Annotated in this window: 55 protein-coding genes (2 of these 55 only partly in view); 26 read left to right on the forward strand and 29 right to left on the reverse strand. The window is 71.8% G+C overall.

From position 1 onward, the window contains the following. From ACY34M_RS19775 to ACY34M_RS19800, 6 genes are all read right to left on the reverse strand, one after another. Positions 1–73, reverse strand: partial view of a carbohydrate ABC transporter permease gene (locus ACY34M_RS19775; RefSeq protein WP_462722962.1) — the 5' end (the start) only. 911 nt of this gene lie to the left of the window's left edge; 73 of the gene's 984 nt are visible here — the first part of the coding sequence; its start codon is at positions 71–73; its stop codon lies beyond the left edge, outside the window. A gap of 31 nt (positions 74–104) precedes the next feature. Further along, positions 105–1,448, reverse strand: coding sequence for an ABC transporter substrate-binding protein (locus ACY34M_RS19780; protein WP_462722963.1), 1,344 nt, complete (start codon positions 1,446–1,448; stop codon positions 105–107). Between the two features lie 103 nt (positions 1,449–1,551). Beyond that, on the reverse strand, positions 1,552–2,727 hold the full coding sequence (locus tag ACY34M_RS19785; protein ID WP_462722964.1) for a substrate-binding domain-containing protein: 1,176 nt from the start codon (positions 2,725–2,727) through the stop codon (positions 1,552–1,554). A gap of 95 nt (positions 2,728–2,822) precedes the next feature. Beyond that, positions 2,823–3,635: an arylamine N-acetyltransferase family protein gene (locus ACY34M_RS19790; RefSeq protein WP_462722965.1), complete on the reverse strand. Its 813-nt coding sequence runs from the start codon at positions 3,633–3,635 to the stop codon at positions 2,823–2,825. Positions 3,636–3,674: 39 nt separating this feature from the next. Then, entirely contained in the window at positions 3,675–4,946 is a 1,272-nt protein-coding gene (locus ACY34M_RS19795; RefSeq protein ID WP_462722966.1) for a cytochrome P450 family protein, read from the reverse strand. 81 nt (positions 4,947–5,027) lie between these two features. After that, positions 5,028–5,276: a hypothetical protein gene (locus ACY34M_RS19800; protein ID WP_462722967.1), complete on the reverse strand. Its 249-nt coding sequence runs from the start codon at positions 5,274–5,276 to the stop codon at positions 5,028–5,030. A 94-nt stretch (positions 5,277–5,370) separates the two neighbouring features. On the opposite strand from ACY34M_RS19800, the gene ACY34M_RS19805 reads away from it, so the two are divergent. Next, on the forward strand, positions 5,371–6,114 hold the full coding sequence (locus tag ACY34M_RS19805) for an MgtC/SapB family protein (protein ID WP_462722968.1): 744 nt from the start codon (positions 5,371–5,373) through the stop codon (positions 6,112–6,114). 171 nt (positions 6,115–6,285) lie between these two features. On the opposite strand, the gene ACY34M_RS19810 is transcribed toward ACY34M_RS19805, so the two are convergent. Next, on the reverse strand, positions 6,286–7,731 hold the full coding sequence (locus tag ACY34M_RS19810; RefSeq protein ID WP_462722969.1) for a cytochrome P450: 1,446 nt from the start codon (positions 7,729–7,731) through the stop codon (positions 6,286–6,288). Between the two features lie 142 nt (positions 7,732–7,873). On the opposite strand from ACY34M_RS19810, the gene ACY34M_RS19815 reads away from it, so the two are divergent. The 3 genes from ACY34M_RS19815 (at position 7,874) to ACY34M_RS19825 (ending at position 10,459) form a co-directional block, all read left to right on the forward strand. Further along, positions 7,874–8,500 carry a TetR/AcrR family transcriptional regulator gene (locus ACY34M_RS19815; RefSeq protein ID WP_462722970.1) on the forward strand — a complete coding sequence of 209 codons (627 nt, stop codon included), beginning with the start codon at positions 7,874–7,876 and terminating at the stop codon, positions 8,498–8,500. A 97-nt stretch (positions 8,501–8,597) separates the two neighbouring features. Further along, complete coding sequence (locus ACY34M_RS19820) at positions 8,598–9,053, forward strand: MarR family winged helix-turn-helix transcriptional regulator (protein WP_462722971.1); 456 nt, start codon at positions 8,598–8,600, stop codon at positions 9,051–9,053. Further along, the gene (locus ACY34M_RS19825) at positions 9,050–10,459 is read left to right on the forward strand and encodes an MFS transporter (protein ID WP_462722972.1); all 1,410 of its coding nucleotides are present in this window, start codon (positions 9,050–9,052) and stop codon (positions 10,457–10,459) included. The genes ACY34M_RS19820 and ACY34M_RS19825 overlap by 4 nt, the downstream gene beginning before the upstream one ends. A 3-nt stretch (positions 10,460–10,462) precedes the next feature. Here the strand turns inward: ACY34M_RS19825 and ACY34M_RS19830 are convergent, their stop codons facing one another. Both ACY34M_RS19830 and ACY34M_RS19835 read right to left on the reverse strand, forming a co-directional pair. Further along, positions 10,463–11,245, reverse strand: coding sequence for a slipin family protein (locus ACY34M_RS19830; protein WP_462724121.1), 783 nt, complete (start codon positions 11,243–11,245; stop codon positions 10,463–10,465). A gap of 160 nt (positions 11,246–11,405) precedes the next feature. Beyond that, a complete protein-coding gene (locus tag ACY34M_RS19835) occupies positions 11,406–12,140 on the reverse strand; it encodes a 2OG-Fe(II) oxygenase (protein ID WP_462722347.1) in 735 nt (244 codons plus the stop codon). Between the two features lie 275 nt (positions 12,141–12,415). Here ACY34M_RS19835 and ACY34M_RS19840 point away from each other — a divergent pair, with 275 nt between their 5' ends. After that, positions 12,416–13,219 carry a putative protein N(5)-glutamine methyltransferase gene (locus tag ACY34M_RS19840; protein ID WP_462722346.1) on the forward strand — a complete coding sequence of 268 codons (804 nt, stop codon included), beginning with the start codon at positions 12,416–12,418 and terminating at the stop codon, positions 13,217–13,219. A gap of 75 nt (positions 13,220–13,294) precedes the next feature. Further along, on the forward strand, positions 13,295–13,672 hold the full coding sequence (locus ACY34M_RS19845) for a hypothetical protein (RefSeq protein WP_462722345.1): 378 nt from the start codon (positions 13,295–13,297) through the stop codon (positions 13,670–13,672). Here the strand turns inward: ACY34M_RS19845 and ACY34M_RS19850 are convergent. The 3 genes from ACY34M_RS19850 to ACY34M_RS19860 all read right to left on the reverse strand — a co-directional run bounded on the left by ACY34M_RS19850 (position 13,660) and on the right by ACY34M_RS19860 (position 15,444). Further along, positions 13,660–14,328 (reverse strand): DUF4230 domain-containing protein, encoded by a 669-nt coding sequence (locus ACY34M_RS19850; protein WP_462722344.1) that lies wholly within the window; start codon positions 14,326–14,328, stop codon positions 13,660–13,662. The two genes, ACY34M_RS19845 and ACY34M_RS19850, sit on opposite strands and share 13 nt — an antisense overlap. A gap of 61 nt (positions 14,329–14,389) precedes the next feature. Then, complete coding sequence (locus tag ACY34M_RS19855) at positions 14,390–14,827, reverse strand: protein-tyrosine phosphatase family protein (protein ID WP_462722343.1); 438 nt, start codon at positions 14,825–14,827, stop codon at positions 14,390–14,392. Beyond that, the gene (locus ACY34M_RS19860) at positions 14,824–15,444 is read right to left on the reverse strand and encodes a TetR/AcrR family transcriptional regulator (RefSeq protein WP_462722342.1); all 621 of its coding nucleotides are present in this window, start codon (positions 15,442–15,444) and stop codon (positions 14,824–14,826) included. Before ACY34M_RS19860 ends, ACY34M_RS19855 begins: the two co-directional genes overlap by 4 nt. A 96-nt stretch (positions 15,445–15,540) precedes the next feature. On the opposite strand from ACY34M_RS19860, the gene ACY34M_RS19865 reads away from it, so the two are divergent. Beyond that, positions 15,541–16,503: a DMT family transporter gene (locus ACY34M_RS19865; RefSeq protein WP_462722341.1), complete on the forward strand. Its 963-nt coding sequence runs from the start codon at positions 15,541–15,543 to the stop codon at positions 16,501–16,503. Here ACY34M_RS19865 and ACY34M_RS19870 read toward each other — a convergent pair. Both ACY34M_RS19870 and ACY34M_RS19875 read right to left on the reverse strand, forming a co-directional pair. Beyond that, a complete protein-coding gene (locus ACY34M_RS19870) occupies positions 16,417–17,565 on the reverse strand; it encodes a dihydrofolate reductase family protein (RefSeq protein ID WP_462722340.1) in 1,149 nt (382 codons plus the stop codon). The genes ACY34M_RS19865 and ACY34M_RS19870 overlap by 87 nt on opposite strands. 57 nt (positions 17,566–17,622) lie before the next feature. Further along, entirely contained in the window at positions 17,623–18,594 is a 972-nt protein-coding gene (locus tag ACY34M_RS19875) for a glutathione S-transferase family protein (RefSeq protein ID WP_462722339.1), read from the reverse strand. A gap of 148 nt (positions 18,595–18,742) precedes the next feature. On the opposite strand from ACY34M_RS19875, the gene ACY34M_RS19880 reads away from it, so the two are divergent. The 3 genes from ACY34M_RS19880 (at position 18,743) to ACY34M_RS19890 (ending at position 20,083) form a co-directional block, all read left to right on the forward strand. Further along, positions 18,743–19,279 (forward strand): SRPBCC family protein, encoded by a 537-nt coding sequence (locus ACY34M_RS19880; protein WP_462722338.1) that lies wholly within the window; start codon positions 18,743–18,745, stop codon positions 19,277–19,279. A gap of 73 nt (positions 19,280–19,352) precedes the next feature. Further along, positions 19,353–19,589, forward strand: a complete 237-nt coding sequence (locus tag ACY34M_RS19885) for a hypothetical protein (protein WP_462722337.1) — start codon at positions 19,353–19,355, stop codon at positions 19,587–19,589. A gap of 149 nt (positions 19,590–19,738) precedes the next feature. Continuing rightward, complete coding sequence (locus tag ACY34M_RS19890; protein ID WP_462722336.1) at positions 19,739–20,083, forward strand: VOC family protein; 345 nt, start codon at positions 19,739–19,741, stop codon at positions 20,081–20,083. A 62-nt stretch (positions 20,084–20,145) separates the two neighbouring features. On the opposite strand, the gene ACY34M_RS19895 is transcribed toward ACY34M_RS19890, so the two are convergent. The 3 genes from ACY34M_RS19895 to ACY34M_RS19905 all read right to left on the reverse strand — a co-directional run bounded on the left by ACY34M_RS19895 (position 20,146) and on the right by ACY34M_RS19905 (position 23,973). Beyond that, a complete protein-coding gene (locus ACY34M_RS19895) occupies positions 20,146–20,535 on the reverse strand; it encodes a VOC family protein (RefSeq protein WP_462722335.1) in 390 nt (129 codons plus the stop codon). A gap of 157 nt (positions 20,536–20,692) precedes the next feature. Further along, positions 20,693–22,534 (reverse strand): asparagine synthase (glutamine-hydrolyzing), encoded by a 1,842-nt coding sequence (gene asnB, locus ACY34M_RS19900; protein WP_462722334.1) that lies wholly within the window; start codon positions 22,532–22,534, stop codon positions 20,693–20,695. Positions 22,535–22,794: 260 nt separating this feature from the next. After that, a complete protein-coding gene (locus ACY34M_RS19905) occupies positions 22,795–23,973 on the reverse strand; it encodes a TIGR03364 family FAD-dependent oxidoreductase (protein WP_462722333.1) in 1,179 nt (392 codons plus the stop codon). A gap of 127 nt (positions 23,974–24,100) precedes the next feature. Between ACY34M_RS19905 and ACY34M_RS19910 the strand changes: the two genes are divergently transcribed. Both ACY34M_RS19910 and ACY34M_RS19915 read left to right on the forward strand, forming a co-directional pair. Continuing rightward, the gene (locus ACY34M_RS19910) at positions 24,101–24,889 is read left to right on the forward strand and encodes a GntR family transcriptional regulator (RefSeq protein ID WP_462722332.1); all 789 of its coding nucleotides are present in this window, start codon (positions 24,101–24,103) and stop codon (positions 24,887–24,889) included. After that, positions 24,886–25,572 (forward strand): phosphonatase-like hydrolase, encoded by a 687-nt coding sequence (locus ACY34M_RS19915; RefSeq protein WP_462722331.1) that lies wholly within the window; start codon positions 24,886–24,888, stop codon positions 25,570–25,572. The genes ACY34M_RS19910 and ACY34M_RS19915 overlap by 4 nt, the downstream gene beginning before the upstream one ends. Here ACY34M_RS19915 and pgm read toward each other — a convergent pair. From pgm to ACY34M_RS19930, 3 genes are all read right to left on the reverse strand, one after another. Then, complete coding sequence (pgm, locus tag ACY34M_RS19920; protein ID WP_462722330.1) at positions 25,565–27,190, reverse strand: phosphoglucomutase (alpha-D-glucose-1,6-bisphosphate-dependent); 1,626 nt, start codon at positions 27,188–27,190, stop codon at positions 25,565–25,567. The two genes, ACY34M_RS19915 and pgm, sit on opposite strands and share 8 nt — an antisense overlap. Positions 27,191–27,273: 83 nt before the next feature. Then, a complete protein-coding gene (locus ACY34M_RS19925; protein ID WP_462722329.1) occupies positions 27,274–28,017 on the reverse strand; it encodes a Clp protease N-terminal domain-containing protein in 744 nt (247 codons plus the stop codon). Positions 28,018–28,116: 99 nt separating this feature from the next. Next, on the reverse strand, positions 28,117–32,430 hold the full coding sequence (locus ACY34M_RS19930) for a discoidin domain-containing protein (protein ID WP_462722328.1): 4,314 nt from the start codon (positions 32,428–32,430) through the stop codon (positions 28,117–28,119). A 229-nt stretch (positions 32,431–32,659) separates the two neighbouring features. On the opposite strand from ACY34M_RS19930, the gene ACY34M_RS19935 reads away from it, so the two are divergent. Beyond that, complete coding sequence (locus tag ACY34M_RS19935; RefSeq protein ID WP_462722327.1) at positions 32,660–33,157, forward strand: cupin domain-containing protein; 498 nt, start codon at positions 32,660–32,662, stop codon at positions 33,155–33,157. Between the two features lie 318 nt (positions 33,158–33,475). Next, the gene (locus ACY34M_RS19940) at positions 33,476–33,916 is read left to right on the forward strand and encodes an OsmC family protein (RefSeq protein WP_462722326.1); all 441 of its coding nucleotides are present in this window, start codon (positions 33,476–33,478) and stop codon (positions 33,914–33,916) included. A 63-nt stretch (positions 33,917–33,979) separates the two neighbouring features. Here ACY34M_RS19940 and ACY34M_RS19945 read toward each other — a convergent pair whose 3' ends face one another. Then, positions 33,980–35,680: a chitinase gene (locus ACY34M_RS19945; RefSeq protein ID WP_462722325.1), complete on the reverse strand. Its 1,701-nt coding sequence runs from the start codon at positions 35,678–35,680 to the stop codon at positions 33,980–33,982. Positions 35,681–35,845: 165 nt separating this feature from the next. Beyond that, positions 35,846–36,346 carry a mycothiol transferase gene (locus tag ACY34M_RS19950; protein ID WP_462722324.1) on the reverse strand — a complete coding sequence of 167 codons (501 nt, stop codon included), beginning with the start codon at positions 36,344–36,346 and terminating at the stop codon, positions 35,846–35,848. A 244-nt stretch (positions 36,347–36,590) separates the two neighbouring features. On the opposite strand from ACY34M_RS19950, the gene ACY34M_RS19955 reads away from it, so the two are divergent. The 4 genes from ACY34M_RS19955 to ACY34M_RS19970 all read left to right on the forward strand — a co-directional run bounded on the left by ACY34M_RS19955 (position 36,591) and on the right by ACY34M_RS19970 (position 38,438). Further along, positions 36,591–37,025 carry a hypothetical protein gene (locus tag ACY34M_RS19955; RefSeq protein ID WP_462722323.1) on the forward strand — a complete coding sequence of 145 codons (435 nt, stop codon included), beginning with the start codon at positions 36,591–36,593 and terminating at the stop codon, positions 37,023–37,025. A gap of 113 nt (positions 37,026–37,138) precedes the next feature. Next, on the forward strand, positions 37,139–37,522 hold the full coding sequence (locus ACY34M_RS19960) for a hypothetical protein (RefSeq protein WP_462722322.1): 384 nt from the start codon (positions 37,139–37,141) through the stop codon (positions 37,520–37,522). 6 nt (positions 37,523–37,528) lie between these two features. After that, positions 37,529–38,047, forward strand: coding sequence for a hypothetical protein (locus ACY34M_RS19965; RefSeq protein ID WP_462722321.1), 519 nt, complete (start codon positions 37,529–37,531; stop codon positions 38,045–38,047). Positions 38,048–38,069: 22 nt separating this feature from the next. Then, positions 38,070–38,438 (forward strand): peptidase inhibitor family I36 protein, encoded by a 369-nt coding sequence (locus ACY34M_RS19970; RefSeq protein ID WP_462722320.1) that lies wholly within the window; start codon positions 38,070–38,072, stop codon positions 38,436–38,438. Between the two features lie 22 nt (positions 38,439–38,460). On the opposite strand, the gene ACY34M_RS19975 is transcribed toward ACY34M_RS19970, so the two are convergent. Both ACY34M_RS19975 and ACY34M_RS19980 read right to left on the reverse strand, forming a co-directional pair. Then, a complete protein-coding gene (locus tag ACY34M_RS19975; protein WP_462722319.1) occupies positions 38,461–39,693 on the reverse strand; it encodes a GNAT family N-acetyltransferase in 1,233 nt (410 codons plus the stop codon). A gap of 125 nt (positions 39,694–39,818) precedes the next feature. Continuing rightward, positions 39,819–40,421 (reverse strand): RNA polymerase sigma factor, encoded by a 603-nt coding sequence (locus ACY34M_RS19980; RefSeq protein ID WP_462722318.1) that lies wholly within the window; start codon positions 40,419–40,421, stop codon positions 39,819–39,821. A gap of 152 nt (positions 40,422–40,573) precedes the next feature. Here ACY34M_RS19980 and ACY34M_RS19985 point away from each other — a divergent pair, with 152 nt between their 5' ends. Then, the gene (locus ACY34M_RS19985) at positions 40,574–41,605 is read left to right on the forward strand and encodes a MerR family transcriptional regulator (RefSeq protein WP_462722317.1); all 1,032 of its coding nucleotides are present in this window, start codon (positions 40,574–40,576) and stop codon (positions 41,603–41,605) included. On the opposite strand, the gene ACY34M_RS19990 is transcribed toward ACY34M_RS19985, so the two are convergent. From ACY34M_RS19990 to ACY34M_RS20000, 3 genes are all read right to left on the reverse strand, one after another. Next, positions 41,580–42,941: a cryptochrome/photolyase family protein gene (locus ACY34M_RS19990; RefSeq protein ID WP_462722316.1), complete on the reverse strand. Its 1,362-nt coding sequence runs from the start codon at positions 42,939–42,941 to the stop codon at positions 41,580–41,582. The genes ACY34M_RS19985 and ACY34M_RS19990 overlap by 26 nt on opposite strands. Before the next feature lie 53 nt (positions 42,942–42,994). Further along, positions 42,995–44,545, reverse strand: coding sequence for an SDR family oxidoreductase (locus tag ACY34M_RS19995; RefSeq protein ID WP_462722315.1), 1,551 nt, complete (start codon positions 44,543–44,545; stop codon positions 42,995–42,997). A 91-nt stretch (positions 44,546–44,636) separates the two neighbouring features. Next, the gene (locus ACY34M_RS20000; protein ID WP_462722314.1) at positions 44,637–46,598 is read right to left on the reverse strand and encodes a hypothetical protein; all 1,962 of its coding nucleotides are present in this window, start codon (positions 46,596–46,598) and stop codon (positions 44,637–44,639) included. A gap of 176 nt (positions 46,599–46,774) precedes the next feature. Between ACY34M_RS20000 and ACY34M_RS20005 the strand changes: the two genes are divergently transcribed. From ACY34M_RS20005 to ACY34M_RS20025, 5 genes are all read left to right on the forward strand, one after another. Continuing rightward, entirely contained in the window at positions 46,775–47,224 is a 450-nt protein-coding gene (locus ACY34M_RS20005) for an ATP-binding protein (RefSeq protein WP_462722313.1), read from the forward strand. Between the two features lie 148 nt (positions 47,225–47,372). Beyond that, on the forward strand, positions 47,373–48,758 hold the full coding sequence (locus ACY34M_RS20010) for an FAD-binding oxidoreductase (RefSeq protein WP_462722312.1): 1,386 nt from the start codon (positions 47,373–47,375) through the stop codon (positions 48,756–48,758). A 173-nt stretch (positions 48,759–48,931) separates the two neighbouring features. Beyond that, positions 48,932–50,293, forward strand: coding sequence for a polysaccharide deacetylase family protein (locus tag ACY34M_RS20015; protein WP_462722311.1), 1,362 nt, complete (start codon positions 48,932–48,934; stop codon positions 50,291–50,293). Between the two features lie 50 nt (positions 50,294–50,343). Beyond that, positions 50,344–51,222, forward strand: coding sequence for a universal stress protein (locus ACY34M_RS20020; protein WP_462722310.1), 879 nt, complete (start codon positions 50,344–50,346; stop codon positions 51,220–51,222). A gap of 56 nt (positions 51,223–51,278) precedes the next feature. After that, positions 51,279–51,782, forward strand: a complete 504-nt coding sequence (locus tag ACY34M_RS20025) for an FBP domain-containing protein (protein WP_462722309.1) — start codon at positions 51,279–51,281, stop codon at positions 51,780–51,782. 4 nt (positions 51,783–51,786) lie between these two features. Here the strand turns inward: ACY34M_RS20025 and ACY34M_RS20030 are convergent, their stop codons facing one another. Both ACY34M_RS20030 and ACY34M_RS20035 read right to left on the reverse strand, forming a co-directional pair. Then, positions 51,787–52,611, reverse strand: coding sequence for a family 1 encapsulin nanocompartment shell protein (locus tag ACY34M_RS20030; RefSeq protein ID WP_462722308.1), 825 nt, complete (start codon positions 52,609–52,611; stop codon positions 51,787–51,789). Between the two features lie 5 nt (positions 52,612–52,616). Beyond that, positions 52,617–53,612, reverse strand: coding sequence for a Dyp-type peroxidase (locus ACY34M_RS20035; RefSeq protein ID WP_462722307.1), 996 nt, complete (start codon positions 53,610–53,612; stop codon positions 52,617–52,619). A 344-nt stretch (positions 53,613–53,956) separates the two neighbouring features. Between ACY34M_RS20035 and ACY34M_RS20040 the strand changes: the two genes are divergently transcribed. After that, positions 53,957–54,997, forward strand: a complete 1,041-nt coding sequence (locus tag ACY34M_RS20040; RefSeq protein ID WP_462722306.1) for an NAD(P)-dependent alcohol dehydrogenase — start codon at positions 53,957–53,959, stop codon at positions 54,995–54,997. Between the two features lie 79 nt (positions 54,998–55,076). After that, positions 55,077–55,312 carry the 5' portion of a cytochrome P450 gene (locus ACY34M_RS20045; protein WP_462722305.1) on the forward strand. It continues 991 nt past the right edge of the window, so only the first 236 of its 1,227 coding nucleotides appear in the window; its start codon is at positions 55,077–55,079; the stop codon falls past the right edge of the window.

Genomic DNA, 55,312 nt, shown 5'->3' on the forward strand with positions numbered 1-55,312 from the left:
CTGCGCGGCCGGACTGTTCGCCCGCCTGCTTCGGGGCCGTGGGCGCCGTGGGCGCATGGGCTGTCGCGGTCATGAGGGTCACCTGCCTTTCGGGGAGCGGGCGGTCACGTGGAGTGCTGGGTGGTGGTGAGACCGAGGGACTTGAGGTCGGGCATCGTGCCCTCCTGCGCGGCGCGCACGGAGGACAGGACCGTGCCGGAACCGGCGCCCGCGCGGGCGAAGGCGTCCTGCATGACGGTGCCGGTGGCGGTCATCCGCGGGCCCCAGATCCAGTTGCCGCTGATCTTGTGGGCCTCCTCCTCGAAGAGGCGGTAGATGTCCTGGCCGCCGTAGTACGCCTCGTCGAAGTCCTTGCGGCCGACCGGGATCAGCCCGGTGGCGGCCGGGTACTGGCTGCTCGCGCCGCTGGACAGACGCGCCTTGAGGGAGTCGGGGTGGGCGACCTGCCACTCGATGAACTCCAGGGCGGCCTCGGGGTGGCGGCTGTTCTTCGTCACGGCGAAGGTGGAGCCGCCGTGGGTGCCGAGCGACGGACGGTCCGGGGTCCACTGGGGCAGTGGGGCGATCCGCCACTTGCCCTTCTGCTCGGGGCGCGCGTTCATCTGCGCGCCCGCGTCCCACGCGCCGCTGAGCCGGGTCAGGACCAGGCCGTTGCCGATCTGGGCGTCGTAGAGGCGGGCGGTGGAGGAGTTGACGTAGACGAGTTTCTCGTCGATGAGGCGCTGCCAGTAGGCGGCGACCTTGCGCGTCGGGGCGTCCGCCATGGAAACGTTCCACGCGCCCTTCGACGTGTCGAACCACTGGGCGCCGGCCTGCCAGGACCAGCAGGCGAACTGCGAGAAGCCGTCCGTGGGGAACACGGTCAGCCTGCGGCCGCCGCCGGTGCGCTTCACCTTGCGGGCGAGCTCTGCGAACTCGTCCCACGTGGTGGGCACTTCGAGGTCGTACTTGTCGAAGAGGTCCTTGCGGTAGTGCATGACCATCGGCTCGATGTCGAGCGGGACGGAGTGGGTGTGGTTCTCGAACGTCGTCTGGGCGAGCGACTGGGGCAGCAGCTTCGCCCTGAGGTCGTCGCTGATCATCTCCGTGATGTCGCGCGTGACGCCGTCGATCGCGAAGCCCGGCAGCTGCGGGTACTCGATGGTCGCGACGTCGGGGGCGTTGCCCGCGCGCGCCGCGTTGCTGAGCTTCATGTACCCGCCCTGCGTGCCGGACGGTATCTGCTCGAAGTCGACCTGGATGTGGTCGTGGGTCTTGTTGAACGCGTCCACCACTTCCTGGCTGCCACGAAGGGCGGACCAGAACGTGATGGTCGTCTTGCCGGTCCTGCTTGAGCTAGAGCTTGCCGACGACGCGCTGTCGTTCCCGCTGCAGGCGCTCAAGGCGCCCGTCAGGGGCAGCGCGGTGATCGCGGCGAGCACCGATCGACGGCTCTGTCGACCAGGCATGGGCGCCTCCCGCGGCTCCTGCGTGTTCGAGTCACGGGAATCCTGATCGGTTCACAAGAGACGGTCAATAGATCGATCAGAAGAAAATGAAACGATCAAACGCTCACTGTGCGGCGGGAGTTGAGGGGTGCGGGTCGCGATACGGGGCAGACTGGGTGGAACCGCGCACCTTCAGTGTCGGCAGCAACTCCACGCGGTGCGCGGGCCCGCCGGGGGCGCTCCCGGAGGCCCGGCCGATGCGGTGCAGCAGCAGGTCCGCGGCCGCCCGGCCGACCTCCGCCTTCGGCGGGGACACGGCGGTCAGTGGAGTGCCGCCGAGCCCGGCGACCACGTCGTCGTACGCGATGGCGGAGCAGTCCTCCGGGACACGCAGCCCCGCGTCTCGCAGTGTCTGTACGAGCATCAGCGCGTCGACGTCGCCGTGCAGCAGGGCGCCCGTGGCCCCCAACTCGGCCAGCAGGGACGGCAGGTGGAGCGGCTGCTCGGTGTGCACCGTGTCCGGCTCCGGGACGGCGGCGGGGGAGCTGAGGGCAACCGCCCACTTGTCGACCCGCGGGTGCTCCGCCGCGATCTCGGCGAACGCGGCCCGCACCGCGCGCGCCGTCGGGCTGTCGTCGCGCGCGGCGAGCACGATGCGCCGGTGGCCGAGACCCGTCAGATGCTCCACCGCGAGGTGCACGCCGTACCAGTGGTCGGTGCACACGGTGTCCACGGCATGCAGCGGGCTGCCCCTGCGCGGCCTGCGCTCCATCACGACTGTGGGCACGTCGACCCGCGCCAGCCACGCGTAGTCGGCCTCCTCGGTGGCGAGGCTGCGCCAGCGCGGGGCGATCAGCAGTCCACGCGCGCCGTCCGCGAGGGCCCGTTCCACGAGCGGCTGTTCGGCGCCCGGGGCGGCGGGCGCGATGTGCAGGGCGATCCGCACCCCGGCCTCCTCGAAGGCGGTGCGGGCGCCGTGCAGCATCTCGTACAGATAGGCGTGCCGCTCGGGGACGACGACGGCGACGGGGCCGCCGGTCGGGTCGGGGCCGGGTGCTTGCTTGCGGGCTTCCCCGTGTTCCTGCGGCCGGTCGTGGCCCTCGTCCTGCTCCGGCAGGATCGGGCGGGCGATGCCGTGGCCGCGGCGCAGCTTGCCCGCGCGTGCCAGTTCTTCCACGTCGCGGCGGAGCGTCACCACCGACACCGCGAGTTCCGTGGCCAGATCGCTGACCCGCGTCGCGCCGCGCGCCTGCACGGCGGCGAGGATCCGCTGCCGCCTGAGATCGACCGGTTCGCGCATGCTGATGGCCCCCTCGTGACCCGCTGGTCCCGCTGTTCGTTTGAGCGTTTTTCTGAACGCTTCGGCCGAGCATAACCAGCGGGTGGTGTCGGGCGTCAGCCCTCCGTCGGATTGGGCTCCGGCGGTACGTGATCGAGGACGATGCCGAAGTGCTGGTCGTAGGCCTTGAGGACGGAGGCGTCGGTGGGCAGCTCGGTGAGCGTGCGCTTGCCGTGGACGGTGGTCGTGAGCGTATGACCGCTGAGGGTGATCCGTCCGTTCCCGGTGAGCCGCGAGCAGACGACGGACCGTGTGAAGTGGGAGTCGGGGGAGGTGCGGTGATACCAGGCGCCGGCCGTGAAGTCCCGCAGCATGCGCGGGCGTTGTTCGAGCAGATACTCCGGATCGCCGTCCCGCAGGACGAGAAGGTCGCCCTCGGCGCCGCCCTCGACGGTGTCCGCGCCGACGTCCTCGATCCGGAACACCCCGTCGGGGTCGTGCTGCTCGCCCCGGTCGTCGAAGGCCAGCGGATAGTGGGTGTGCGTGCCGAACCCGACGTCCGCGAGCCACGTCGTGCCCTCGGCCGAGCGGACGCGCAGCGCCATGTGGTCGTACGGGATGCCGAGCCGGCCGGCCTCGCCCACGACGCGCGCCTGGAGCGGCGTCACGCCGAAACCGAGCGCGCCGAGCAGGGCGGCGAACGCGCCGTTGAGTTCGTAGCAGAAGCCGCCGCGGCCGCGGTCGACCAGCTTGGCGACGAGCGCGTCCGCGTCGAGGACTATCTCCTCGCGCAAGTGCACGGAGAGGTTCTCGAACGGCACGGCACGCAGATGCGCCAGATGCAGCGTGCGCAGCGCGTCGGCGGTCGGCGCCGCGGGGCGGGCGGCACCGATGCGGTGGAGGTAGGCGTCGATTCGGCGGTCGTCCATGACCGCAGTCTCGCAGGAGAGGTTCGAGCGGGTCCCGTGTCACCTCCGGTGGGCGTCAGGACCCGGCCGTACCGGCAGCTCGCGCACACTGTTGCCCACGAAACTCGGCTGCGCGGGCAACTCCTCGTCCGCGACCGCCACGTCCAGTTCGGGAAACCGGGTGAACAGACGCTCCAGCGCGACCGTGGCCTCCAGCCGGGCCAGCGGGGCGCCCAGGCAGTAGTGCGCCCCGTGCCCCAGCGACAGATGCCGGGTGAGCGGGACCCGCGCGACGTCGAAGCGGTCGGCGTCCGGTCCGTGCGCCGCCGGATCGCGGCCGGCGCCCGAGTATCCGGCGAGCACGGGCGTGCCCTTCGGTATCGGCGTGCCGTCGACCGTGAGGTCGCGCGTCGGATAGCGGAACGGGAAACAGCTGACCGGGCTGTCCCAGCGCAGCGTCTCCTCCACGACATCCGCCCAGCTCGCCGTGCCGGCACGGACCAGCGCCAACTGGTCGCGGTGCGCGCAGAGCGCCCGCACCGCGTTCGTGATCAGGTTCAGCGTCGTCTCGTGCCCGGCGACGACGAACAGGATGAGCGTGCCGATCAGCTCCTCGCGGCTGAGCCGGTCACCGTCCTCCTCGTGCGCCGCGAGCAGCGCGCTCGTCAGGTCGTCGCCGGGTGCCTGTTCGCGGGAGGCGACCACCCGGGCGAGCACCGACACCATCTCCTGGTTCGCGGCGACGGCTCTGCCCGGCTCGATGTGCGTGGCCACGACGTCGCTCGACAGCTCGTGCAGCCGCGCCCTGAACTCCTCTTCCACACCGAAAAGTTCGCAGATCACCCGCATAGGCAGCGGCAGCGCGAAGTGGGTGCGCAGATCGGCCGCGCCGCCGCCTTCCCGCGCCGCCGCGCCCAGCCCGTCCAGCAGCTCGTCGGTCAGCGCCACCACCCGCGGCCGCAGCGCCTCGACCCGCCGCGCCGTGAACGCCCGGCTCACCAGGGACCGCAGCCGCCGGTGGTCCTCCCCGTCGGCCGTCGTCATCCCGCGCACCGTCGCGAACGTCCGCAGCGGCCATCCGTCCGGGATCCGCCCCTCGCTGAGCGCGGCGAAATGCCGGGCGTCCTTGGCGACATCGTCTCGCCCCAGGAACTCCTTCAGTGCCTCGTGCCCCAGCACGAGCGCGCCCTGCACGTCATCGGGCAGCACCACGCGGGCCACCGCGCCGTCCGCCCGGAGCCGGTCGTTGAACGCGTGCGGGCAGCGCCCGGCCGGGTCGATGCGATGCGACGCGCCGACGCGGTCAAAGGAGTCGGAGGTGGGAGTGGCCATGTCGCGCTCCTTGACTGCCGGAGGACGACGGCCGCGACGGAACACGACCGCTGCGCCTTAAGCGCCCCGACGCGACCGATGCTAGGGCGCCCCGGCCTCCAGGCCCAGACCGTAGATCCGCTCCAACAACCATTCCTCGTTGCCCGAGAGGCCCGCCCTGCGCAGTGCCTCGTCCGCCTCCTCGATCGGCACCGTGAGCACCGCCGCCGTCGAGGGCGGTTCGGAGCCGGAGAGCGCGGCGCGCGCCGTGTGCATGAGACGCAGGCACGCCTGCGCCGCCGCCAACTCGGGGTTCGTCGTCTGCTGTCCAAGGTTCCTGGTCCCGTTCATGGGTCCACTCTTGCGCATGGGTCTGACAATCCGGCCCGAGCGGCGCGGGTCTACCCTCGGGAAGATCACTCCAACGGAGAGGAGGGACACGCCCGTGCCGTCGCTCGCGTTCTCCCTGTTCGACCCCGCCGCAGGTCAAGGCCTGCGGCAACTCGCCGAGTTGAGCCTCGCCCTGGTGCTCTCCACGCTGATCGGGGCGGAGCGAGCCGTCCAGCAGAAGAGCGCGGGGCTGCGCACGCACACCCTCGTCGGCGTCGGCAGCGCGCTGTTCATGGAGGTGTCGCAGCACGGGTTCAACTCCGTGCTCGGCATGGACGGCGTGTCGTTCGACCCCTCGCGGGTCGCCGCGCAGATCGTCTCCGGCATCGGCTTCATCGGCGGCGGCCTCATCTTCGTACGACGCGACGCGGTGCGCGGTCTGACGACGGCGGCGACCGTCTGGCTGACGTGCGCCATAGGGATGGCCTGCGGCGGTGGCCTGCCGCTGCTCGCGCTGGCCGCGACCGCCTGCCACTTCCTCGTCGTCCGCGGCTACCCCTGGGTGACGCGCCGGGTGCCTGCCTTGGCCACGGAGCGGCGCACGGGCCTGCACCTCGCCTACCGGCTGGGCTCCAGCGTCCTCACCCGCGTCCTTGAGGAGTGCACGAGCCGCGGGTTCCGGGTCGTCGAGCTGCGGGGCGGCAGCGCCGACTGGGAGCCGGTCCGGGGCCGCAGCGGGACGATGTCCGTGCGCATGGAGATCGAGGGCGCGTCCGACGTGCCGGAACTCGTGGCGGTGCTGGCGGAATTGGACGGGGTGCTGGACGTGGCGTCGCTCGCGGCGGCGCCGGACGACTGACTCGCGCGCCGTCTCGGCGCGCGGGTCGAATTCGGTCAGCCGGCCGGCGCAGGGCCGTCGCCTCGTCGAGGACCACGGTGTGCGGGTCCGCGGACGGTCCGTCGTGCGGGCCCCTGCCGCTGGTGTCCGTCAATGACGCACCCTATGAGGGACATCGAGGGCCCGGAAAGATCACCTGCGGTTCAGTTGCAGCCGCAGACCGCGAGGCATCAGCGTGAGGCGTTCCGTGATCGCGAGCCGGTAGTCGGGCTCGGGCAGCAGGTCGTAGCGGCGCAGCAGGAGGCCGAGCACCAGCGTGGCCTCGTGCAGAGCGAACTGGCGGCCGATGCAGGCGCGGGCGCCCGTGCCGAACGGCTTGAAGACATGGCCGGGGCGGGCGCGGACCGCCTGCGGGGTGAACCGCTCCGGGTCGAAGGCCTCCGGGTCCTCGCCCCACGCGGCCGGGTCGCGGTGCAGCATCGTCGTCAGGACCAGCGCCCACGCGCCGCGCCGCATCGGGTGCGTGCCGCCGAGCGTCGTGTCCGCGAGCGCCTCACGCGCGAAGGCGGGCGCGGTCGGCCACAGACGCAGCGACTCGTCCAGGACCCGCCGCAGATAACGCAACTTGGCGACCTGCTCGTACGCGGGTACGTCCACGTCGCCCCAGACCCGGTCGACCTCCTCGCGCGCCTTCGCGAGCACGTCGCGGTTCTGCGCGAGGTAGTGCAGCGCGAAGGACAGCGCGCCCGACGTCGTCTCGTGGCCCGCCACCAGGAACGTGATGACCTGGCGGCGGATGTTCTCCGGCGTGAGCCGCTCGCCGGTCTCCGGGTGCGTCACCTCCAGCATCCGGTCGAGCAGGTCACCGGGCCCGCCGTCGGAGGCGCGGCGGGCCGCGACCACCTCGTCGACCGTGCGGTTCAGGTACGCGCGGTCCGCCGCGTTGCGCTTCTCGGCGCCGCGCAGCAGCACGGACGACAGCAGCGGCGGCACCACGTTGCGGCGCTGCGCGAACGTCAGCGCGCCGACCATCGCCGTGATGAACGGATGCGGCCGCTCACGCTCGAACGACCCGAAGTCGTACCCGAACCCGGTCCGGGAGATCGTCTCCAGCGTCAGCTTCGTCATGTCGGCGGGTACGTCGACCGTCCTGCCGGCTGCCTCGCTCCTGTCCCAGGACGCCATCAGCTGTCCGGCCACGTCCAGCATGAGCGGGTGGTAGCCGGCCATCGCGTCGCGGCTGAAGCCCGGCGCCAGGATGTCGTGCGCCAGCTGCCAGTTCGGCTCGTGGTTGTACGCGGTGAAAAGGCCGTCGCCCGCGAGGGGGCGCAGATTGGCGACACCGAGCCCCACGTGCTTGGCGAACCGCGACTCGTCGGCCAGCTCCGCCGCGAGCTCCGCGCCCCACACGAACACGATCTCCTTGCCGAACCCCTTGCGCCGGAAGATCGGCCCGAGGTCCGCGGCGAGCTTCATCGAATCCTGGAGCGGGGTACGGACGTTGGCGCCCACCACGTCCCCGATGAGCGGCACCCGGCGGGACGGATGCGGAATGCGGTCCAGGCGCGGCCAGCCCTGCTCGGCACTGCGAAAACCTCGCGGCAGCGGGGTGCCCGCGGCCTGTGTCACCTGCGCCATCGTGCCCATCTCCCTTGTGCGACTGCCCGATTGGGGCAGCCGGACCACACTGTTAGACGTGGATTCAATAACGCGGCACAGTCTGAGCCTGTTATTGAACTCACGTCAAGTAAGGGGCGGTGCGTCGCGTAGGGTGCGCCTCATGACCAGGGAGCGAGGGGCAGTCCCGGCGGCGGGGGAGCGCACCCGGCGCAGACTCAGCACGCAAGAGCGGCGCGAGCAGCTGCTCGCCGTGGGCGCCAGGCTGTTCGCGGGCGCCCCCTACGACGACGTGTGGATCGAAGAGGTCGCGGAGATCGCCGGCGTCTCGCGCGGACTGCTCTACCACTACTTCCCGAACAAGCGGGACTTCTTCGCGGCCGTCGTGCGGCGCGAGAGCGAGCGGATGCTGCGGCTGACCGCCGCCGTGCCCGGCATCCCCGTCCGCGACCAGCTCGGCACGGGCCTCGACACCTTCCTCGAGTACGTCGCCACGCACGCACACGGGTTCCGTGCCTTCCACCGCGCGGAGGCGGCGGGTGACCCGGCTGTGCGCGCTGCCTACCAGGAGGGCCTCGCCGCGCACGAGGCGCAGATCATGGCCACCCTCGCGGCGGACCCGCACATCGTCGACGGACTCCCCGCGCCGGACGTGCTCCGTCTCGCCGTCCGCGGCTGGCTCGCGTTCCTCGTCGCCGTCTGCCTGGACTGGCTGGACGCCGCGGAGCTCACGCGCGAGCAGGTGCGGGACCTGTGCGCGCGGGCGCTGATGGGGGCGATCGGCCTGTGACGGGGCGGGGCCCCGACGGTCGGGTGTGACGAGGTCCCGGTCCCACAGTCGTAAGGGTAACTTGCAAGGCTTCCTGTCTACCTCGTACGGTGTCGACATGTCAGCAACGCAGTCAGCCGCGGCCGACGAGCCGCCCGCCGAGCGGGTCGCCGCCGACCTCGCCACCGTCGTCGGCCGGCTCTCGCGCCGGCTGCGCACCGCGTCGCCGGACAGCCTGCTCACCCCCACCCAGCGCGCCGTGCTCGCCCGCCTCGAGTCCGAGGGGCCCGACACGACCGCCGCGCTCGCCCGCGCCGAGTACGTACGACCGCAGTCCATGCGGCTCACGCTCGGCGCCCTGGAGGAGCAGGGCTTCGTCTCCCGCGCGCCGGACCCGAGCGACGGGCGGCAGTCCGTCGTGTCGATCACCGGCAGCGGCCGCTCCACCCTCGACGCCGTCCGGGCGGCCAAGCACGGCTGGCTCACCCACGCGCTCGCCGAGGAACTCGACAGCGACGAGCGGCGCACGCTCGCCGAGGCCACCGCGCTGCTCGAACGGCTGGTGCGCAAGTGACCCACGGCGTGGGGAACCCTACGGTCGTCGTCGACGGCGCCGCGGCCCCCGCGCAGCAGCAGGGCTTCCGGTCCCGGCTCACCGCGCCCCTGCTCCTCGGCTCGGTGCTCAACCCGCTCAACACCACGATGATCTCCACCGCCCTGGTGTCGATCGGGCACGACTTCGGGATCGGCGCCGCCGACACGGCCTGGCTGATCTCCGTCCTCTACCTCGCGAGCGCCGTCGCCCAGCCCGTGCTCGGCAAGCTCGCCGACACGCTCGGCCCGCGCCGCGTGTTCCTCGCGGGACTCGTCGTCGTGTGCGTCTCCGGGATCGTCGGCGCCCTGGCGCCCGCCTTCGGCTGGCTCATCGTCTCCCGGCTGCTCCTCGGCATCGGCACCTCCGCCGCCTACCCTGCCGCGATGGCCGTGCTGCGCGACGAGGGCCGCCGGGTGGGCCGCCGCCCGCCGCGACCCGTCATGGCCCGGCTTTCCTTCGCCGGACTCGGCAGCGCGGCCGTCGGGCCGACGCTCGGCGGGCTGCTCGTCATGGCCGTCGGCTGGCGCGGCATCTTCGCGGTCAACGTTCCGGTGGCGGCGCTCGCGTTCGGCTGCGCCCTGCTGTGGATCCCGCGGGATCCCCCGCGCGCCCCGGACGGCGAACCGGCGCCGCGTCCCGCCCTCGACCCCCTCGGCATCGGCCTGTTCACCACGGCCCTCACCGTCCTGGTCTTCTTCCTCCTCGACCTGTCCGACCCCATGTGGTGGCTGCTCGCCCCGTTCGTGGCGCTCACCGCCGTGCTGGTGTGGTGGCAGTTGCGCAGCAGGGCGCCGTTCATCGACGTCCGCATGCTCGCCGGGAACGCCCCGCTGGCCCGCACCTACCTGCGCCACGGGCTGAGCTATCTGCTCATCTACTGCGTCATGTACGGATTCACCCAGTGGCTGGAGGAGGGCCGCGGTTTCTCCTCCGGGCACACCGGACTGCTGATGCTGCCGATGTCGCTCACCGCGCTGGTGTGCTCGCTGCTCGGCGCCCGCACCAAGGGCATCCGCGCCCCGCTGATCGCCGCGTGCGTCCTGCTCGTCGCGGGCGCGGGACTGCTCGCCTTCCTCGACGGCGACACACCGCTCGCCCTGCTGCTGGTCGCGGGCGCGTGCTTCGGCATCCCGCAGGGCTTCGTCGGCACCTGCAACCAGGCGGCCGTCCAGGAGCACGCCCCCGCCGCCGACATCGGCTCCGCCGCGGGCCTGCAGCGCACCGCCCAGTACATCGGCGCCATCACCGCGTCGAGCCTGATCGCCCTCGCCTACGGGCAGCGTGCCAGTGACAGCGGGCTGCACCTGATGGCCGGCGTCTCCGTCGTCCTCGGCATCCTGCTCACCGTCGTCACCGTGACGGACCGGGCGCTGCGCAGGAGTTGAGGCTCAGGACTTGGCGGGCGGGCCAGGCTGCTGCGCGCGTTCCAGGAAGCGCAGCAGCTCCACCGGGAACGGCAGAACCAGCGTCGAGTTCTTCTCGGCGGCGACCGCCACCACGGTCTGCAAGAGCCGCAGCTGAAGCGCGGCGGGCTGAGTGGACATCTCCTTGGCCGCCTCGGCGAGCTTCTTCGAGGCCTGCAACTCGGCGTCCGCGTTGATCACACGGGCCCGCCGCTCGCGGTCCGCCTCCGCCTGCCGGGCCATCGAGCGCTTCATCGACTCGGGCAGCGACACGTCCTTGATCTCGACCCGGTCGATCTGCACGCCCCAGCCCACGGCCGGGCTGTCGATCATCAACTCCAGGCCCTGGTTGAGCTTCTCGCGGTTCGACAGCAGATCGTCCAGCTCGCTCTTGCCGATGATGGAGCGCAGCGAGGTCTGCGCCATCTGGGAGACGGCGAACCGGTAGTCCTCGACCTGCACCAGCGCGTTCGCCGCGTCGACGACCTTGAAGTACACGACGGCGTCGACCCGTACGGTCACGTTGTCGCGCGTGATGCCCTCCTGCGCGGGCACGGGCATCGTCACGATCTGCATATTGACCTTACGAAGCCGGTCGATCATCGGCACGACCATCGTGAACCCCGGCTCGCGCACGCTCCCGGCGAGCCGCCCGAGACGGAACACGACACCGCGCTCGTACTGCTTCACCACGCGGGCCGCGGCCGCCGCGTACACCAGCAGGACACAAACCAGCGCCACGCCCGCGATCACGAGTTCCTGGACCATGACGACACCCCCAGGTGTCCGAGCCCTCTGCCGTCCGCCGTCGGCCTCCGTTGCCTCAACGATATGCCCGATATGTCCGCACGGTCGAGTCCCTGCGATTCCGGGCCGTCCGGGCTGGTCTGACCGTCCGGACCGGTCGGCCCGGTCGTCCCGGCAGGGCTCATTCCGCGTCGTGCAGGACCAGCCCCAGTGTGTGACGGCGCCCCGACCTGACCGTGCTCACGCCGTGCCGCATCGGGCCGTTCGACCAGCCGCGCACCGAGCGCACCGGACGGTCACGCGTTGTGAACACCAGGGCGTGCCCCTGGAGCAGCGTCGTCGAGTGGCCGCGCGTCTGGGCGCGCGCCCGCTGCTCCGTCATCAGGAACTCACCGCCGGTGAAGTCCGTGCCCGGCTCGTCCAGGCCGATCACGACCTGGAGCGGGAACACCAACTCCCCGTAGATGTCGCGGTGCAGGGCGTTCCAGTCGCCGGGGCCGTAGCGCAGCAGGATCGGCGTCGGTCGCGTCTGGCCCGCCGCATGGCACCGGTCGAGCCACTCGTCGAGGGTGTCCGGCCACGGCGCGGGCCGGCCCAGGCGCCGCGCCCACTCCCGCGCCACGGGCAGCAGCCGCGGATAGAACGCCGCACGCAGCTCCCGTACGAGACCGGGCAGCGGATGGTCGAAGTAGCGGTACTGCCCGCGCCCGAACCGGTAGCGCTCCATGTCGACCGTCGACCGGAAGCGGTGCACGTCGTCGTAGAGCGCGGCGACCGCACGGCACTCCTGGGCGGTGAGCACCGGGCGCGGTGTGAGGGCGTGGCCGAACGCGTCGAGTTCCGCGCCCAGTCCGGCCCAGTCGAGGGCTGCCACGCGTGCGTGCGGGGCGGTGGCGGTCGTGGTGGTGCCGGTCATCGCGGTGCGCCTTTCCTCGGGAGGGCGGTATCGGCCAGGACTCCAGCCTCCTCGTCGCGAAGGCGGTGTGCTGGCGGCAATCGGACGCGGTGTTCGGTGGGGTAATGTGGCCGGGCCGTACCGCACCGCGAGGGAACGAGGAGGTGAGTCCGATCACCGTTGTGTCAGGTCGGGAGCTCCCTTCTCCCGCCGTACGCCCCGTCCGCTCGCGCTGAGCGACGCCGCGCCGTCCGGTGACCGGGAGCCCCCTCGGCAGCCGAGAGGCCACCCCCTTCATGTCGCTTTCCCCGTCGTCCAGAACCCCCCTCACGCTCGACCCCGCCCCGGTGGTCGCCGCCCTGCGCACCGCCGGCTGCGTCTTCGCCGAGGACGAGGTGCGCGTACTGCTCTCCACCGCGCGCGACGCCGCCGAACTGGAGGGCATGGTCGAGCGCCGCGCACGCGGGCTGCCCCTGGAACACGTCGTCGGCTGGGCCGAGTTCTGCGGGCTGCGCGTCGCCGTCGACCCCAGCGTCTTCGTGCCGCGCCGCCGCACCGAGTTCCTCGCCCGGCAGGCCTTCACGCTCACCCCGCCCGGCGCCATCGTCGTCGATCTCTGCTGCGGCACGGGCGCCGTGGCCGCCGTCCTGGCCGCCCGGCGTCCGGCGCGGCTGCACGCGGCCGACCTCGACCCCGCGGCGGTGCGCTGCGCGCGCCACAATCTCGCCCCGCTCGGCGGCGAGGTCCACGAAGGCGACCTGTACGCACCGCTGCCCGCGGACCTCAAGGGGCACGTGGACACCCTCGTCGCGAACGGCCCCTATGTGCCCACCGGCGACGTCGCCCTGTTGCCGCAGGAGGCGCGCGAACACGAGCGGCGCATCGCCCTCGACGGCGGGCACGACGGCCTCGACGTGCTGCGCAGAGTCGCCGTCGAGGCCCCTGACTGGCTGGTGCCCGGCGGACACCTCTTCGTCGAGACGAGCGAGCGCCAGGCCCCGGCGGCGCAGGCGGCCGTGCGCGCGGCGGGCCTGCACGCGCGCGTGGTCGAGAACCACGACCTGTACGCCACGATCGTCATCGGTACGCGCACCATCTGAGGCGGGGGTTTCGACCGGCGCGGCGCCGGTACCCGGAGCGACCGGGAACCGGCGACGCAGTAGGGAGCACCCACCATGACCGACACGCCTCCCGTCCACGGCTTCGCCCCCACGGTGGTGGGCGTGGCCCTCAGCGACTGCACACGACAGGACGCCGCAGCGGTCCTGCGTGTCCTGTGCACCGCCTTCCCCGCGGACCGCACGGCGGCCGATCGCCCCGCCGACGACGCCACGGTCTGGCTCACCACCGTGGACGCCGCGTCCGGCCCGGCGCGCTCCGTCGCCAGGCCGCTGACGGCGCCGGTCACCGCGGACCTCCAGGGCGGCCACGAGGCCCTGGACCGGGTGCGCGCCGCGCTGACCGCGGCGTTCACCCTGACCGGGGCACAAGCGGCCGCCGGTGACCAGGAGCAGGAACTGCAACTGCGCCTGACGACGCCTCACGTCCCGTAGGACACGTTCACGTCCCGGAAGCCCAAGGGGCGCAGGAGGCCGCGCAGCATCTTCGTCGTGTTCCGCTCGGCGCGGCCCGTGAGGTCGCTGTCCTGTGCCGCCTCGCCGATGTGCCGGACGGCGAGCTGGCGCACCGCGCGCTCGTCCCCCGGATTGTCGGCGAACACGTCGCCGAGCCGGTCGAGCAGCCCGCGCTGCTTCGCCACCGCGTACGAGCGGTCGGTGTCGAGCGTCGGCGCGGCGAGCCGGGCGTGCGGCAGCCGCAGCGTCGCGGAGGTGCGCTTGCCGTTCACCCGCACGTCGTCCTGGCCGACCTTGCCCAGGTTCACGTACGCGGTGACCGAGCCCGCGCCGATGTACAGCGTGCGGGTGCCCTGGATGGCGTCCGGCAGATACTTCGAGTCCTTGTCCAGATCGACCACCACCTGGTAGTTGCCGGACGCGGCGTCGTAACGGCTCATGTCCCGGACGGACTTGAGCAGCGCGGGCCCCGTGCGGTCGTGCGTCTCGGTGCCGAACACGTCGTTCAGTCGGTGCATCAGGTTCAGTCCGGTGAACACGACCGCGAGCACCACGAGGAGTGCCACGGCCGCCTTCGCCCACAGGGGGAGTCGTGCGGCCCTCGCCCATCGGGGCAGTGCGGTCCTCGGCGTCATGGAGGAGACCTCCTTCCCAATGACTACCAGATGCCACGGAGAACGTTGATCACGCACCTTTTCAAGCAACTGTGAACCGGCGCACGTATCTCTTCTGCCACGGCGTCTCAACCGCCCCACGCGCGTAGTGCTCACGTACGTAGGCGACCGCCTCGCGCGCCGGTACGCCGTCCAGGACCGCTAGACACGCGAGTGCCGTCCCGGTACGACCACGACCGGCCCCGCAGGCCACCTCCACCCGCTCGTCCGCGCAGCGCCGCCACGCCTCGGCGAGCACACCACGCGCGCGTGCCCGGTCGGCGGGCAGCCGGAAGTCGGGCCAGCGCAGCCACGTCGACTCCCAGTCCACGGGCGGCGGTTGCTCGCCCAGGAGGTAGAGACCGTACGTCGGCGGGGGACCGGCGGGCAGCGGGTCGCGCAGCCCCCGGCCGCGTACGAGCCGGCCCGACGGCAGCGCGAGCACACCCGGCGCCCCCGGCTCCCACGTCACCGCTGTCACCGCGCGTCCTTCGCGGCCGACAGCAGGAACGCCGCCATCCTGCGCGCTCGTCCGAACGCGTCCGGGAACACGTCCAGGCCGTCCGAGACCAGCGCCCCCTCGTGCAACAGCATCAGCGAACGCCCCAACTCCCGTGCGGCATCCGGCGCCACGTCCTCGGCGAGCCGCGTGAACAGCTCCAGCATCCACTGCTTCTGGCCGGCGATCACCGCGTACGCCGGGTGCGCGGGGTCACTGATCTCCGCGTGCGCGTTGACCATGCTGCAGCCCTTGCCGCTGTTGTCGCGCATCCACTCCTGCGAGGCGTCGAAGACGGCCAGGGCCCGCTCGGTGGGCGAGAGTTCGGCGTCGTCGTGGTGCCGGGCGAGGTAGGCGCGCCAGCGGGCGTCGCGGGTGGCCAGGTAGTCGACGACGATCTGCTCCTTCGAGCCGAAGCGGTCGTAGAGCGTCTTCTTCGTGACGCCCGCCTCCGCCGCGATCAGGTCCACTCCGACGGCGTGGATGCCGCGCTCGTAGAACAGCCGCGAGGCGGTCTCCAGGACCCGGCGCGCGGCCGGTGTGAGGTCCGGGCGGTCCGGGTCGACGGTCGGCGGGGCGGACGGTGTCGTTGTAGGCATGCCCCAAGAGTAAACCGATCTGTATAGTGGCGCCGGGTAAACCGATCTGTATACGTGACCCTTCGGGGTCCTCTCGCGTGAGGCGGTGGCAGCGCCATGAACGTCCTTCTGTCCGTCGGATTCGTCCTGACCTGGAGCTCCGGCTTCATCGGAGCCAAGCTCGGCGCCGGCGACGCCAGTGCCGTGACCACGCTGATGTGGCGCTTCCTGCCCCTGGCGCTCGTTCTCGGTGTCATGGCCGTATTCGTCGGCAGGAGCCGATGGCGGGGGCTGGGAGCGCGCACCGTCGGCCGACAGGTCGTCATCGGCGCCCTCTCCCAGAGCGGCTATCTGCTGACCGTCTACTACGCCATCCAACTCGGCGTCTCCAGCGGCACCACGGCCCTCATCGACGGCACGCAGCCCCTGGTCGCCGGCGCCCTCGCCGGACCACTGCTGCGGCAGTACGTCACCGCCCGGCAGTGGCTCGGCCTGTGCCTCGGTGTGGCCGGGGTCGCCGTCGTCACCTCGGTGGACGCGCACGCCGCCACGGGCGTGCCGTGGTGGGCGTACGGCGTCCCGTTCCTCGGAATGCTGTCGCTGGTCGCGGCCACCTTCGTGGAGAGCCGCTCCCGTACGCGGGTCGAGCCCATGGTCGCCCTGACCGTGCACTGCGCCACCAGCGCCGTCGTCTTCACCGGGCTCGCCGTCGCGGCGGGCGAGGCCGCGCCGCCCGCCGCGCCGTCCTTCTGGCTGGCGATCGCCTGGCTCGTCGGCCTGTCGACGTTCGGCGGCTACGGCCTGTACTGGATCGTGCTGCGGCGGAGCGGACTCACCCAGGTCAACACCCTGATGTTCCTGATGGCGCCGGTCACCGCCGTGTGGGGTGCGCTGATGTTCGGCGAGCCCTTCGGCGTCCGCACCGCACTCGGTCTCGTCCTCGGCCTCGCGGCCGTCGTGGTCGTCCGGCTCGGCACCACGCGCGCGTACCGGCTACGCGGGGAAGTCGACGAGGTGCCGGTTCGGGAGCACCGCCGCGTCGGCCAGCTCCGGGACCTCCACCACGGTGACGCCCGCTGAGGCGAGCACCCCGATCCCGTCGGCGCCCGGCACGAACGTGTCCGGCTCCCGCCACGCCGTCACCACCCGGCGCACGCCCGCGTCGACGATGAGCCGGGCGCACGGCTTCGGACGCGAGGCCCGGTGGGCGCACGGCTCCAGGCTGCTGTAGACGGTGGCCGAGGCCAGGCGGGGATCGTCCGCGGCGAGCTTGCCGAGCGCGGCCTCCTCGGCGTGCACCACAGGGTCCTCGCCCTCCCGCGAATGCCCGCGCGCCAGTTCCGTGCCGTCGTCGGCGACGACCACGGCGCCGACACTGAACGCGGTCCTCGACGGCGGGCAGTCCGCGGCGAGTTCGCAGGCGAGCCGCAGCCAGTGCCGGTCCGCCGCGGTGGCCGCGTCCGAAGTGCCGGGAACGGTCGGCGCGTACCGGGTCACGATCACGTCCCCGACCCGCTCCGTGTCGAGCACCCGCATCCGGCTGCGCGGCCCTCCGGGGTAGGAGCCGGGCCCGAACAGGCGCGGCGCGCCCGGCTCGCCGACCACCAACGGCGCCATCGCGAGCCGCAGTTCGTCCGCGAGACCCAGCTGCAGCAACTGCGTGTGCACGCGCGCGCCGCCCTCGACGAGCAGGCGCCGCACCCCACGCGTGCCGAGGTCCTCCAGGAGCGCCGCCCAGTCGAGGTGCGGGCCGAGGTCCACCACGTCCGCCGCGCCGCCCACGCGCGTACGGGCCAACTGGGCGCCCGAGCCGGTCGTGTAGACGAGCCGTTCGCCGCCCGTCGTCCAGAAGGGGTCGCCCGGATCCAGGTCCCCCGAGGCGGTGACCGCCACCTTCAGCGGGTAGGCGGGACGACCGTCGTCGACCCGCTTGGCGCGCCGCTGCGGGGAGTTGACCAGCAGCCGGGGCCGGTCCGCGCGCAGCGTCCCCGCCCCGACGAGGATCGCGTCGCTCGCCGCCCGCACCGCGTCCACCCGCTCGAAGTCCTCCGCTCCGGACAGCAGCAGCCGCTCGGGGCCGGTGTCGTCGAGGCATCCGTCGAGCGACACGGCGGCGGACAACAACACGTGCGGGCGGGACATGGCGACTCCGTGACCAGGTGGGACGTACGCCCCGAGCCTATCGAGGAGCAGGCCGTGTCACCGGGCGGCCGGGGGAGTGCCGTCGCCGAAGGGGCGCCCGCCGAGCTCCTCGCGGCCGTGCGGGGTGAGCCAGCCGGACGGATCGGGGCCGAGCGGCACGATCCGCGTGGGGTTGATGCCGGTGTGCACCTGGTAGTAGTGCCGCTTGATGTGGTCGAAGTCGACCGTGTCCCCGAAGCCGGGCGTCTGGAACAGGTCGCGCGCGTACGCCCACAGGACCGGGTCCTCGGCCAGCTTGTTGCGATTGCACTTGAAGTGGCCGTGGTAGACGGCGTCGAAGCGGACCAGCGTCGTGAACAGCCGGACGTCCGCCTCCGTGATGGTGTCCCCGACGAGGTAGCGCTGACCGGCGAGCCGCTTCGACACCAGGTCCAGCCGCCCGAAGACGTCGCCGTACGCCTCCTCGTAGGCGCTCTGCTCACTGGCGAACCCGGCCCGGTACACGCCGTTGTTCACGTCCCGGTAGACGCCCTCCATGACCTCGTCGATCTCGTCGCGCAGCGGCTCCGGATACAGGTCGGGCGCGCCGGGCCGGTGCAGCGCCGTCCACTCGGTCTCCAGGTCGAGCGTGAGCTGCTGGAAATCGTTCGTGACGAGCTTGCCGGTCGGCACGTCGACGATCGCCGGCACGCTGACCCCGCCCGGACAGTCACTCTCGCGGGCGTCGTACGCCTCGCTGAGGTAGCGGATCCCGAGCACCGGGTCGCGCCCGTCGGGGTCGAGCGTGAAGCGCCAACTGCGGTCGTCCTGGATCGGGTCGGCGACCGCGAGCGACAGGGCGTCCTCCAGGCCGAGCAGCCGCCGCACCACGAGCGCGCGGCTCGCCCAGGGGCAGGCCAGGCTGACGACGAGCCGGTACCGGCCCGCCTCCACCGGCCATCCGTCGCGGCCGTCGGCGGTGATCCGGTCGGTGAAGTGACTCCGGGATCGTTTGAAGGCCTTCTTGCCGTACGTGGCGTTGCCGGGCACGTGGATCTCCCTTCGCGGTCGGACACGGACCTGATCCCTGAGCCTGCCCGAGGATGCGGCCTCGTACCACTGCGGCGGAGGCGACTGTCAGTGGGCGGTGAGAGGGTCGGGGGTGGGCAGTACCCCTGACGGCAAGGAAGGCGCAGGCATGACGACCACCACCGGCAGCTACCTCACCCTGGACGACGGCCGTCCCGGCGTCCGGTTCACCCGTACGTTCGACCGGCCGATCGACCGGGTCTGGCGGTATGTCACCGACCCGGCCGACCTCGCGCACTGGTTCCCGTCCAAGTTCGAGACCGGGGAGCTGAGCCCCGGCGCGACCATCCGCTTCTTCGACGACCCGAACATGCCGGAGTCGGTGGGCACGGTCGTCTCCGCCGAGCCCCCGCGCCACTTCTCCTTCACGTGGGGCGGCGACGAGCTGCAGTACGACCTGGAGGAGCGCGGCGACGGCGGCACGCACCTGACGCTGACCAATGTGCTGGAAAGCGCGGACGCGGCGGCGCGCAACGCGGCGGGCTGGGAGGTCTGCCTGCTCGCCCTCGACGCGGCCGACCGCGGCGAGCCGCCGACCGAGGAGCACGCGGGGGCGACGCCGGCGTGGAAGGAGCTCTACGACGCCTACACGGCGGCCGGGTTCCCGTCCGGTGCCCCCGTGCCCGGCATGGACGAGGAGGCCTGAGCCCCTCCACGCGGTGTACGCACCGTCACCCTCCGAATCGCGGGATCCCACGAATGGCGGCAAAATCGGACGCATGTCCTTTATGTCCGCGAGTGTGACGTGGCTCGGACTCGGCCTCACGGTCGGTACCGCGGGACTGGTGACCTACGGTCTAGCGGTGCTTCCGTGCGGGGGTTCGGTCCGGCAGGAGGAAGCCGAGGCGGTCTGCCGCCCGGCAAGGCGGACGGCGCTCGTCCTCGGTGCGATCGGCACCTTGGCGTTCGTCGTCGGAACGGTGTTCCTGTTTCTCGGCGTGACCAACGCCGGTTGAGTCCGGCCCGGGACGGCTTCCGAAATTTCTTTTCGGAAGCCGTCACACATCGGCCGCGGCGCGGGTCGTAGCGGTGAAGGGCGGTCGAGAGCCGCCCCCCGCGGCGCGGCACCCGCGCCCGGGTCACGTATCGAATGAAGGAGTACTCCATGACCAGCGGTCAGCACACGATCATCACCCCGGTCCGCGACCTCGCCGCGGCCAAGGCCGTCTACACCAGGCTGCTCGGCGTGGAGCCGTCCTCGGACGAGGCCTATTACGTGGGCTACGACGTGGCGGGACAGCACTTCGGGCTGAACCCGGCCGGGCATCAGCAGGGCATGACGGGCCCGGTGGGCTACTGGACCGTGGACGACATCCAGGGGATGGTGAAGTCGCTGGTCGAGACCGGTGCCGAGGTCGTCCAGGACGTCACGGAGGTGGGCCCCGGACGACGGATCGCGTCGCTGAAGGACGCGGACGGAAATGTCTTCGGGCTGCTCCAGGACAGCTGACCGGGCGGGCCGCGGGATGTGGGGCCGGGCCCGAAGGCCACGGCCCCACCTGTCGCCGGTTGTTACTTGTCGCCGCTCCCGTAGGGGCGGGTGATGATTTCCATGCCGTGGTTCACGGGGTCCATGAAGTACACCCCGCGACCGCCGTCGTTGTGGTTGATCTCGCCCGGCTGCTTGCCGTGCGGGTCGGCGTAGTACGTGAGCCCCGCGTCCTTGATGCGCCCGAAGATCTCGTCGAACTCCTCCTCGGTCACGAGGAAGGCGTAGTGCTGCATGACGATGGAATCGACGGGAATGGTCGCGAAGTCCAGGGTGACGCCGTTGCTCAGGTCGAGCGGGATGAACGGGCCCCATGCCTCGCCCACTTCGAGCCCCAGGATGTGTGCCAGGAACTCGGCGGACTCCCGCTTGTCGCGGGCGTGGACGATGGTGTGATTGAGCTGAACTGCCATGGTGGATTGCCTCCTGAAGGCAACTCCGGCACCTCCATGCCTCACCCGGTCGGTGACCGGCACGCGATGCTGCCGGGATCTTAGACACGGGGCGGCGCGCGGGGCCAGTTCCTTTCCGGCTGCTGTTGCGGCCCGGGCTCCGGCTTGTGCCCGGGCCTCAGCCGAGCGCCAGCTCCGGGTTGTAGAGGTCGAGCCAGAGCGCCAGGTCGAGCGTGCGCTCCAGACCTCGGCGCGAGGCCTGCGTGATCTGCGGGGTGTCCCGGTGCGCCGCCTGGGCCACCCGCTCGCGGTCGAGCAGGTCGAAGACCCGGTGCGAGGGCCGGGAGAGCAGGTCCTTCGCGTGGTCCTGGAGCGCGACCGCGTACTTCGGGTCCTGCGTCGAGGGGTAGGGGCTCTTGACCCGGTCGTACACCGAGGTCGGCAGCACGTCCGCCGTCGCCTCGCGCAGCAGGCTCTTCTCCCGGCCGTCGAAGGACTTCAGTGCCCACGGCGTGTTGTAGACGTACTCGACGAGCCGGTGGTCGCAGAACGGCACCCGCACCTCCAGGCCCACCGCCATGCTCGCCCGGTCCTTGCGGTCGAGCAGCACCCGCACGAAACGGGTGAGGTGGAGGTGGCAGATGCGGCGCATCTTGAACTCGAAGTCGCTCTCGCCGTCGAGGCGCTGAATGCCGCGCACGGCGCCCGCGTAGTTGTCGGCCACGTATCCCGGCAGGTCGAGCCGCTTGCCGAGGTCGGGCCTGAGCACGTCCGCGTCGTTGCCGAAGTGCTGGCCGAACTGCACCAGCCACGGGAACGTGTCGGCGTTCCTGGACTCCTCGTCGAAGAAGTGCCGGTACCCGCCGAACACCTCGTCGGCGGACTCGCCGGACAGGGCGACCGTCGAATGCTCGCGGATCGCCTTGAACAGCAGATACAGCGAGGCGTCCATGTCGCCGAAGCCGGCCGGGATGTCACGGGCGCGGATCACCCGCGCCCGTACCTCGGGGTCGGCGAGGGCGTTCGAGTCGAGCACGATGTCCTGGTGGTCGGTGCCCGACGCGCGCGCCACGTCGTGCACGAACGGGGTGTCGGGGGTGCCGCGCAGCTCGTCGGCGACGAAGTTCTCCGCCTGGCCGAGGAAGTCCACCGCGAAGCTGCGCACCGTCTCGCCCTGGCCGCCCAACTGCTTGGCCGCGATGGCCGTCATCGCCGAGGAGTCGAGCCCGCCGGACAGCAGGGTGCAGCGCGGTACGTCCGAGACCAGCTGACGGCGCACGATGTCGTCGAGCAGCTCGCGCACCGTGGCGATGGTGGTGTCACGGTCGTCGGTGTGCGGCTTCGTCTCCAGCGTCCAGTACGCGCGCTGCCGCAGACCCGCGCGGTCGACGGTGACGACGGTCCCCGGCTCGACCTCGTGCATGCCGTCCCACACGGCGTGCCCCGGAGTCTTCACGAACGTGAAGAGCTCCCGCAGCCCGTCGAGACCGACCCGGGGCGTGGCGAGCGGGTTGGCGAGGATCGCCTTGGGCTCGGAGCCGAACAGCACGCCGTCCGGCGTCTCGTAGAAGTAGAAGGGCTTGATGCCCATCCGGTCGCGGATCATGAGCAGCTTGCCGACGCGGCCGTCCCAGACGGCGAACGCGTACATCCCGTTGAGGCGCTCGGGCAGCCGCTCGCCCCATTCGAGGTAGCCGCGCAGCACCACCTCGGTGTCCGAGTCGGTCGTGAACCGGTGCCCGCGGGCGGTCAGTTGCTCCCGCAGCTCGGTGTAGTTGTACGTCTCGCCCGAGTAGACGAGTGCGACGTTGCCCTCCGGTGTCTCGACGGACATGGGCTGCCGGCCGCCCGGCAGGTCGATGATGGCGAGCCTGCGGTGACCGAGGGCCGCGGGGCCCTCGATCCAGGTGCCGCGGTCGTCCGGACCGCGGCACTCCATGGTCTGGGTCATCGCATCCAATGTGTCGGCCGAGGCCCGCAGGTCACGGTCGAAGGAAACCCAGCCGGTGATGCCACACATAACGCTTCCTCCTGCTCGCCGTACGGCCGTGGCCAACCGGAACAACAAGTTGTACACGGCATCTATGTGTCGAGCGTGTGTCATGGCGGCGGGGTGGGTCAACGTGCCCGTAACACGCGGGAGGCGGCGGACCGAGCGATTTCAGCCGCGCCCGAACGTGCGAGCGGAATAGTCCCCTTCGCAAATCGCAGGCGGCGCGGCCCTCGTCGATAAAGTTGCCTTGGGCGACCAGAATGATCCGGCCAAGGGCAAAGAATTGATCAATCCTCGAGAGCGCTCGCGATCGTGGGCAGTGTTCCGTCGAACGTCGCCGCCGCGAGCCCGAACGACAACGTCATGCCTATCCCCGACGTGACCGACAGCGCCCGCACGCCCGGCGCCACTTCGCGTACGAGCAGCGGGCCGCGGGAACTGCTCGCGTACACGCCCTGCCAGCGTTCGGTGACACGCACCGCGGGGACACCCAGGACGCGGGCGGCCTCGCGCAGCAGCAGCTCCGCCGTCGCCTCGTCCTGGAACGGGATCTCCGTCACGTCGTACGCGTGCGAGTCGCCCACCAGAACCGTGCCGTCGGGCAGTCGCGTGAACATCACATTGGCGACCACGTCCAGCAACTCCGGGCTGTGCGCGGTGACTTCCGCGCGCAGGCGGTCGGCCGACGGCATCGCCGTGAAGCCGTCGTAGCGCAGCATCGAGGTCGCGGTCAGCACCGCCGAGTCCGTGCGGAAGGCGTCGGGCGCCGCCACCCGTGCCATCGACAGGCGGCAGCGTTCGATGCCGTGCTCCTGCGCCTGCGACGGATACAGGCGGTCCAGGTCGTGGCCGACGCAGAGCAGGATCTGCTCGCCGTGCACCGGGCCGCGGTTGGTGTGCACCGTGCCGGACTCCACGCCGAGCACGTTCGTGCCCCAGGCGATGTGCACGCCCGGCTGCTTGGCCAGCCAGTGCGCGAGCCGCGGCGCCGCCTCGCGCGGATCGACGCGCAGGTCGGCGGGGAGCAGCGCGCCGCCCACCAGGTCCCCCCGGCTCTCGGCGGACCGGCCGAGGGCCGCACCCACCTCGTCGCGGGTGCGCAGTCGCACCGCGTCCGCGCCGCGCTCGTCGCGCAGCTCCTCCAGGACCGCCAGCTCGGTCGCCGACCTGGCCACCACGAGCGCGCCCGCCTCCGGCGCCCACAGCCCGGCCGACTTCGCGGCGTCCAGCCAGCCGGAGCGCGACCGCAGGGCGAGGTCGAGGAGTTCCCCGCGCTGCGCCGTGACGCAGCAGTGGCCGAAGTTGCGCACGGAGGCGCCCACCGGCCGGCGGTCCCGCTCGACCACCGTGACGCTGAGGCCCTGGCGCACCGCCTCGAAGGCGTGGGCGAGGCCGACGATGCCGGCGCCCACGACAACGAGATCGCTGCGGCCGGAGGGGAGGGAGGGGGCTGGTGTGGTGTTCATGGCCTCCACCCTGCGGAGCACCCGCCGTCACCCGCAAGTGTTGTCTATACAAGTTTTCTCGTTGTTTACCAGCTGTGCGCCAAGACTGCCCTTGTCCTGCTCGTGGCAGGGCTGCGACACTTCACTTGTGAAGACAAGTAGTGAGGAGGGGCCGCTGCACCAGCGGCTCGGCGCCGAGTTCCAGCGACGCATCGAGTCGGGGGAGTGGCCCGAAGGGCTGCCCGTGCCGAGCGAGGCGCAGCTCTGCGAGGAGTTCGGGACCTCGCGCGGTCCCGTGCGGCAGGCGCTCGCGCATCTGCGGGCCGACGGCCATCTGGTCGGCGGGCGCGGCAAACCGCCCGTCGCGCGCAAGGTCACGCCCTCGCAGCCCTTCGCCTCGCTGATGTCGTTCACACAGTGGGCCGAGTCGATCGGCCGGGCCCCCGGCCAGCACACCGTCGAGGTCGCCAGACGCCGAGCGAGCCCCGAGGCCGCCGCGCGCCTCGGCCTGGACGAGGGTGCGCAGGCCGTCGACCTCGTCCGGGTGCGCAGCCTGGACGGGGTGCCCGCGATGGTCGAGCGCTCCACGTTCACCCTCGACATCGGCGCGCACCTGTTCGCGTTCGACCCCGACGAGGGCTCCGTCTACGCGTCCCTCACCTCGCGCGACGTCGACCTGCACCGCGCGCGACACACCATCGACGCCGTCGCGGCGGACTCTCAGGACGCCGAACTGCTCGGCGTCGCCCCCGGCCTGCCGCTGCTCCGCGTACGGCGGCTGGCATACACCGGCGACGGAAGCCCCGTCGAGTATGCGGACGACCGCTATCTGCCGTCCATGGCCACGTTCACCATCGAGAACACCATGGGCGGCCGCACCGTCGCGGCGCGCGACGGCAGCGCAGAAACCCGCACCACACGTAAGGAAGTCCAGTGATCGAACTCGCCGTCTTCGACATGGCAGGCACCACCATCGAGGAACACGGAGCCGTCTACGAGGCGCTGCGCCACGCCGTGGAAGCCACCGGTGTCACCGTGGACCCGGTCGACCTGCAGACCTGGATGGGCACCGACAAGCGCGAGGCCATCGCCGCCCTCGTCCGCATCGGCGGCGGCAGCCCCGACGCCGCCCTCGTCGAGCGGCAGTACGAGGCGTTCCGCGGATTCCTGCGCGAGCGCTACGCGCAGCGGCCGCCCGAGCCGATAGCCCACGCCGACAAGGCACTCGAGGAACTGCGCGGCCGCGGCATCAAGGTCGCCCTCACCACCGGATTCAGCGCCGATGTGGCCATGCCCCTGCTGGACTCGCTGGGCTGGTCCACCGGCGAGGGCGGCAACCTCGACGCCGTCGTCACCTCCGACGAGGTGCCGCGCGGCCGCCCCGCCCCGTACATGATCCACCGCGCGATGGAGAAGACCGGGACCGTCGACGTGCGCACGGTCCTGGTGGCCGGCGACACCGTCGTCGACCTGGAGGCCGGGGTCAACGCGGGCGCGGGTGTCGTGGTCGGCGTGCTCACGGGCCAGCTCACCCGCGAGCAGCTCGAACTTCACCCGCACACCTACGTGTTGGACGGCGTCGCCGACATCCCCGGCCTCCCCGAGGCGCGGGTCAGCTGAGCGCCGCGTCCACGATCGCCTGCGCCTCGCTCTGCACCTGGGCGAGGTGCTCGGCGCCGTGGAAGGACTCGGCGTAGATCTTGTAGACGTCCTCCGTGCCGCTGGGCCGGGCCGCGAACCACGCGTTCTCGGTGGTGACCTTGACGCCGCCGATGGCCGCGCCGTTGCCCGGCGCCTCGGTCAGGCGGGCCGTGATCGGCTCCCCCGCGAGGGTGTCGGCGGTGATCGCGTCGCCGGTCAGCCTGGCGAGCCGGGCCTTCTGCTCCTTCGTCGCTTTGGCGTCGATGCGGGCGTACGCGGCGCCGGACGCGCCGTGCTCGGCGGCGAGTTCGGCGTAGTACGCCGAGGGTGTCTTGCCGGTCACGGCGGTGATCTCGGCGGCGAGCAGGGCGAGCAGGATGCCGTCCTTGTCGGTGGTCCACACGCTGCCGTCGGTGCGTACGAAGCTCGCGCCCGCGCTCTCCTCGCCGCCGAACGCCACCGAGCCGTCGACCAGGCCCGGCACGAACCACTTGAACCCGACGGGTACTTCGACGAGTTCGCGGCCGAGTGAGGCGGCGATCCGGTCGATGACGGCGGACGACACGAGCGTCTTGCCGATCGCGGCGGAGGCCCGCCAGTGCGGCCGGTGGCTGAACAGGTAGTGGATGGCGACGGCCAGATAGTGGTTCGGGTTCATCAGGCCCGCGTCCGGCGTGACGATGCCGTGCCGGTCGGCATCGGCGTCGTTGCCGGTCAGCAGGTCGTAATCGTGCCGCCGCGCGAGAACCGAGGCCATGGCCGGCGCCGAGGACGGGTCCATCCGGATCTTGCCGTCCCAGTCGAGCGTCATGAAGCGCCACGTCGGGTCGGTCTCGGGGTTCACCACGGTCAGTTCGAGCCCGTACATCTCGGCGATCCGCGCCCAGTAGTGCACGCTCGCCCCGCCCAGCGGGTCGGCGCCGATGCGCACACCCGCCGCCCGGATGGCGTCGACGTCGACGATGTTCCTCAGGTCCTCGACGTAGCGCTCACGGAAGTCGTACGGCTCCCCGGTCGCCTCGCCGGTCGTGCGCGGCGTCCAACTGGCGTCCTCAAGGAGCTCGTTGGCGCGGTCGGCGATCCACGAGGTCGTGGAGGAGTCGGCGGGGCCGCCGTGCGGCGGGTTGTACTTGAAGCCGCCGTCGCGGGGCGGGTTGTGGCTCGGTGTGATCACGATGCCGTCGGCGCGCTCGGCGCCGGGGTCCTGGTTCCAGCGCAGGATCGCGTGGCTGAGCGCGGGCGTCGGCACGAAGTCCTCGTGCGCGTCGGCCAGCACCCGCACACCGTGCGCCGCGAGGACGCCGAGGGCGGTCTTCAGCGCGGGCAGGGACAGGGCGTGCGTGTCCGGGCCGATGAACAGGGGGCCCGTGATGCCCTCGGCGGCGCGGTGCTCCACGATCGCCTGGGTGATCGCGGCGATGTGCTTCTCGTTGAAGGCCCCGTCGAGGCTGGAGCCGCGGTGGCCGCTCGTGCCGAAGACGACGCGCTGCTCGGGGCGCGTGACGTCGGGCTCGCGCGTGTAGTACGCGTCGATCAGCGCGTCGATGTCGACGAGGTCGCCCGGCAGGGCGGGGGTTCCTGAGCGCTCAGCAGTCATGGCAGCAGTCTCCCACCTGCGCCTATGAAGAAAAGTGGGACGGCACAGGTGGGAGACAGGAGCAGGGGTCCTGGCCGGGGCGCTCAGTCCTCCCCGGACTCCTGCTGGTTCTTCACGATCTCCGAGAGGACCGCGAGGACCTGCGACTCGGCCTGGTCCTTCTCGATGCCGAGGCCGTTCAGCAGCCCGGAGCCGTTCTCGTGCTCCAGGAGCGCGAGCAGGATGTGCTCCGTGCCGACGTAGTTGTGGCCCAGGCGCAGCGCCTCACGGAACGTCAGCTCCAGGGCCTTCTTGGCGTCGGCGTCGAACGGCACCAGGGCCGGCATGTCCTCGGACTTCTCCGGCAGCTCCGCCGTCGCGGCCTGTCGCACGGTGTCCAGGAGCACGTCCTGCGCGAGGATCGCCCGGGCCGCGAGGCCCTCCGGCTCGTGCAGCAGACCGAGGACCAGGTGCGCGGGGGTGATGGTGTCGTTGCTCGCGGCGCGGGCCTCGTTCTGCGCGGAGACGATCACGTTGCGGGCGCGGTCGGTGTAGCGGTTGAAGCCCTGGCTGGGGTCCAGGTCGGACTCGGAGCCCTTGGCCACGAAGCGCTTCTGCGCCGCCTGCCGGGTGACTCCCATGCTCTTGCCGATGTCCGTCCAGGAGGCGCCGGAGCGGCGGGCCTGGTCGACGAAGTGGCCGATCAGGTGGTCGGCGATGTCGCCGAGGTGGTCCGCCGCGATGACGGCGTTCTGGAGCTGGTCGAGTGCGTCGGTGTTCGACTTCTTGATGGCGTCGATGAGGTCGTCGAGACGGATGGAGGGCTGGCTGCCGCCGGAGTTCGTCATGGTGCAACCGTAGGTTGACAGTGCCCGACTGTCAACGTGAAGTTGACAGTCGGGCGCGTCTTTCCGTGGCTCCTTCTACGGCTCTCTCTGCAGCTCCTTCTACGGCAGTGAATTGATCTTGAACGTGGACGTCGTGTTGCGGATGTCCACCGCGTTGTCCTTCAGCTTCAGGTTCTTGAAGGTGACCTCGCCGACGGCCGGGCCCTGGCCCGCCTCCGGCATCTCGTTCGCCCACACGCCGAAGCCGGACTTCGCGTCGTACGCGTCACCGCTCTTGCGGGCCCCGGAGATCGTCACGTCCGTGAGGATCGTGTCCTTGATCGGATTCTGCGGCTGGCCTCCCACGTAGTTGGTCTGGAACATGACGCCGCTGTACGTCGGGTCGACGATGTCGACGTCGTTGACGCGAATCCCCTGGAACGCCTTCGACGCCGAGAACATCCAGATGCCGGGGAAGGTCTGCCCGCCCCAGAAGTGCCCGCCCGAGCGGACGATCGAGGTGTTCTCCAGCGTCGTCGGCTCCGTGCCGAAGCCGTTCATCGGATACCCGAAGTCGAGGGAGCTGATGGTGACCCCGGAGTAGACGAGGGTGTCCGCGATCAGGATGTTGCGGAACGTGTTGTCGTAGCCGCCGTAGACGGCGATGCCCGCCGCCCGCCACGTCAGCAGCGACGTCAGGTTCTCGTACACGTTGTTCTTCTCGTCCGCGCCGCCCGCGTCGATCGCCGAGAACAGCGCGAAGCTGTCGTCGCCGGTCGCCCGCGACTCGTTGTTGACGACGTGGTTGTCCGTCGAACCGTTCGTCATGTTGACGCCGTCGGCGAACGTGTCCCGGATCCGGGAGTTCTTGATGGTGATGTTGTCGGTGTTGGCGCCCCAGTACAGGCACACCGTGTGCTCGTTCCAGATGTCGTCGATCGTGATGTTCGCGACGTTCGAGAAGTCGAAGACCTTGCCGGGGCCGTCGATCCGCGACGTGTAGTTCCCGAAGAAGGAGAAGTGCGCGAACGTCGAACCGTTCGCACTCGCCTCCGCGCGGAAGCCCGCGTCCGTGTTCTCCTGCGACGACGGCGTGTGGAACCGCGTGAACCACGGGCCCGCGCCGACGACCTTCACGGCCTTCCCGTACACCTGGAACTTGTTCGACGTCTCGTAGTCACCGGTCGGCAGGTAGACGCCGACGAGCTTGCCCGTCGTGTCCATCCGCACCTTGTCGAGCGCGTCCTGCACCGCCTGGTGCGAGAACCCGTTCGGCACCGCGTACGCCGCCGGGTCCGGGTTGGGCAGCTCCTTGGCCTCCTCGAAGTTGACGAAGTCGAGCGCGTACGTCGAGTCGTTCGCCGCGTCCTTCTGCAGCCGGATCCTGCTGCCCTGCGGCACCGTCGTGCCGAGCAGCAGATTCGCCTCGTCGTAGATGTGGCGCGGCGCCCCGGCGCCCGGCTGGTTGCCCGGGCCGGTCTCCGATCCGTACAGCCAGGCGTACTTCGACGTCAGGTCGATCGCCTTGAGGTACTTCCCGTCGACGTAGACGTTCAGCGTCGCGTTCTTGCCGCCGCCACCCGCGGCGTCCGGCATCGAGAAGCGGGTGACCAGGGTGTTCGTCGGCGCCTTCGTGGTGAACTCGACGTAGGCGCCGGTCGATTCGAGCGTGACCGCCTTGCGGCCCGAGGCCTCGCCGGCCACGTCGCCGACGGTCCGGTTCGGGCCGACGACCTTCGCGCCGCCACCGACCGTGCCGTCCTCCGCCTCGTACATGTCGTACGGCATGCTGGCGCCGCGCCCCACGAACAACGGCTGCGTGGACGTGTTGTTGGCGCGCTTGACCGCCAGCTCGTTCGCGTCGTCGGCGATCACGGTCCGTACCGTGAACTTGCCCTTGCCCGCCGTCCATGAGCCGAGCTTCACGGGCGACGTCGTGTCACCGGCCGCGATCGTCCCGTCGTAGGAACCGGTGAGTGTCTTCACGGCTGTCCCGTCGGAGTCGAGGACGGTGAGCGTGACGCCGTGCGCGCCGCCCGCGCTCGACTGGTTCCCCTGGTTCTTGAGGGCGACGGAGAAGGTGACGGTGTCGCCCTCTGCGGGGGCGCTCGGCGACCACGCCACCGGCGACGCCACCAGGTCGGCGCTCGTCACCGGCTTCACGACCAGGTTCGTCGGGCTCGTGTACGCGTTGTTCGCCTCGTCGCGCTCCACGACCAGCCTGCTCGCGTCGACCACCGCGCCCACCTGGTACGAACCCGCATCGTGCGCCCCGATCTCCGCGCTCACCGTGGTGGAAGCACCGGCCGCGAGCGCGCCCACCGAACCCGATCCCACCTTCTGGGAGCCGAGGGTGAAGTCGACGTCGGTGGCGTCGGCGGCCTCGGTGCCCGCGTTGCGCACCGTCGCCGACAGGGTGATCCTGTCGGACTCGACCGGGGACTCGGGCTTCGACGTGATGCCCGTGACCACGAGGTCCGGGTTCGGCGCGGGCTCGCCGAGCACCTGGAACTCCGCCAGCTGACCGGCCGTGGAGCCGGAGTTCGCGGTGAAGACCAGTCGGACGTCCGCGACCCGTGCCGTGAGCGGCACCGTCACCTTGTTCCCGCTCGCCGGGTCGAAGCCGTACTCCTTCGCCGCGGCCAGCGTCGTGAACTCCGACGCCTTCTGTTCGCGCCCGAGCACCTCGATCTTCTGCGTGCGCGCCGACCACACCGCGTCCGGGTTCAGCTTCAGGACGAGCGAGGAGACGTCCGCGTTCGCGCCCAGCTTCACGGTCAGGCTGTTCGGATACGAGCCGGGGCCGCCCTCCCAGTAGGTGCTGGTGTCGTCGTCCACCGCGTTGTCCGCGACGTACGAATGGACGGACGACGACGCGGACACCGGCTTCCCGGCCGCCAGGTTCACGGACTCGGACGTCGATCCGTTGCGCGTCACGGAGTTGCTGTTCGCGGACTCGTTGCCCGCCGCGTCCTTCGCGCGCACGAAGTACGTGACCGTGGCCGACGCCGGCTGGGCGTCGGTGTACGTGGTGACGTCGCCGGCGACGGACTTGAGGAGCTTGCTGTTCGCGTAGATGTCGTATGCGGTGACCTTGACGTTGTCCGTCGAGGCCCGCCAGTCGAGCTTGACCTGGCCCTTCGTCGTCTCGGTGAAGGCCAGGGAGCCCGGCGCGGTCGGCGCCTGGGTGTCACCGGAATCGCCCTTGCGCGTGACGGAGTCGCTGTTGGCCGACTGGTTGCCCGCCGCGTCCTTGGCGCGCACGTAGTACGTGACCGTGGCCGATGCCGGCTGCGTGTCCGTGTACGTGAGGGTGTCGCCGTCGACCGAGGCCCGCAGTCGACCGTCCGCGTAGATGTCGTAGCCGGTCACCTTGGTGTTGTCGGATGCGGCCTTCCACGTCAGCTTGATCTGACCGGTCGCGGGCTCCGTGCAGGCGAGGCCTTCGGGCGCGGTGGGCGCCTCGGTGTCCCCGGTCGTCGGCCCGTACACCTCCAACTCGCTCAGCTGCCCGGCGGGTTGGCGGGTGTTGACCGTCACGAGCACCCGTACGTAGCGCGTCGTCACCGCGTCGAACGTGATGTTCTGCCGCTGCCCGTCCGCCGCACTGAACTCGTACGCCTTCGAGGCCGCCAGGTCGGTGAAGTCCGAGCCGTTCGTGCTGCCCTTCACGGCCAGCGTCTGCGTCCGGGGCTCCCAGGAGGACGGCAGGCGCAGCACCACGCGGTTCACCCGGACCGACGCGCCGAGGTCCACCTGGACCCACTGGGGCAGCGCGTCGTTCTTGCTCTCCCAGTAGCTCGACAGGTCTCCGTCACCGGCGTTGGCGGCCGTGTACGTCTGCGTCACGGAGCTGGCCGTGAACGTCTTGCCGCGCGCCAGGTTCACCGAGGAGTCGGCGGCGCCGTGCACCTCGATCTCCGCCAACTGGGCCGCCTTCCAGCCGGTGTTGGCGGTGACCGCGACCCGTACGTACCGCGTCTGCGTGGCGGCGAAGGACACGGTCACCGTGTTCCCGGACGCCGGGGCGAAGACGTACTGCGCCGAGGACTTCAGCGTGTCGAACGTCGCGCCGTCCGCGCTGCCCTGTACCGAGAGTGTCTGCGTCCGGCTCTCCCACGCGGCCGGCAGGCGCAGCACCACCTCGTCGACGCGGGCCGTCGACCCCAGGTCGACCTGAACCCACTGCGGCCAGTCGTCGCCCGAACTCTCCCAGTACGTCGACGAGTTGCCGTCAGAGACGTTCCCCGCCCCGTACCCCGGCTTCGCGCTGCTCGCCTTGGCCGCCGCTCCCGCCGCCAGATTGGGCCCGCCCGCGGCCTGCGCCATGACGGCCGGCAGGCCGAGGAGCCCCAGGGAGAGCGCGAGGAACACCACGCAGAGGCCCCGCCACCTGCGTCTTCCCCCGTGTCTTAACGCGCTGTGTCCGATCATGCTTCTCCTGTCCCGACGCTGTCACCGCACCGGTTGATCGATACGGGAAGTGAGCGAATTGAAGAGCGTGCACAGGTTCTTGCGTTCAGTTGTTGGAGAATTGCAGAGCAGTGTTGCGGAGTCCACTGTTTGAACAGAGAGAGTTGCGAAGGGGGAGCCGGAGCGGGAGAGCGGTGAGGGAGAATCGAAGGCCCACGACCCACCGCGCCACGTCAGGAGAGCCCGAGCGATGCCCGCAGCCCATGTCACCCTCGCCGACGTCCTGAGCGCCGCCGCGCCGGACTCGACCGGCGCCCTCTGGCGCCTCGACGGAGCGGCCCGTCAGCTCGACGCCAACCTCATCCGCCTGCGGCCCGGTGCCGGCGGCGACGCCTCCGTGGAGAGCGAGCTCGACGTGCTCCTCGTCGTCGTGGAGGGGCACGGAACGCTGCACCGGGCGGGCGTGGACGAGAAGCTGGCGCCCGGCACGCTCGTGTTCGTGCCGCGCGGCGAACAGCGCGCCGTCCGCGCGGGCGACGAAGGGCTCGTGTACCTCACGGCACACCGCAGGCGGCCCGGCATGACCATCCGCCGGGCCGCCCCGCCGCTGACCGCCGAGGGCGGCGAGGCGCCCTGCCTGCTGCCGCGCGTGTGCGCGTCCTGCGGCCGGGCCGCCGACGACCCCGGTGCGCTGTACTGCGCCCGGTGCGGCGAGCGCCTCGAGGGGCAGGGATCCGGCCGTCCTTGAGGCGCAGGGATCACGCCAGACGGCCCGATCAGCGCCGGCCGACCCGCCGAACGAGCGGCCTGTGGCGCCCCGCGTCCGTCACTTCTCGCCACTGATTCAATACGGGAAGTTACCGAAAGCCGGGGGTGCGGGATGAAGTCCGCGCCCGTCCCCGGCAGACTCTGCGGCACGGCGAGCGCCCACTCGGGCGGCGGTCGCCAGGGGAGGGAGCACCATCGGGGAGTCCGCGGGCGTGGGGCACGCGGGCTCCCCGCCCCGTCCGCCGACACCACGGCGGCGCTGCGCGGCGCGGGGCCTGCGGCTGGTTACGGTTCCGCCATGGCCGACTACCGCATCGAAACCGTCCGCAACGGCGACCGCGACTGGACCGCGCGCAACGACCGCGGCGCCGAGGTCCGCATCGCCCCCGCCGACAGCGAAGGCGCCCAGCCGTCCTTCACCCCCGTCGAACTCCTCCTCGCCGCGCTCGGCGGCTGCGGCGGCCTCGTCGTCGACCGCACGGCCCGCACCGTGCCCCACGAAGAACTGCGCATCACCGTCGACTCCGTGTCACGGCCGGAGGACGACGGACGCGTCGGCGCCGTCCGCGTCTCCTACGAGATCGAGCTGCCCGAGGGCGACACGCAGGCCGCGGAGGCGCTCGAACGCGGAATCCGCCTGACCCACGAGAAGTACTGCACGGTCAGCCGCACCGTCGAACACGGCGCGCGCGTCGAGGCGCTCGGCCCGGACGGCACGATGCTCTTCATGGGCGGCTGAAAAGGCACGCACGACGGATCCGGTGGCCGTGCGCCACCGGATCCGCCCCACTGCGTCTGCGCCCTACGGCAGGGCGTGCACCTTCGGGCCCACCGCGTCCGACCAGGCGTTGCCGGCCGTCGCGTCCCAGTTCGTGGACCAGGTCATCGCGCCGCGCAGCCCCGGATAGGTCTTCGCGGGCTTGAACGAGCCGCAGCCGGTGCCGCGCGCCAGGCAGTCGAGCGCGTTGTTGACGACCGACGGGGCCACGTAGCCGCTGCCCGCGCCGCGCGTCGACGCCGGGACGCCGAGCCCGACCTGCGAGGCGTCGAGGCCGCCCTCCAGCTGGATGCAGGCGAGCGCCGTCAGGAAGTCGACGGAGCCCTGGCTGTAGACCTTGCCGTCACAGCCCAGCATCGAACCGCTGTTGTAGTACTGCATGTTGACGACCGTGAGGATGTCCTTCACGTTCAGCGCCGTCTTGAAGTACTCGCCGGACGTCGACTGCATGTCGATGGTCTGCGGCGCCATCGTCAGGACCAGCTTGCCGCCCGCCTTCGTCGACAGCTGGCGCAGCGCCTTCGTCATGTACGTCGAGTTGAGCCCGTTCTCCAGGTCGATGTCGACGCCGTCGAAGCCGTACTCCTGCATCAGCGCGTACGCGCTGTTGGCGAACGCCGTCGCCGAGGCGTCGCTGTTGACGGAGATGGTGCCCTTCTCGCCGCCGACCGACAGGATCACGGCCTTGCCCGCCGCCTGCTTGGCGGCGATGTCCGCCTTGAAGTCGGCGGCCGACCCGTAGCCGACGGCCGGGTCCAGGTTGAAGGTGATCTGGCCGGGCGTGGTGGTGGCGTCGGCGAAGGCGACCGCGATGATGTCGTACTGGGACTGGACGTCGCGCAGCTTCTGCACGGCCGCGCCGTTGTTGAAGTTCTGCCAGTAGCCGGTCAGCGCGTGCTTGGCCACGGTCCCGCCGCCGGGGTTGCCGCCGGACGAGGGCGCCGTCTTCGCGGTCACCGCCGTCGACTTCGGGGACTCGCCCGCCGCGTTCGTCGCGGCGACCTGGAAGCTGTACGAGGTGTCGGCGGTCAGGCCGGTGACGGTCGTCGAGGCGCCCGTCACGGCGGCGACCTTGGTGCCGCCCCGGTACACGTTGTAGCCGGTGGCGTTCGAGACCGGGGTCCAGGAGAGGTCGACCGACGACGAGGTCGTCGCACCCGCCGCGAGCCCCGTGGGCGCGGCCGGGACCACGACCGGGTCCGTGCCGCCGCCCCCGTCGGGCCCGAGGACGCTCACATCGTCGACGTAGTACGCGCTCTGCCCGTACCAGCCGTGCGTGTACACGGTCACCGAGCTGGTGTTGGCGCCGGTCTTGAAGCTGGTCGTGAGCTGCTGCCAGGAGGAGCCGCCCGGTGTCCACGTGGACACGTCGGTGGTGCCGGTGCCGCTCGCGCCGAGATAGGCGTAGCCGCCCTGCACCCAACTGCTCAGGGTGTAGGTCGAGTTGGGCTTGACGGCGACGGTCTGGCTGCACTTGGCGTTGTCCTGGCCCGACGGGGCGGCCTTGAGGGCCTTCGTGCCGCCGTGCACGGGCGAGGTCGTGACGGAGCCGCTGCCTGCGGTGCACGTCCAGTTGCTCAGGTCCGACTCGAAGCCGGCGTTCTTGGCCACGTTGACGTCGGCGGCCTGCGCGGGCGCGGCGAGCGCGGTGACGCCGAGCGAAGCGGCCGCCACGACGGCGAGCGCGAGGCCGGGTCTGTGTCTGCGGGGGCGTGCACGGTCCACGGGGAAGCCTCCTGGGAAGAGGTGGGGAAGCGGATGTGAACGGTGGCCACCGCTGTGCGCCAAAGTTGGTTCAGACCAATCGAGTTGTCAAGACCTCTGGCATGCACGAAAGCGGCGCCGGACGGGACGTCCGGCGCCGCTGGAGAGGGCGGAAGGTCGGCGGGTTCAGCCCAGTCCGCGCAGGTAGGCGGCCTGCCCCACGTGCTGCAGATCGTCACTGAGCACGCTGATGAGCCGGACGCCGAGCGTCACCGGCGGATCCCATCCCTCGTCGACGACGCGGTCGAGATCGGCGTCCTTCAGGCCGCCGATGAAGCCGGCGGTCTGCTCGTGCACCGCGTCGTAGTAGCCCACCAGGAGATCGCCGGAGGAGACCCGTACCTGGCCCACCTGCTTCGGTGTGTGGCCGAATCCGGTGTCCGTGTCGTCGAGCGGCAGGGCGAACCGCTCGGCCCAGCCGCCCGCGAGCCACACCTGCTCCAGACCCGCCGCATCGGCGACATGGTCGTCCTGAACGCGGGTGAGATGCCAGATCAACCAGGCGATGGAATTCGCCGCGTCATCGGGGCGCTCGTGCAGCGCGTCGACGGAAAGCCCTTCGACGGCCGCGTGCACCTCTTCCTGAATGCGGCTGTAACCGTCCATGAGTACGTCATGTGAGCGCATGCGAGCAGTCTCGCCGACATGGAGGATTTCGGCCAACGAGGGCCCTGAATATGCCCGGAGACTGGCGTGAAAGCAATGGTGACACTGGTTCTGAAGTCCCGATACTTGACCAAGGAACGGTTGAACGTTGCGCGAAGGCGGCGTGCCACGGGCCAATTGCCCGGGAAATTCTCGCCGTTGTGTGGATCACTGATCGTTTGGCTCGGCGGACAATGGCGTCGGCTGCCAGGCAATGGGGGAGACCGTGCACGACGAATTCCTGTGTCACGTCACCGCGTACGGAATCTGCGGTGGTCGGCGCGTGGGTGTTCCGCTCGGCACATATCGCGCTCCCACGCTTGCGCTGGCCCTGTGGTGGCTGCGCGACCGGGCCATGTGGATGGCCGACCGCCTCGACCCGCACCCCGGCCTGACCTCCTTACCCGAGGGGGCACTGACCCCCATGGCCGACGACGCACCCGACGTGCCGGAACAATTGCGCGCCTGGTGCGCCGACCCCGACGAACAGGAGAGCGTCGCGGAGCAGTTGGCCTCCGGACGGCTCGTCAGGGTCGCGACCCGCGACGACACCACCGAGTACGAACTGCTCGCCGAGTCCGTCGACGCCGTCCGCATGGCCCGCACCCAGCCCCGCCGCCGTGGCCCGCGACGACGCGTGACGGTCACCAACAGTCACTGACACGGGTGACACTGCGCTTGATCGCGCCGACACCGGGGGAGTGTGCTCACGCACAGTGAGACAGCGCTCGTCATGGGCGCGCTCAGTAGCGACGATCACTCCGGGGTCACCGAATGAAATCCTTCATCAAGCACAGATCCGTGCTGCTCTCCCTCGCCCTGCCACTCCTCGGCGGCGCCACGACCGCCCTCGCGCCCACGGCGGCCGCCGCGCCCGCCGCCGCACCGCCCGGCCAGGTCTGCTTCTGGACCGAACCCGGCATGCACGGGCAGGCCTGGTGCTACGGGCCGCCCGGCTACGCCGACGCGGAGAACGGGACGGCGCGGCACGCCGCCTCCTTCGACTCCCGCGTCCAGCAGACCGTCTACGCCATCAGCTACACCGCGACCGGCTGCCTCTACCGGGAGATCAGGCGCGACGACTACTCCGAGAACTGGGAGTGGTCCGGGAAACTCGACGGCGTCTCGGACAACAAGATGGGGTGCGAGGCCGGCTAGCGCGCCATGAACCGCCGAACCCGAGCCCTCACGGCCGTGGCCTTCGCCCTGCTGCTCCCGCTCACGGGCTGCGCCACGCACCATCCCGACCGGGCCGACCGCACACCCGACGACACCATCAGGGCCGCGACCCGCACCCTCACCGACCGCTGCCTCGTCCGTCAGGGACTGACACCCCCTCGGCCCGGACAGCGCCCGGCCAACCGGGCCGAGGAACAGCGCGTCGCCGCCGCCCTCTTCGGCCGCCCGCCCGCCGAACTCTCCCTGACTCTCGCGAACGGCATCCCCGTCCGCGCCCACACGGACGGCTGCCTGGCCGCCGCCCAACGCACCCTCTACGGCGACCAGAAACGCTGGTTCCGGGTGTCGACCGTCGTCAACAACCTCAAGCCCGAGGCCGCCTACCGCGGCACCGGTCTCACCTCCGTGCGCGCCCGACACCGCGCCGAACTCACCGACTGGCAGCGCCTGCGGACCCACGCGCTGAACGCGTCCACCCGCGTGCTGCACACCCCCACCCGCTGAACCGGCAAGGAGAACAGACATCATGAAGCACCCACTCGCCCTGGTGACCGCCGCGGTCCTCGCCCTCGGCGTCGCCGCGCTCCCCACCGCCGCGTACGCGGCCCAGTGCCCCAGCGGAGAGTTCTGCGCCTGGACCGACGCCGACTACTCCGGAATGCGCTGGAACTGGTCCGGAGACGACCACGACTGGGAGGACGGCATCCAGGACGAGGACTCCTCCTGGGCCAACCACGGCATCTCCGGACCCGGCATCAAGGACCACGTCCAGGTCTACGAGAACCCGGGCCTCATCGGACTCGGTACCGTCTGCCTCGCCCCCGGCCAGGAGATCTCCTCCAACGGCTGGGCCAACGACAGCGGCGACTCCCACACGTGGACCATGGAGTGCTGACACACCGGTCGGCGCCCTGAGATCAGAACGTGTCGCCGGTGTGCGGCAGCAGCTCCGTGCGTAGCGCGGCGTCGAGCATCGACGCCGCGCCCCGCGTGTGCTCCGCCACCAGGCCCGCGCGCACCAGGGCCGCCACCGGCGTCGCCCCCATGTACGCCGTCGCCAGATCACGGGCCTCCAGGGTCAGATCGGGCGCGTCGTCCGTGGGGACGTACGAGAATCCGTCCGGCGACGCGATCAGCCGGAACGTCCCCGCGTTCGCCGGGAGCCGCGCGTCACGGACCGCGAGCGCCACATCCACCGGCGCCGCCCAAGCGCGGGCCGCGAGCGCCGCGCGCACGTCCACCAGACGCACCCACAACGCCGGTTCGACACTCTTCACCTCGACCTGATCGAGGTCGGCCGCGAACAACAGCAGCGGATCGTCCACCGGCCGCCCGTACGCGCGCACCGTGCCCGTCAGATCGATGTCCGCGAGATACCGCCACAGCGCCGCCGCCACCTCGGGCGTATCGGCCTCCAGCTCCTCGACACCCACCAGGCCGGGGACGCCCCGGCCCCAGTCGCCCGACTTGGTGCGGTAGATCGCGTACCCGGCCAGCGGATCGCCGAGCGTCACCACGCGCGGCGGCGACAGGTCCTCGTCCTCCTCGTCCTGGCGCGCCAGCCACTGCTCGCGCCACCAGGCCTCCGTGCGCGCCTGACGGCCCGCGCGCGGCCCGCGCGCCGACTCGAAGTACGGCGCGAGCACCGCGGGCGCCGCCGCCGCGTCGAGCAGCCGCAGCGGACGCTCGTCGGGCGCGATGCGCAGCCCCAGCGCACGCCGCGAGTCGATCTCCACGGTCGCGCCGTACGTACCGGGCCCGAAGCCGAACCGGCCGTAGATCGACGCCTCCGACGCCCACAGCGAGGCCAGCGGCGCGCCGTGGTCCGAGCAGCGGACGAACAGCTCGGACATCATCGCCGACAGCACTCCGCGCCTGCGGTGCGTGGGCGCGACCGAGACGAACGTCAGGCCGGGGCAGGGCAGTTCGCCGCCGCCCGGCACCGTGACGCTGAAGGGGTGCGCCGCGGCGAAGCCGACCAGTTCCTCGCCGTCGTAGGCGCCGACCCGCAGGCAGTCGACCAGCGAGTCCCGCTGCTGCTTGCGGCGGTCGTCGTCGGGCGACTCGTGAAAGACGAGATGGGCGAGCGCCAGGGCACGCTCGATGTCGGACTCGGGTACGTCACGGAGGCGGACGGAACCAGTGTTCATGATCATCGACTGTAGTGCCGGCCCTCCCGTACCCACCTCAGCGGCGCCGATTCCGCTGAGGTGGGCCGGCGGCGGGGTCCGGGCCGCCGGGGAGCTTGTACGGGCGCTCGTGGAGCCGGTACAGGTCATGCGCGATCGTGTCCGCCGCGCAGCCGGTCGCCCAGGCGCCGCATGCCGCGCCGGGCATGGCTCTTGACCGTGCCCAGCGGCCAGCCGGTGCGCTGCGCGATCTGCGGCTGCGTCAGATCCTCGTAGAACGTCAACCGCAGCACCGTGCGCTGCGTGCTCGGCAGGCGCGCCAACTCCTGGGACACCAGGACCCGCTCGACGACGCCCGACATGCTGTCTCCGCTCGGGGCGCAGCGGCCGAAGTGGACGGAGTGCCGGGCGACCGCCGCCTCGAACAGGGCCGCGCGCCGGGCGCGGTCGGCCAGCGCGTCCGCCACCCGGTGCCGCGCGATGCCCGTCAACCAGGCGGCCGGCGGGCCCATCTCGGGCCGGTACCCGGACCGGCCGCGCCAGGCGGCGAGGAACACCTGCTGCATCACGTCCTCCGCCTCGCAGCGGTCGCCGAGCGCCCGCTGTGCGAGGCCCCGCACCAGCGGCGACCACCGTCGGTAGACCTCGGCGAGGCAGTCCGTGTCACCCGCGGCGAGACCTCCCGCGAGGACGGCGTCCGACACCTCGCGCGGGTCGACGCCCCGCGCCGGCAACCCTGCGTCCCTCAATGCCCCGTCAACTCCCTGAAGCGGTCCCGAACTCGACTTGCGATGGCCAGGACCGGACGTGCACGCTGCTCGCCGGGTCACGGCCCGGTCATCCTGGAAAGCGTCGCCGCAACTCGACAACCCGCATCGCTTGTGCGTCGTATCGTGAGCCGATGGACGAGGGGCAGGACCAACACGACGCGGTCGTGGACGACATGGCACCGCCACGGGCGGCAAGCGCGGAAGCGACCTCCACGGCGGCCGGCGTCACCACCGGCGCGCTCGCCAGGCGGCTCGGGGTCTCCCCGACGACCCTGCGCAGCTGGGACCGCCGCTACGGCCTCGGGCCCGCGCGGCGGCCGACGGGGCACCACCGGCGCTGGACCGACGAGGACATCGCGGTCGTCGAGGAGATGTGCCGACTGACCACGACGGGCCTGCCGCCCGCCGAGGCCGCGCGTCTCGCGGGCAAGCGACTCGTGACGGAGCCCGCCGGGCTGCCGCTCCAGCGCCTCGCTCCCGCCGTCACGCCCGCGTCGCCGGCCGCGCTGGAGCGCCAGTGCCGCGGCATCTCCCGCGCGGCGATCCGGATGGACACGCCGACCCTGCAGAACCTGCTGACCGACGCCGTCGCACAGTACGGACTCGTCACGGCCTGGCAGGACGTGATGGCGCCCGTCCTGCACGCGGTGGGCCGCAAGTGGGAGGAGGCCGGGGACCGCTACGTCGAGGTCGAGCACCTCCTGTCCTGGCACGTCTCGCGCACCCTGCACCGCGCCGCCGACGCCGCCGAGTCCACCCTCGCGCTGCCGCCGCTGGTCCTCGCCTGCGTCCCCGCCGAACAGCACGTGCTGCCGCTGGAGGCACTCAGCGCCGCGCTGAGCCAACGGGGCCTGCCGCAGCGGATGTTCGGCGCCGCCGTGCCCGTCGAGGCGGTGGCGGCGGCGGTACGCAGGACCGGACCTCGCGTCGTTGTGCTGTGGGCGCAGGCCCGCTCCACGGCGAGCGTGCCGCTGGCCCGGCACCTCGCCGAGACCCGCTGGGGCGTACGCGGCGCCCGCGGCAGGCCCACCGTGATGCTGGCGGGACCCGGCTGGGTGGGGCGCGGAGTACGCGGGGCGCTGCACCCGCCGACGCTGCCGGCGGCGCTCGAACAGATCCAGCGGTACTACCCGGAGATCAGTCGAGCCCCCGGGCCCGCTTGAACCGGGCCAGGCCGTCCGGCAGGTCGACGATCGGGTCCGGATAGTCGTCGACCGCGGCCCGGTCCAGGCCGGTCAGCTTCCACGGCGTGTGCACCGCGGGGCCCTCGACCCCGGCCAGCTCCGGCACCCAGCGCCGCACATAGGAGCCGTCCGGGTCGTAGCGCTTGGCCTGCGTCACCGGATTGAGCACCCGGTTCGGACGGCTGTCCGTACCGGTGCCCGCCATCCACTGCCAGTTCAGCTGGTTGTTCGCGACATCCCCGTCCACCAGCAGCCCCAGGAAGTAGCGAGCGCCCACCCGCCAGTCCACGTAGAGCGTCTTGACGAGGAACGACGCGGTGAGCAGCCGCCCGCGGTTGTGCATCCAGCCCTCGTGGTGCAGTTGCCGCATCGCCGCGTCGACCACCGGATATCCGGTACGCCCCTCCTGCCACGCCTCGATCTCGCTCGGCGCCGAGCGCCAACGGTCGTGCTGCGAACGGTAGTCGGCCTGCGCGGCATCCGGCCGCGCCGCCAGCACCTGGTGGTGGAAGTCCCGCCAGGCCAGCTGCCGCACGAACGCCTCCGGGCCGGGGCCGCCCGCCTCACCGGCCCGGTGCGCGGCCTCGACCGGGCCCACCGTGCCGAAGTGCAGATGCGGCGAGAGCTTCGAGGTGGCGTCGCCCGCGAGGTCGTCGTGCCGGTCCTCGTACGAGGCGATCCCCGAGCGCAGCCAGTTGGTGAGGAGCTGGCGGCCGACCCGCTCACCACCCTCGGCGAGCCCCGGCGACACCCCCTTCACGTCCGCCCGCTCGGGGAGGGGCGCGGAGCCCACGTGGTCGGGGACCGGGACCGAGCGCGGCGCCCGCACGACGGCCCGCAGCCCGTGCTGCGCCCAGTGCCGGTGATAGGGCGTGAACACCGCGAAGTGGTCCCTGGCGTCCGGAGTGACGGCGCCGGGCGGGACGCAGGTCACGACCCCGTCGTGCGCCACCAGTTCGCAGCCGAGGCCCTGCAGCGTGTCCCGCAGCCGGTCCTCCCTGTGCCGCGCGTAGGCCGAGACCCCGCCCGCCATGTGCACGGCGGACGCGCCGACCTCGGTCACCACCTTCGCCAGCTCCTCGACGACGTCGCCGGAGCGCAGCACGAGGCGCCCGCCCCGGTCCCGCAGCTCCGCGTCCAGGTCCCGCAGACAGTCGGCGAGGAATGCCTCCCGGTTCGGGACCACGAAGGAGCCCATCCCGGTGTCCCGGACGAACAGCGGCACCACCGCGTCGGCCCCGGAGAGGGCGGCCCGCAGCGGAGGGTGGTCGTGCACCCGCAGATCGGAGGTGAACAGGACGACACGGACGTGCACAAAGACTCCTGACGTAAAGGGCGAGACGGCTGGAAGGGGGGCAGCGGGTTGCGTCAGCTCTTCCCGGCCGAGGACCGGCGCGGATGCACCGCCCCCTCGGGGGGTGCGTTGCCTGCACCGGCCCGTTCCGCCGTGGACGCGACGTTGCGTGCCATCCCGCCGAACACCACGGTGTGGAACGGCGCCACGCTCCACCAGTACGCCTGGCCCGCGAGTCCGTGCGGATGGAAGAGCGCCCGCTGCCGGTAGCGGGACCGCCCCTCGCCCACCGGTTCCACGGACAGCTCGAGCCAGGCGAGGCCCGGCAGCCGCATCTCGGCGCGCAGCCGCAGCAGCCGGCCGGGCACGATCTCCTCCACCCGCCAGAAGTCCAGCGAGTCGCCGACCCGCAGCCGCGCCGCGTCCCGCCGCCCGCGCCGCAGCCCGACGCCGCCCACGACCCGGTCGAGCGCGCCGCGCACGGCCCACGCCAACGGGAACGAGTACCAGCCGTGCTCCCCGCCGATGCCCTCGACGACCTCCCACAGCCGGTCGGCCGAGGCCTCGACGATCCGCTCCCGGTCGTCCGTGTACAGGCTGCCGCCCGCCCAGTCCGGGTCGGTGGGCAGCGGATCGCTGGGGGCGCCCGGCAGCGCGGCGGACGACCAGCGGGTGACGACCTGCGCCTCCTGGATCCGGCGCAGCGCCAGCGTCACCGCCTCGTCGAAGCCGATGGCGTCGCCCGCGGGGAACGTCACGTACTGCTTGATGTCGTCCTCGTGGCAGACGACCTCGTGGCGCAGCGACTCGGTCAGCGGGCGGGCGATGGACGCGGGCACGGGGGTCACCAGGCCGACCCAGTGGCTCGACAGCGTGGGGCTGAGCATCGGTACCCCGATCACGATGCGCCGGGGCAGATGGGCCGCTGCCGCGTACCGGAGCATCATGTCGCGGTACGTCAGCACGTCGGGACCGCCGATGTCGAAGGCGCGTGAGACCTCCTGCGGCATCACCGCGCTGTCCACGAGGCAGCGCAGCACGTCGCGGACCGCGATGGGCTGGATCCGGGTGCGCACCCAGCTCGGCGTCACCATCACCGGCAGCCGCTCGGTGAGATAGCGCAGCATCTCGAACGAGGCGGAGCCCGAGCCGATGATCACGGCTGCCCGCAGCACCGTCGTCGGCACGCCGGAGGCCAGCAGGATGTGGCCGACCTCCGCCCGAGAGCGCAGATGCGGCGACAGCTCCCGCTCCGGTACGCCCTCGGGCGTGAGACCACCCAGATAGACGATCCGCCGCACACCCGCCCGGCGGGCCTCCTCGGCGAAGATCGTCGCCGCCTCGCGGTCGGTGCGCTCGAAGTCCTCGCCCGTGCCGAGGGCGTGCACCAGGTAGTACGCGACGTCGATGTCGCGCAGTGCGTCGGCGGTCGACGCGCGGTCCGTGACGTCTCCGCGCACCACCTCGACGTCACCGGCCCAGGGGTGGTCCCTGAGCTTGTCGGGGGAGCGGGCCAGGCAGCGCACGTGGTGCCCCGCCGCCAGCAGTTCCGGGACGAGCCGGCCACCGATGTAGCCGCTCGCGCCGGTGACCAGGCAGCGCTGCCCGGCATGGTCCGCGTTCATGGGATCTCCCTCGCTCGCCCCCTTTGACCACGGTCGGCCCCATGAACGGATTCCGCATCAACGGCGCGGGCGGATGCACCCGTCCCGGCGGTCAGCGCCGCTCGGGTGCCACCTCCTTCAGCTCCTCTCCGGTGTCGAGGCGGGCCGACACGCGGACGCTGCCGTTCTCGGGCGCGCGCACCGCGAGCGTGCGGCCCTTCTGGTTCTCGTCCACCGGTCCGCTCGTCTCGATCCGGGTGACCGCCCGGCTGCCGGCGGCCACGAGATACCAGTGGTTCTTCGGCGACTTCCACCGGGCGCCCGCCACCACGTGCTGGCCGAACCGGCTGCACGCCGCCGTCGACCGGGCCAGACCGACGAACTGCGCCGGTGCGGTGGCGGACGGGGCGGGCGCGCGCAGCAGCAGGACCACGTCGCCGGGGCCGCGCCACGTGGTGGCGCGCGCACAGGACCACACCGCCTGGCCGCCGCCCTCGGGCAGGCGCTGCTCGGCGAAGTCCCAGGCGTTCACCGCGCGGACGCCGCCGCCCCGCCAGGGCTCGAGCCGACAGGCCGTACGGGCCCACGCGAGCAGTGCCTGGGGGCCGGTCGCCTCGCGCGGCTGGCGCGCCGGGGGCGTGCCGTGACCGGGCAGCGGGGTGTACGTGAGGTGCACGGGGGAGAGCCCGCCGAGGTCGGTGAGCAGGAACGAGTGATGCTCCACGATGCGGTCGGAGGAGCGCAGTTGGAGCACGGGACGCCGTGCGCAGCCCTGCGCGGGCGCGACGGGAACGGCGTCGGTGACCCCGTCGGCCGACACGTCGAGCGGCTTGCCCGGAGTGTTCGGCCGCAGCAGGTCGCGGGTGCTCGCCTCGGCGATCCACGGCGCCGTCAGATAGCGGGCGGAGCCCTTGGAACGGCTGAGCACGACGGCCGCCGCGGTCGTCACGTCGGCGTCGTCGACCCGGCCGATGGCGAGGTCGGCGTCCTTGTCGCCGTCCGGCGCGGTGTAGCGGGCCAGCCGCTCGCCGTCGCTCAGCAGCACCACGGTGCGGCCGTCGACCTCGCCCGCGAACAGCAGTTGCGGCGCCCGGGGCGGAGCGTCTTCCGGCGTGTCCGGGGTCCGCGAGACGCGCACGGCGTCGGAGGGGCCCGCCCACGCGTCGATCGCCTGGTCCAGCAGGGCCTTGTCGTCCGTACGGTCGCCGCGCGCGGGCCAGGCCGTGAAGTCGACCCGCGAGGTGTCGGCCCAGACGTCCTTTCCCGTGCGGGCGAGGTCCGCGGCGGTGATCGCCGAGCGCTCCGGGCCCGCCCGCCCCGTCACCACCGGACGCGGGGCGGCACCGGGTACGAGGAGCGCGACCGCCGCGAGTACGGCCACGGCCCCGACGAGAGCCCCGGCCTTGACCCGCCGCGAGCGTCGCACCAGATCCGTCGGGCGCGTCTGCACCGAGCAGGCGTCGAACTCCTGGGAACGCTGCAGCGCCGACGCGGCCGGGCCCACCTCGGCGTCGAGGGCGACGGACTCCCGCACCGCCGTCTCGGGCTGCGCCACCCCGGCGGCGGCCAGCAGGGCCGCCACGCGCTCCGTGGCCACGCCGTCGACGTGTCGAAGCACGAAGGCGGCGCGCGCGGCAGCCGACGCGCCGGAGAGCGCACGGACGAGCGTGACCTCCTCGGCGCCACCGGCCCGCGGAAACAGCCGCAGTCCCCAGACCACGGGGAGCCGGGGGACCAGGGCGCGGGGCGGCGGGAGCGCGCCGGGCCAGCCGGCGGGGCGGCGCACGACGGAGAGGGTCGCCTCCAGGATCCGTACCCGCAGCGCGTCCCGGGCGACGTCGGCATCGCCCGGGGATGTGCGGGGTCCGGGTACGGCGGCGGGGCGTCGGCCCGGCAGCGCGCGCTGGACAACGGTGTGGGCGAGCAGCACCCGGCGGTGCCGGGTGAAGGAGGAGGGAAGGGTGAGATACGCCAGTCGGACGAGGCCTGTGTACTCCTCCAGCAGGGCGGCCTCGGCCTGGTCGGCGGCTATCCGTGTGCGGGGGATACTGGTGTCGCGACGGAGCTTGGGCATGTCAGGCCTCTCCTGGATGTCCGAGGGGACGCTGTGTCGTCCTTCGATCGGACAAACGAGCTTCGGGTGCGTCGGTCACCCCGTCGGATCCGGGAGGACTGCGCCGCCTCAAGTGGGGTATCAGCAGGCTGCGGGAGCCTCACCCTCACTGAGGCAGACAGTTGAGAGAGACACGTATGACCGAGTACTTGGACGGGACAGTGGTCCCCAGCGGCTTCGACACCCCAGTCGAGCCGCTGCGGAGGACGACCCACTATTCCGGTGAGCCGGGCTGCATCGCGCAGGCCCGCGCCTTCGCCGAATCGTTCCTGGCGCAGCTGACCCAGGAGTGGTGCGTGGCCCTCGACCGCGTCACCGCGGGCGAGGTCCTCCTCGTCGTCAGCGAACTGGTCACCAACGCCGACCGGCACAGCCTGGGGCCCTACCTCCTGGAACTCGAGGGAACCGCGCGGCACATCACGGTCACCGTCTGGGACAGCAGCGCCAGCGTGCCGCTGCGCTACCCGCGGGACCCGGCCCGCATCGGCGGGCACGGCCTGGAGATCGTGCACGCGCTCGCCGCCGTCAGCGTGGAGCGCGTGCCGGTCGGCAAGCGGGTGTGCGCGGTCTTCACGCTCTCCGCCTGAGCGCACGGCTCGATCCGGGGGCGCGCAGGTCGCCGTAAAGCGCCTCGAAGGCGTGTTCCATGATGGGGAGGCAGGCATCCGCCGACTCCCCGGTCGGGCGGACACGTATCGGAGGCACGACATCAACACCGCAGACACGACAGGCACGGTGAGCGAACTCGCCGCCGCGCTCCCGGACAGCACCCTCGTCACCGATCCGGACGTGCTCGCGTCCCTCGGCCACGACGACGCCGAGTGGGCGCCGATGGGCCGGCCGCTCGCCGCGGTGCGCGCCACGTCCGCCGAAGAGGTCGAGTCCGTGGTGCGCGTCTGCGCGGCCCGGCGGATACCGGTCGTCACCAGGGGCGCGGGCACAGGCCTGTCGGGCGGGGCCAACGCCGTCGACGGCTGTCTCGTGCTCGACGTGTCGAAGATGAACCGCATCCTGGAGATCGACACCGAGAACCTGATCGCGGTCGTCCAGCCGGGTGTCGTCAACAACGACCTCAAGGCCGCCGTCGCCGAGCACGGCCTGTGGTACCCGCCGGACCCGGCCAGCGCCCCCTGGTCCACCATCGGCGGCAACGTCTCCACGAACGCGGGCGGCCTGTGCTGCCTGAAGTACGGCGTCACCCGCGACTACGTCCTCGGCCTCGAGGTCGTCATGGGCGGTCCCGTGGGGGAGTACGGCAGCCGGGTCAGGCTCGGCCGACGCACCACGAAGGGCGTCGCGGGCTACGACCTCACCAGCCTGTTCGTCGGCTCCGAGGGCACCTTCGGCGTCATCACCGAGATCACGGTGAAGCTGCGGCCCGCCCCGGCCGCCGAGCCCCGGACCGTCGTCGGCAACTTCGACAGCCTCGTCGCGGCGGGCGCCGCGGTGGCCCTCGTCACGAGCCGCGGCCTCGCGCCCGCGGCCCTCGAACTCCTCGACCGCGCCTGCATGGAGGCCGTCGAGAACTGGAAGCACCTCGGCATCGAGGCCGGAGCCGAGGCGATGCTCCTGGCCCGTGTCGACGCCCCCGGGGACGCGGGCGAGACCGAGGCGAGCGCGATCGCCGACGCCTTCCGGGAGGCCGGCGCGCTGTGGGCGGAGCAGTCCACCGACGCGGTCGAGGCCGAGGCCCTGTTCGACGTACGGCGCCTCGCGTACCCCGCGCTGGAGCGGCTGGGGCCCGTGCTCACCGAGGACCTGTGCGTGCCGCGGTCCGCCGTGCCGCAGATGCTCGCGACCATCGAGAAGATCGGGCGCAGGCACGGCGTGCGCATCGCGACCATCGCGCACGCGGGCGACGGCAATCTGCACCCCCTGCTGATCACCGAGCCCGGCGACGAGGCGGAGCGGATCGCGGCGCAGGCCGCGTTCGAGGAGCTCCTGGAAGCGGCGATCGCCGCGGGCGGCACCGTCACGGGCGAGCACGGCGTCGGCCTGCTCAAGCGGGGCGGCATGCGCAGCGAACTGGGCCCCGCCGTCTGCGCGTTGCAGCGCGCCGTGAAGCAGACCCTGGACCCGCTTGACCTGTTCAACCCCGGCAAGGTCGTCGGCGAGGACTGAGCCCGCGGCGACCCCGGGGCCCGGCATCCCAGCAGCCCACCGCGTGGCAGCACTTTCCGCGGCACGCCGTCCCAAATGAGGCAATTGTCCGTTTATCCGCCCTACGGTGCGGGGGTCGGTGTCCGTGTGGGGGGCACACAACGCCCCCTGGCCGGGGCGCGGATTGGGTTGCCATGGAGTTCGAAGAATCCGGTCGGTCCAGCGGAATCAGTCGCAGACGCGTAGCACGTCTGGGCCTCGGCGTCGGTGTCGGCGCCGCGGCCGGGACCCTCGCCGGCTGCGGGACGAGCGGCGGCAGCGGCGGCAAGGAGGAGAACACGCCCCAGGCAGGCCCGGCCCGCCGGCCCGAGCGCCCCGCCAAGAAGGCGCTGCCCCGGCTGATCGGCGACGGTTCGACCTCGTACACCGGCAGGCAGCCGAAGCAGCCCGCCGCGCCCGCCGCGCTCGAACCCGGCCAGACGCCACCGCAGTTCGTCGTCTTCTCCTGGGACGGCGCGGGCGAGGTCGGCAACGGCCTGTTCCCCCGCTTCCTCGAACTGGCGAGGCAGCACGACGCCCGCATGACGTTCTTCCTGTCCGGGCTTTACCTGCTGCCGGAGTCGCAGAAGCGCCGCTACCTGCCGCCGGGCAACCCCGTCGGGGCCTCGGACATCGGCTACCTCAGCGATCCGCACGTGAAGGAGACGCTGAAGTACGTCCACCGGGCCTGGCTCGACGGGCACGAGATCGGCACCCACTTCAACGGGCACTTCTGCGGCGGAGCGGGCTCCGTCGCCAACTGGAGCTCCAAGCAGTGGCGCAGCGAGATCGAGCAGGCCCGCACCTTCGTCAAGTCCTGGCGCACGCACACCGGTTGGCACGACCAGCCGTCGCTGCCCTTCGACTACGACAGAGAACTCGTCGGCGGCCGCACCCCCTGCCTGCTCGGCCAGGAGAATCTGCTCCCCGTCGCGCGCGAACTCGGCTGGCGCTACGACGCCTCCTCGCCCGGCGGACAGCAGCGCTGGCCCGGGAAGCGGCACGGCATCTGGGACCTGCCCCTGCAGGGCGTCCCGTTCCCCGGCCACAGCTTCGAAGTGCTGTCGATGGACTACAACATCCTCGCCAACCAGTCGAAGAACTCCACCCGGGCCCCCTCCCACAACTATCCGGGCTGGCGCACCCAGGCGACGCAGGCGTACCTCACCGGGTTCCAGCGCGCGTACGAGACGAACCGGGCGCCGTTCTTCATCGGCAACCACTTCGAGGAGTGGAACGGCGGCATCTACATGGACGCCGTCGAAGAGGCGCTCAAGCGGATCGCCGACAAGGCCGGGAGCGGCGACGTACGGCTCGTGTCCTTCCGGCAGTTCGTCGACTGGCTCGACGCGCAGGACCCGGCCGTCCTCGCCCGGCTGCGCGAGCTTCAGGTGGGCGAGCGCCCGGCGGGCGGCTGGAACCGGTATCTGCGACCGTCGAAGAGCCCGGCGACACCCGGCGCGACGAGTAAGTCGGGCGCTGCCGGACAGACAGCTACCGGACAGCCGACCCGCTAGACGACCGACGTGCTGAACAGAAGACTTCGAAGAGACGAGGAGGCGGTGCGATGACCCGGCCCATCACCGCGGGAGTGGACGGATCCCCCGAGAGCGCGGCGGCGGCAGCCTGGGCCGCGCGGGAGGCGGTGCGGCGCGGACTGCCGCTGCGCCTGGTGCACGTGGGCGAGCCCGCCCCCGACACCCTGCTGCTGGCCGCGGACGAGTCCGCGATCACGCAGTGGGCGGGCGATCTGCTCGCCGACACCGAGCAGGAGATCGCCGAACGCCACCCCGGACTCGCGGTCACCACCGACGTCCTCGACGGGGACGGGCCCGCCGCGGCCCTGATGGACGCCGCCCGCGACGCGGAGGCCCTGGTGCTCGGCTCGCGCGGGCACGGCGTGATCGTCGGCTTCCTCCTCGGCTCGGTCGGCCAGCAGGTGCTGACCAGGGCGGAGCGGCCGGTCGTGCTCGTGCGCGCGGGCGACGAGGCGTCGGCCGAGGCGAGCGGGCGCGACGTGATCGTCGGGCAGGAAGGCGAGCCCGAGGACAGCGCCGCCGCGATGGAGTTCGCCTTCACCACCGCGCAGGCGCGGGGCGTCGCCGTGCGGGCGGTGCGCGCGTGGAGCCTGCCGCCGGTGTTCTCCTACAGCCCCGGCTCGCTCGCGCTGCTCGACGACGCGGGCGGCATGGAACCGTACGAGAAGAAGGCCCTCGCCGCCGCGCTCGCCCCCTGGCGCGAGCGCTTCCCCGACGTCCCGGTCCGCGAGCACGTCGAGATCGGCAGCGCGGGGCAGGTGCTGCTCTCGGTCGCCCCCGAGTCCCAGCTGCTCGTCGTCGGCCGCCGCGCCCGCCGCACCGCCGTCGGCTCCCGCATCGGCTCGGTCGCCCACGCGGTGCTGCACCACGCGCCGTGCCCGGTGGCGGTGATCCCGAACCCCGCCTGACGGCGGCGCGGATATCCGGATGCATGATCGGCGAGCGGCTTTGTAAGGTCCACTGCGTGGAACCACTCAGCGACAAACAGATCCGCTCGTCCTTCGTGAACTGCACCAAGGGCGAGGCGACCCGTATGCGCCTGCCCCTCGACTTCGCCGAGCTGCCCTGGCAGGACCTGGACTTCCTCGGCTGGGTGGACCCCGGCGCGCCGCTGCGCGCCCACATCGTGCGCCCGACCGGCGAGGGGCCGCTCGGCATCACCCTGCGCGTCCCGCAGAGCGGGCGCACCAGCGCGATGAAGTCCAGCCTGTGCCAGATCTGCCTCACCGGGCACGCCTCGTCGGGCGTCTCTCTGTTCGCCGCTCCGCTCGCCGGGGCCCGCGGCCGCGAAGGGAACACGGTCGGCCTCTACGTCTGCGCCGACCTGGCCTGCTCCCTGTACCTGCGCGGCAAGAAGCAGCCGAAGCTGCGCGCGGGCCGCTACGAGGAGTCGCTCACGCTGGACGAGCGCGTGGACCGGGCCCTCGGCAACCTGGACGCGTTCATCGCCAGGGTCCAGGGGAGCTGAGGGCTCAGGCCTTGAGCGCGACCACGGCCTCGTCCGTGTAGGGCAGGAACGTCAGGGTCTCGTGGAAGTACAGCTCGACGCTGTGCGCGTCGTGCCCGCTGTAGCCGATCGCCAGGTCCTGGCCGAGCCGCAGCTCGAAGTCGCCGCCACGCGTCGACAGGACGAACGCGCCGTTCAGCGCAGGCGCCCAGATCAGCTCGCCGTCGAGGATCCGGCCGAGGTGGTTCGCGATCGGATAGCCGTGGTCGGAGGTCTCGCTGACCGCCGTGTACGCGTCGGCGCCGAGCAGCAGCGCGTACGGGCGGCCGACACCGGCCAGACGCAGCGCCGTCAGCGCCCGGCTGATCGTGTCCGGGTAGTCGCGGGCCTCGGCCGGCAGGCTCAGGACCGGGTTCGAGGTGCGCTCGCGCAGCCCCTCGATGCCCGCCGCCGCGTACCCGTCGAAGATCGCCTGGTCCTCGGCGTACGCCATGGCGCGCGCCGCGTCCTTCACCGGCTGCCAGTCGGAGTCCTTGGAGCCGCGCTCCACGTCGTCCACGGCCTCACGGCTCACCGTGAACGGCACCCGCAGCTCGACCAGCGGCTGCACGCCGCGCAGGCGGGCCGTGACGCCGGGGGCGGGCGGCGCGATGTCGGCGAGGTGGCCGGTGCCGACGGCCGAGAGCTCGGCGCCGTCCGGGCCCGTGACGTCGACGACGCGGCGGCCCGCGACATGGCGCTCGAAGGTGCGGGACGCCTCCTCCTGGATCTCCGCCCAGGCGGCGGGGGTGATCGGGGCCAGTTCGCGGTGCAGATTGTTGCTCGGGGTGGGGTTCGGGGCGGTGCTCATGGTCTTCAGGCTCCTTTGAGGCTGCCGATGCCGAGGGATCCGACGGTGGGGTCGGCGGTCGCTGCGCCGGCCGGCGGCTCGGGCAGGTCGTCGAGGAAGTCGGCGCTCGGCACGTGGAACAGGCATCCGGTGACCGCGGTCGAGAAGTCGAGGATCCGGTCGTGGGTGCCCGGCGGATCGCCGAGGAACATGTTGCGCAGCATCCGCTCGGTGACGTCCGGGGTGCGCGCGTAGCCGATGAAGTAGGTGCCGAACTCGCCCTGGCCGACGCTGCCGAAGGGCATGTTCTCGCGCAAGATCTGCCGTTCCGTGCCGTCCTCGTCGACGATGGTGTTCAGCGCGACGTGCGAGTCGGCGGGCTTCACGTCGTCGTCCAGCTCGATGTTCGCGGTCTTCGTGCGGCCGATGACCTTCTCCTGCTCCGTGGAGGGCAGCGCCTCCCAGGCGGCCATGTCGTGCACGTACTTCTGGACGACGACGTAGGAGCCGCCGCTGAAGTCCGGGTCCTCGTCGCCGATGAACACGGACTCCCTGGCGGCCCGGCCGGTCGGGTTCTCGCTGCCGTCCACGAAGCCGAGCAGGTCGCGGTCGTCGAAGTACTTGAAGCCGTGCACCTCGTCGACGACCTTGACGGCGGAGCCGAGCCGGCCAACGATCACGCGGGCCAGCTCGAAGCAGAGGTCCATGCGCCGCGCGCGCAGATGGAAGAGCAGGTCGCCGGGGGTCGCGGGGGCCAGATGACGGGGACCGGCGAGCGCCTGGAACGGGTGCAGCTCGCGCGGCCTCGGCCCGCTGAACAGGCGGTCCCAGGCGGTCGAGCCGATGCCGACGAGACAGCTGAGCGCGGCGTCGCGGTCGCGGAATCCGACGGAGCGGCTCAGCCCCGACAGCTCCTCGAGGGTGTCCCGGACGGCGGGTTCGCCGCCCGGCGCGACGGTGACGACCAGGAAGACGGCGGCCTTCGCGGGCGGGGTGAGGAGGAGGGGCTGAGGCTCGGCCACGGCTGCTCCGGAGGCGTTGGAGGACGTCTGGGGCTTATGTCACCATATGGGCTGCACCGGTCCGCGGCATTCGCGCCCGAAAAGGGCGATCTAAAGCGCAGATGAACTGATGTGTCCGACCTCACGTCCGATCCGTGCCGGGGCGGCGCCAACCACCTGTCACATGATGTTAAAGTTTGAACCAGGCCCCGACCGTTCTCCCCCGTACGGTCGGGGTCCTTCTTGTTTCCGGGGTCCTTTCGGATGCTCCGGGTCTTTTCGCCCGCCTCTGTCCGTGGGCGTGCGCGCGGTCGGTGCCCGGGGTTGCATGGGGTGGCGGGGGACCCCCACGAAGGAGCCCGAACATGAAGGCACTGCAGTACCGCTCCGTGGGAGCGGCGCCCGAGGTCGTCACCGTCCCGGATCCCGAGCCCGGCCCCGGCCAGATCCTGCTCAAGGTCACCGCCGCCGGTGTGTGCCACTCCGACATCGCCGTGATGAGCTGGCCCGCCGAGGGGTTCCCCTACGAACTGCCCCTCACCCTCGGGCACGAGGGCGTCGGCACCGTCGCCGCGCTCGGCGCCGGGGTGACCGGCTTCACGGAGGGCGACTCCGTCGCCGTGTACGGGCCGTGGGGCTGCGGTGCCTGCGCCAAGTGCGCGGCGGGCAAGGAGAACTACTGCCTGCGCGCCGAAGAGCTGGGCATCCGCCCGCCCGGACTCGGCGCCCCCGGCTCCATGGCCGAGTACATGATCGTCGACGACGCGCGGCACCTCACGCCGATCGACGGGCTCGACCCCGTCGCGACCGTCCCGCTCACCGATGCGGGCCTCACCCCGTACCACGCGATCAAGCGCTCGCTGCCCAAGCTGGTGCCCGGCTCGACCGCCGTCGTCATCGGCACCGGCGGCCTCGGCCACGTCGCCATCCAGCTGCTGCGCGCGATGACCGCCGCCCGGGTGATCGCCCTCGACGTGACCGAGGAGAAGCTCGACCTCGCCCGGACCGTCGGCGCCCACGAGGCGGTCCTGTCGGACGCGTCGGCCGCGGACAAGGTCAAGGAACTGACCGGCGGGCTCGGCGCCGAGGCCGTCTTCGACTTCGTCGGCGTACAGCCCACCGTCCAGACCGCGGGCGCCGTCGCCGCCGTCGAGGGCGACGTCACCATCGTCGGCATCGGCGGCGGGACCCTGCCCGTCGGCTTCGGCGCGACCAACTTCGAGGTGAGTGTCGCCGCCCCGTACTGGGGCAGCCGCGCCGAACTGATCGAGGTGCTCGACCTGGCGCGGGCCGGCGCGGTCTCCGTGCACACCGAGACCTTCTCGCTCGACGACGCCCCCAAGGCGTACGAGCTGCTGCACGACGGCAAGATCAACGGGCGTGCGGTGATCCTTCCCCACGGCTGACACCGGGTGGGGGTGTACGTGCTGACGGGCGGTCAATAGGCTGAGGTTTACCGCCCGTTACACCCCCACAGGGAGCCCCATGTCCACCGCGCAGGTCCCCGACATCCTCTCGCCGGAATTCGCCGCCGACCCGTACCCCGCCTACCGTGCGATGCGCGACTCTGCCCCGCTCATCTGGCACGAGGCGACGCAGAGCTGGATCGTCTCCCGGTACGCCGACGTGGAGCGCATCTTCAAGGACAAACAGGCGCAGTTCACCACCGACAACTACGACTGGCAGCTCGAGCCGGTGCACGGCGGCCGGACCATCCTGCA

It is taken from the genome of Streptomyces sp. EDA2-14, assembly GCF_054963755.1.

Bases quoted from the DNA above. Each gene is read 5' to 3' on its own strand.
- ACY34M_RS19860 (WP_462722342.1), bottom strand. From the start codon at position 15,444: ATGCCTACAACGACACCGTCCGCCCCGCCGACCGTCGACCCGGACCGC.
- ACY34M_RS20000 (WP_462722314.1), bottom strand. From the start codon at position 46,598: ATGCCCAAGCTCCGTCGCGACACCAGTATCCCCCGCACACGGATAGCC.
- ACY34M_RS19995 (WP_462722315.1), bottom strand. From the start codon at position 44,545: ATGAACGCGGACCATGCCGGGCAGCGCTGCCTGGTCACCGGCGCGAGC.
- ACY34M_RS19780 (WP_462722963.1), bottom strand. From the start codon at position 1,448: ATGCCTGGTCGACAGAGCCGTCGATCGGTGCTCGCCGCGATCACCGCG.
- ACY34M_RS19850 (WP_462722344.1), bottom strand. From the start codon at position 14,328: ATGACGCCGAGGACCGCACTGCCCCGATGGGCGAGGGCCGCACGACTC.
- ACY34M_RS19800 (WP_462722967.1), bottom strand. From the start codon at position 5,276: ATGAACGGGACCAGGAACCTTGGACAGCAGACGACGAACCCCGAGTTG.
- ACY34M_RS19815 (WP_462722970.1), top strand. From the start codon at position 7,874: ATGACCAGGGAGCGAGGGGCAGTCCCGGCGGCGGGGGAGCGCACCCGG.
- asnB (WP_462722334.1), bottom strand. From the start codon at position 22,534: ATGTGTGGCATCACCGGCTGGGTTTCCTTCGACCGTGACCTGCGGGCC.
- ACY34M_RS20015 (WP_462722311.1), top strand. From the start codon at position 48,932: ATGGAGTTCGAAGAATCCGGTCGGTCCAGCGGAATCAGTCGCAGACGC.
- ACY34M_RS19870 (WP_462722340.1), bottom strand. From the start codon at position 17,565: ATGTCCCGCCCGCACGTGTTGTTGTCCGCCGCCGTGTCGCTCGACGGA.
- ACY34M_RS19965 (WP_462722321.1), top strand. From the start codon at position 37,529: ATGAACCGCCGAACCCGAGCCCTCACGGCCGTGGCCTTCGCCCTGCTG.
- ACY34M_RS19970 (WP_462722320.1), top strand. From the start codon at position 38,070: ATGAAGCACCCACTCGCCCTGGTGACCGCCGCGGTCCTCGCCCTCGGC.
- ACY34M_RS20040 (WP_462722306.1), top strand. From the start codon at position 53,957: ATGAAGGCACTGCAGTACCGCTCCGTGGGAGCGGCGCCCGAGGTCGTC.
- ACY34M_RS19880 (WP_462722338.1), top strand. From the start codon at position 18,743: ATGACGACCACCACCGGCAGCTACCTCACCCTGGACGACGGCCGTCCC.
- ACY34M_RS19795 (WP_462722966.1), bottom strand. From the start codon at position 4,946: ATGGCCACTCCCACCTCCGACTCCTTTGACCGCGTCGGCGCGTCGCAT.
- ACY34M_RS19820 (WP_462722971.1), top strand. From the start codon at position 8,598: ATGTCAGCAACGCAGTCAGCCGCGGCCGACGAGCCGCCCGCCGAGCGG.
- ACY34M_RS19940 (WP_462722326.1), top strand. From the start codon at position 33,476: ATGGCCGACTACCGCATCGAAACCGTCCGCAACGGCGACCGCGACTGG.
- ACY34M_RS19785 (WP_462722964.1), bottom strand. From the start codon at position 2,727: ATGCGCGAACCGGTCGATCTCAGGCGGCAGCGGATCCTCGCCGCCGTG.
- ACY34M_RS19865 (WP_462722341.1), top strand. From the start codon at position 15,541: ATGAACGTCCTTCTGTCCGTCGGATTCGTCCTGACCTGGAGCTCCGGC.
- ACY34M_RS20030 (WP_462722308.1), bottom strand. From the start codon at position 52,611: ATGAGCACCGCCCCGAACCCCACCCCGAGCAACAATCTGCACCGCGAA.
- ACY34M_RS19895 (WP_462722335.1), bottom strand. From the start codon at position 20,535: ATGGCAGTTCAGCTCAATCACACCATCGTCCACGCCCGCGACAAGCGG.
- ACY34M_RS19905 (WP_462722333.1), bottom strand. From the start codon at position 23,973: ATGAACACCACACCAGCCCCCTCCCTCCCCTCCGGCCGCAGCGATCTC.
- ACY34M_RS20020 (WP_462722310.1), top strand. From the start codon at position 50,344: ATGACCCGGCCCATCACCGCGGGAGTGGACGGATCCCCCGAGAGCGCG.
- ACY34M_RS19790 (WP_462722965.1), bottom strand. From the start codon at position 3,635: ATGGACGACCGCCGAATCGACGCCTACCTCCACCGCATCGGTGCCGCC.
- ACY34M_RS19960 (WP_462722322.1), top strand. From the start codon at position 37,139: ATGAAATCCTTCATCAAGCACAGATCCGTGCTGCTCTCCCTCGCCCTG.
- ACY34M_RS19845 (WP_462722345.1), top strand. From the start codon at position 13,295: ATGACCGACACGCCTCCCGTCCACGGCTTCGCCCCCACGGTGGTGGGC.
- ACY34M_RS19830 (WP_462724121.1), bottom strand. From the start codon at position 11,245: ATGGTCCAGGAACTCGTGATCGCGGGCGTGGCGCTGGTTTGTGTCCTG.
- ACY34M_RS19810 (WP_462722969.1), bottom strand. From the start codon at position 7,731: ATGGCGCAGGTGACACAGGCCGCGGGCACCCCGCTGCCGCGAGGTTTT.
- ACY34M_RS19935 (WP_462722327.1), top strand. From the start codon at position 32,660: ATGCCCGCAGCCCATGTCACCCTCGCCGACGTCCTGAGCGCCGCCGCG.
- ACY34M_RS19885 (WP_462722337.1), top strand. From the start codon at position 19,353: ATGTCCTTTATGTCCGCGAGTGTGACGTGGCTCGGACTCGGCCTCACG.
- ACY34M_RS19930 (WP_462722328.1), bottom strand. From the start codon at position 32,430: ATGATCGGACACAGCGCGTTAAGACACGGGGGAAGACGCAGGTGGCGG.
- ACY34M_RS19985 (WP_462722317.1), top strand. From the start codon at position 40,574: ATGGACGAGGGGCAGGACCAACACGACGCGGTCGTGGACGACATGGCA.
- ACY34M_RS19975 (WP_462722319.1), bottom strand. From the start codon at position 39,693: ATGAACACTGGTTCCGTCCGCCTCCGTGACGTACCCGAGTCCGACATC.
- ACY34M_RS19840 (WP_462722346.1), top strand. From the start codon at position 12,416: ATGTCGCTTTCCCCGTCGTCCAGAACCCCCCTCACGCTCGACCCCGCC.
- ACY34M_RS20005 (WP_462722313.1), top strand. From the start codon at position 46,775: ATGACCGAGTACTTGGACGGGACAGTGGTCCCCAGCGGCTTCGACACC.
- pgm (WP_462722330.1), bottom strand. From the start codon at position 27,190: ATGACTGCTGAGCGCTCAGGAACCCCCGCCCTGCCGGGCGACCTCGTC.
- ACY34M_RS19835 (WP_462722347.1), bottom strand. From the start codon at position 12,140: ATGACCGGCACCACCACGACCGCCACCGCCCCGCACGCACGCGTGGCA.
- ACY34M_RS19925 (WP_462722329.1), bottom strand. From the start codon at position 28,017: ATGACGAACTCCGGCGGCAGCCAGCCCTCCATCCGTCTCGACGACCTC.
- ACY34M_RS19950 (WP_462722324.1), bottom strand. From the start codon at position 36,346: ATGCGCTCACATGACGTACTCATGGACGGTTACAGCCGCATTCAGGAA.
- ACY34M_RS19890 (WP_462722336.1), top strand. From the start codon at position 19,739: ATGACCAGCGGTCAGCACACGATCATCACCCCGGTCCGCGACCTCGCC.